We start from the raw sequence: 57,671 nt of genomic DNA on the forward strand, positions 1-57,671 counted from the left end.
CTTTACATCTGCTTCTGAAATTGTAATCATATTATATTCTGAAATTTCTTTTAATTTGTAAAAACTTGATTTTCTTGTTCACTCACTCTTATAAATGTTGTTCGCTTAGAAAGTTCTTTTAATCTTGGAGCGCCAACATAAGTACAAGCACTTCGTAATCCTCCTAAAATATCCAAAACAGTCTGAATTACATTTCCTTTAAAAGGCACTTGAACTGTTTTTCCTTCACTTGCTCTATATTCTGCAACTCCTCCAACATGTTTGTCCATTGCAGTTGCCGAACTCATTCCGTAAAATTGTTTAAATTTTTCGCCGTTTATTTCGATTAGTTCTCCTCCGCTTTCAGTATGTCCAGCTAACATTCCGCCTAACATTACAAAATCTGAACCTGCTCCAAAAGCTTTTGCAACATCGCCCGGAGTTGTACAACCTCCGTCACTTATAATATGTCCTCCTAATCCGTGTGCTGCATCAGCACATTCGATAATTGCAGAAAGCTGTGGATAACCAACGCCTGTTTTCACTCTTGTTGTACAAACAGAACCGGGCCCAATGCCAACTTTTACAATATCGGCACCAGCCAAAAGTAATTCTTCTACCATCTCGCCTGTAACAACATTTCCGGCAATAATAACTTTATCTGGATATTGTTTTCGTGTTTGCTTTAAAAACTGAACAAAATGTTCTGAATACCCATTGGCAACATCAATACAAATAAATTTTAAGAGCGGGTTTGCTGTAACTATTGTTCCAATTTTTTCAAAATCTTCTTTTCCTGTTCCTGTGCTTATGGCAATATAGTTGTAGAAATCTGGTGTAACATTCTTTAGAAAATCATTCCATTGTTCTAAGGTATAATGTTTATGAATTGCGGTAAAAAGTTTTTCTTTTGCCAAGACCTTAGCCATTTCAAAAGTACCGACTGTATCCATATTTGCTGCCATAATCGGAATTCCAGTCCAATCTGCCGTACTGTGTAAAAACTTGAAATTTCGTTCGAGAGAGACTTCAGATCTGCTTTTTAGTGTAGATCTTTTGGGGCGAATCATTACATCTTTAAATCCTAATTTCAGATCAGTTTCTATTCTCATAGTTCAAGATTTTGGTTACTCTCAAATATAAGGAATTTTAGATTGAAGGCTTTAGATTTTAGATTATAAAATCCTAAAATTTTGAACGCTGATTAACCTGATTCGCTATCGCGAAAACGCGGATGGAAACGGATTTTTTCTTTCTATACTTTTAATAGGCTTCGACTTCGCTCAGCCTGACAAACGTAAAAACTAAAAAAAAAGCACTGCAACTGAATACTAAAATCTGAACACTGAATACTTAAAAAATCTACCCGTGAATAGTTTCTCCTTTTCCGTAATTGGTAATGATTGATTCTTCAAATTCCAACCATTCTCTCCATCGTTTTTCAACGTCTATTCCAACGCCGTATTTTCTAGCATAAGTAATAAAAGTTGTATAATGACCCGCTTCGCTTTCCATTAATTCTCTGTAAAAAACAGCTAGTTCTTCATCTTTAATATTTTCAGAAAGTACTTTGAAACGTTCACAGCTTCTAGCTTCGATCATTGCCGAAAATAATAATCGCTCTACTAAACCTGAAACACGGCTTCCGTCGCCGCTTTTCTTCATATATAAATAAAGTTCATTTACATAATCGTCTTTGCGTTCGCGACCAAGTTTTAATCCTCTTTTGATTATTATGTTATGAACTTGCTCAAAATGATCAATTTCTTCTTTGGCTAAAGCCAATAAATCCTGAACTAAATCTTGATGCTCAGAGTTGTTGGTAATAATTGTTATAGCATTTGTTGCTGCTTTTTGCTCGCACCATGCATGATCTGTTAAGATTTCTTCTATATTTTTCTCAACAATATTTACCCATCTTGGGTCAGTTGGCAATTGTAATCTAAGTACGCCCATTTTTTTAAAGTCTTAAAGTTTGAAAGTCGAAAGTCATTAGGTCAGTGGAAAACCTTAAAAGAAAAATCGAAGATCGAAAACTAAAGTTAGAAATTTACATTCCAATTTTAGACTTTCAACCTTCGACTTTATAACTTTTGACTAATTTTTAATATGCAAAAATTGGTCTTTCGCTCATCATTTCGTTTACTTGTTCAGCAACTTCTTCGATAACATCTTCATTTGTGTGATCTGTAAGTACTTTATCGATTAAAGCAACGATAGTTTCCATGTCTTTTTCAACTAAACCACGAGTTGTGATTGCAGCTGTTCCTACACGAATTCCAGAAGTAACAAATGGTGATTTGTCATCAAATGGAACCATATTTTTATTTACTGTGATTTCAGCTTTTACTAATGCATTTTCAGCTTCTTTACCAGAAATATTTTTATTTCTTAAGTCAATAAGCATCATATGGTTATCAGTTCCTCCAGAGATAATATTGTAACCTCTTTTTACGAAAGCATCTGCCATTGCGTTTGCATTTTTTTGCAATTGCATTGCGTATGTAAAGAATTCATCTTTAAGTGCTTCGCCAAAAGCAACAGCTTTTGCTGCAATAATATGCATTAAAGGTCCTCCTTGATTTCCAGGGAAAACAGCTAAATCTAACAATGAAGACATCATTCTGATTTCTCCTTTTGGAGTTTTTAAACCTTGTGGGTTTTCGAAATCTTTCCCCATTAAGATCAAACCTCCACGAGGTCCGCGTAATGTTTTGTGAGTTGTTGTTGAAACAATATGACAATGAGGGATTGGATCATTCATCAAACCTTTTGCAATTAAACCTGCAGGGTGAGAAATATCAGCAAACAAAATTGCTCCTACGCTGTCTGCGATTTGTCTAAAACGAGCAAAATCCATATCACGAGAATAAGCCGAAGCTCCTGCGATGATTAATTTTGGTTGCTCTTTTGTAGCAATTTCTTGAATTTTGTCATAATCTAAACGACCAGTTTCAGCATCTACACCGTAGAAAACCGGGCGGTACAAACGACCAGAAAAGTTAACTGGTGAACCATGAGTTAAGTGACCACCATGAGATAAATCAAATCCTAAGATTGTATCACCAGGATTTAAACAAGCATGATATACAGATGTATTTGCTTGTGAACCTGAGTGAGGCTGTACGTTTGCATATTCAGCACCAAACAATTCTTTTGCTCTGTCAATAGCAATTTGCTCAATAACGTCAACTACTTCGCAACCGCCGTAGTATCTTTTGCCAGGATACCCCTCGGCATATTTATTAGTTAAAACAGACCCTGCTGCTTGCATTACTTCATCACTTACAAAATTTTCTGAAGCGATAAGTTCTAATCCGTGAATTTGTCTATCTTTTTCCTCTAGGATAAGATTAAAAATTTGTTCGTCGCGTTGCATTTTTTCGTTTTTCGTTAATTTCCTGCAAAAATACAAAAAAACGTTTGTGATACTGTTAGATTATGATATATTTGACAAGTAATTTTTCAACAAATAATTAACATTCAACATGCCAATAACCGCCAACGATACCAAAAGAAAATCATGGTTAGAAGTACCAGAAAATAGCGACTTCCCTATTCAAAACATTCCTTTCGGTGTATTTCTTACTAAAGAAAATATCGTGACTGTAGGAACACGAATTGGCGATTACGCTATAGATTTAGGGGCTTTACAACAATTGAACTATTTCGCAGGAATTGATTTGACTGACGATATGTTTATACAAGATACGCTTAATGATTTTATTTCTGACGGAAAAAAAACATGGCGTTTAGTTCGAAATCGCATCGCAGAGATTTTCGACGAAACCAATCCACAACTTAGAGATTCAACAAAAGACAGAGATATTGTTATTTTTAACATCGACGATGTAGAAATGCAGCTTCCTGTTTTAATTGGTGATTATACGGACTTTTACTCGAGTAGAGAACACGCAACAAACGTAGGTAAAATGTTCCGTGATCCAGAAAATGCGCTTCTTCCAAACTGGCTGCATATTCCGGTAGGTTATCACGGCAGAAGCTCAACAATTGTTCCTTCAGGAATTCCTGTTCACAGACCAATGGGACAAACTTTGCCTGCAGGCGAAAAATATCCTGTTTTTGGACCATCTCGTTTAGTTGATTTTGAATTGGAAACTGCTTTTATTACAACTGATGTTAATGTAATGGGCGAAAACATTTCAACATACGAAGCCGAAGATTATATTTTTGGTATGGTTTTACTAAATGACTGGAGTGCGCGTGATATTCAAAAATGGGAATATGTGCCTCTTGGGCCATTTTTAGCTAAAAACTTTGCGACTTCAATTTCTCCATGGATTGTGACTATGGATGCTTTAGAGCCTTTTAGAACAAAGGGACCTAAGCAAGATCCTACTCCGCTTCCTTATTTACAAACAAAAGGAAAAAAGGCATTTGATATTCATTTAGAAGTTTCGATAAAACCTGAAGAGCAAGAAGAAACTGTAGTTTCTAAATCTAATTTTAAATATTTATATTGGTCAATGAGTCAGCAATTAGCGCATCATACTTCAAACGGATGTCGTGTAAATTCTGGTGACATGATGGGTTCTGGAACTATTTCGGGACCAACTCCTGATAGTTTTGGTTCTATGCTTGAATTGACTTGGGGTGGAAAAAATCCGCTTAAGCTAAATGACGGCAGTGAACGTAAATTTATTGAAGATAACGATACAGTGATTATTCGCGGTTTCTGTGAAAATAATGAAGTACGAATTGGATTTGGAGAAGTTTCAAGCCAATTATTACCTCCATTCATCAGACAATGAAGAGCAGATCAATCTGAAGAGATATAGAAATAGAAAAACCTTGGTAAGAGCCAAGGTTTTTTTATATACAATGTTTACCTCATACAATAGTTTCAATTAGCTCACGTATTGCGGAGGTTTTCCAGACAATACCTAAGTCTGACTCTTTATTTATTCGTCCACTATAAATCCCTAAAAATTTAGTCGTAGGGCCTGTACGCATAAACATCCTTCCATCCTCGCCTTGCATAATCCCTGTATTTCTGTGAGCAATTACTGCTGATCCAGATTGCCCTTGCCTTGCGCGACAATCAATTAAAAAAGTAGGTAATCCTCCATAATCTATATCATGTTCTGTAGCCATAAAACCAGTTGCCCAAATACCTAAAGCTCCACCACCAGTCAAACCAAAAGGAAAACCTATAACACTAATATTATCAGAAGGTTTCACAACAATTTCATTTTCATTGGGTAGCAAATCATAAGGATAAAGCTTTACTCCATCCAAATTAGTTAACTTTAAAGCAACAAAATCAGCTCTTGTTCCTAATGTGGGATGTTCAATCCATAAAGGATTATAATCATTTAAAATTGGTTCACTTTTAGAAATCCACACTCCAAATTCTCCTTCCTTGTTATGCATTATTATTATTTCGTCAGGAATATGACCATTCTCAGACAACAATTCATTTGTTGAATTATTACGACCAGTAACATTATGTCGATTAGTTATTAAAACTGGACCTTGTGGTGCATTTACAACAAATGCTGTACCTGTACTTAATTTGTGGCCATTCATACGCATTTCTATAAATAATGACTGAACAGATTGCATTAATATACTCATAGGCATATAATAAAAACTTAAAATTTATAATTAATTATACTGGAATCTGCTGGCTCAAACAATGTAGTGTTCCAAATCCCCAAATAAAATCAATACAACTTATTCCGATTACTTCTCTATCAGGAAAACACTCAGCTAAAATATTTAAAGCTACACGATCGTTGCTATCGTTAAATGTTGGTACTAAAACACAATTATTCAAAATCAAGAAGTTCGCATAACTTGCTGGTAAACGTAAATCTTCAAAATCAACACGTTTTGGCATTGGTAATGCTACAATAACTGGAGATTTTCCGTTTTCTAATTTTGCATTTTGCAAACGTTTCAAATTATCTTGTAAAGGTTTGTAATTTGAATCATTTTTATCAGTTTCAACAATGGTTACAATTGTATCTTCATTTACAAATCGGCATAAATCATCGATATGACCGTGAGTATCATCGCCTTCGATTCCATCACCAAGCCAAATTACATTCGTAACGCCTAGATATTCTTTAAAAACAGCTTCGTAATCTTCTTTTGTAAAACCTTGATTTCTCACCTGAATTGTTGGATGCATCAAACATTCTTCAGAAGTTAACAAAGTCCCTTTTCCATTAACATCAATTGCGCCACCTTCTACAATTACTGGTTTTCCTTTGTACATAACCTGAGTTAAAGGTACATCAATAAAATCAGCTACTTTACCTGGAACGAATTTATCTAATTGATAGTTTTTGTATTTAGCCCAACCATTGAAGTTAAAATTTAATGCTTCACGTTTTGAACCATTTTTTACAATAATTGGTCCAGAATCACGCATCCAGCTTCTATTTGTTTTATGAATGATAAAAGAAACATTTTTAATGTTTACACGAGCTCTTTGAAGCATATCGGCAACTTTTTCTTTTAATTTCTCGTCGGCAACAACTAAAAAAACAGTTTCAAATGTGGCTACTTTTTTTATAAATTCTACAAAAGCCCATTGAACAGCTTCATATTTTCCTGGCCAGTCATTACCATTATGCGGAAAACATAATACAATTCCTTGTTGTTTTTCCCATTCTGCTGGAAATCTTCTATTATTTGTTGACATAAAAAGGTTCTATTTTGAAAGAGTACAAAGATAAACATTCGTTAGGATTTTAAAACATTTGAATAGAAATGATCTGAGATTTAATAATTATTGCCTTCTAAAAATTAAGTTAAAGATTAAATAATGAAGGCTTAATATACTGCCGAGATCCGCTAATTACATTTGGCAAAACTAAAAAACTAACAAATGAAAAAATTAAGTATCACATTATTAGCAGCATTAGCTCTTATGACAAGCTGTAATAACGATGAAAACTCAAAAAATGAAGAAAACGAAGTTGTTGTAAATGAAAACCCAGCAACTTTTAAAGAAATTAGCTCAATTACAATTGGCGGAGAGGCTGCTGCTGAAATTTCTGCTTATTGCGAAAAAACAAAAAAGCTTTTTACAGTAAATAACAGCGGAACAAACCAAATTGATGTAATTGATTTATCAGATCCAACTAAACCAGCAAAAATTGGAAAAATTGATTTAACCCCTTATGAAGGTGCATCAAACAGCGTTTCTGTTTATAATGGAAAACTTGCTGTTGCTTTAGAATCAACAACAAATAAACAAGGAAACGGAAAAGTTGTAATTTTTAATACAAGTGATTACAGCTTAATAAAACAAGTGACTGTTGGTGCTTTGCCTGATATGATTACATTTTCGCCAGATGGAAAGTTTATTATGACTGCAAATGAAGGAGAGCCAAATGCAGATTATTCATTGGATCCTAACGGAACAATCTCTATTATCGATACTAATACTTATGTGGTTACAACTCTTGATTTCAGCTCATTCAGCAGTCAAGCTGCGGCATTAGCTAAAGATGGATTTAGAATTTCTAAGTTTGCTAAGAGTTTTGCTCAGGACATTGAACCAGAATATATTACTATTTCTGATGATTCTAAAACGGCATGGGTAACTCTTCAAGAAAATAATGGTGTTGCAAAAGTAGATTTGACTTCAAAAACAATTACTGCGATCTATCCGCTGGGTTTAAAGGATTTTAATACGGCTGAAAATGCGATTGATGTGAGTGATAAAGATGATAAAATCGCCTTTAATCCGTGGAAAGTTAAGGGAATGTATATGCCAGATGCTATTAGTCATTTTTCAGCAAATAGTGTTCCTTATTTTGTTACAGCGAACGAAGGAGATGCTAGAGAATATACAGCTTATTCAGATATTAAGAGAATGAAAGACATGAAGCTGGATGCGGCTGTTTTCCCAGATGCTGCAACTTTAAAATTAGAAACAAATTTAGGAAGACTTAATCTTGTTGCTGATATGGGCGATACTGATGGAGACGGCGATTTAGACCAAATGGTTAGTTTTGGCGCTCGCTCTTTCTCTATCTGGAATGGAAATACTGGAAAAATTGTTTACGACAGCAAAAATGATGTTGACAAAAAAACAAATGAATTTGGAACTTATGATGATAAACGAAGCGATGACAAAGGATCTGAGCCAGAAGCTGTAGTTGTGGCTAAAATAGGGAATCAGAACATTTTGTTTGTTGGACTTGAAAGGTCAGATGCTTTTATGACTTATGATGTAACAAATCCTGCTTCACCGCAATATTTGCAAACGGTAAAAACTGGAGATGCTCCAGAAGGACTTTTATTTATACCAGCTTCAAAAAGCCCTAATAAAAAAAGTTTAGTTGTAGTAAGCAGTGAAGGTGATGGAACCATAAAGATCTATCAGCCAGATCTTAAGTAGTTAATTTTAACAAAATTAGTAAGAGGGTGAAATATTAATTTCACCCTCTTTTTTTATCAAAAATTGAGTTTTTATTAACTAATTTACATAATTAAATGCCAAAATATGGGAATTATGTAAGACCTAATAGAACACAATCTAAAACATGAAGCATAATTTTGTCAGGAGTTTAATAATAAAAACAACTAAATTTTTGATATCATGAAAAAGAAATTAGCTTCCTTATCACTTTTATTCTTAGCATTTGCTGCAAGTGCTCAAAATATGGCTACGACCTCTGCACAGTCGACAGTTGATCAACCTGCTTATAACAAATGGTCTATCGAACTTAATGGCGGTGTTAACAAACCAACACGAACAATGACTCCTGGTTATTCTACATCAACTTTAAATCCGTTTCATGCTGATTTAGGCGTTAGATATATGTTTAGTCCAAAATTTGGTGTTAAACTGGATGTTGGATACGATCAGTTTACAGAACGTGACAATACGCCAAATTTTGAAAGCAGATACGTTAGAACAAGTTTACAAGGTGTTGTAAATATTGGACGAGCTTTAAATTTTGAAACATGGACTAATACTATTGGAATCTTAGCTCATGGTGGATTTGGTGTTTCGCAAATAAGCACTGAAACTGGTTTTGGCGGTCAGGATTATATGGCGCACGGAATTGTTGGTTTAACGGGACAAATTAAAGTAAGCAACAGAGTGGCTTTGACTGGTGATCTTACGGGAATTGTAAACGGAAGACAAAACTGGAACTTTGACGGAATGGGTAATACTACCACTGGTTCTTTTGATGGTGTTTTACTAAATGCCTCTGTAGGTTTGACATTTTACCTAGGTAAAAATGAAAAACATGCTGACTGGGTTAGCGAAGAAGACAGATACGGAAAATTAGAAAAAAGAGTTGATCTAATCGAAAGTGGTCTTCTAGACACAGACAAAGATGGTGTTGCTGATTTATACGATTTAGAACCAAATTCTATTGCAGGTGTTGCTGTTAATACAAAAGGACAATCAATTGATACAAATCAAAATGGAGTACCTGATGAAATGGAAAGTTACTTAGACAAAACATACGAAAAGAAAGGAAACGGAACTGCAACTAACAATACTGTTGAAGAATTAATTAACGGTGGTTATGTAAATGTTTACTTTGACTTCAATTCGTCTAAACCTACAAACGCTTCATTGTCTGGTGTAGATTTCTTAGTGAAATATCTAAAAAATAATCCAGGAAAATCTGCTGATATTATTGGTTATGCTGATGAAATTGGAAACACTAGTTATAATCAATCATTGTCTCAAAAAAGAGCTGAAGCTGTCAAAAAAGTAGTTGTAAATGCCGGAATTGATGCTTCAAGACTAAATGTAATTGGTAACGGAGAAGACACTTCTGTAAACAAAAAATCAAAAGAAGCACGTCAAATCGTAAGAAGAGTTACTTTCCAAGTGAAGTAATTTACATATAAAGCTAAAAACAAGAGAAGGAGCTGTTTCATTTTTGAAACAGCTCCTTTTTGTTATTTAGAAGAACTCCTTACAAAGTTTTTCAGAGCCAGTTTTTGATAATTGAATGTACATTTGATAAAGCTCCGGAGGAGCAAAATATTTATAGAATTTCAATACGACCAATAAAAAAGCTCCAGCGGAGCGACATGTACTAGATTGAAAAAAAACATGTCGCTCCGCTGGAGCTTTATATTGTAAATATTTATTCTTTGCTATAAATATTTTGCTCCTCCGGAGCTTTTATGTAAATGTATATCCTTTGCTATAAATATTAGCTTCTCTGAAGCTTACAAAAAAAGGGCAAAATAATATTTTTTGCCCTTTTTATATTTATGATAAATCTAATTATCTATCTATTGCTCTTTTTGTAATATCACCAAAAGCATCAATTCTTCTATCTCTAAAGAATGGCCAGTTTTGACGAACATTTTCTTGTAAATCTAAATCAACTTCGGCAATTAGAATTTCTTCTTGATCGTGAGAAGCTTGAGCTAATATTTCACCTTGAGGGCCTGCAATGAACGATGCTCCCCAGAACTGAATTCCTTCTGTTCCTTCAATGTACTTTTCAAGACCAATTCTGTTTGCCGCTGCAACAAAAACGCCATTTGCTACTGCATGACCTTTCATTACATTCATCCAAGCGCCATATTGGTTTTCACCATATTGTTCTTTTTCTTTTGGATGCCATCCAATTGCTGTAGGATAAAACAAAACTTCTGCTCCTTTTAAAGCTGTAATACGCGCTGCTTCTGGATACCATTGATCCCAACAGATTAAAGTTCCAATAGTCCTTTTTTAGTTTCGATTGCTTGAAAACCTAAATCACCTGGTGTAAAGTAGAATTTCTCATAAAAATGCGGATCGTCTGGAATATGCATTTTACGGTATAAACCAGCCTCTGTTCCATCAGTATCGATAATATAAGCACTATTGTGGTAAATACCAGCCATTCTTTTTTCGAAGAAAGGAACAATAATTACTACTCCTAATTCTTTTGCCAATTCGCTGAAAGCAATAAACGAAGTACTGTAAAGTGGTTCTGCTAATGCAAAATTATCTACATCTTCGCTTTGGCAGAAATAATGACTGCTATATAATTCTGGAAGCAAGATAACCTCTGCTCCTTTTCCGGCAGCATCTCTTACCCAGCTGATGCATTTTTTAAGATTATTTTCGGCTACGTCATTCAAATTTAATTGAATAACCGCTATTTTATACTTTCTTTTCGGCATGACATAAAATTTAGAGTGCAAAAATAGTAAATTTTAAAGGAATGACAAACCAAGCGTATCGAGCGTTTCTAGAAAACTGCAATCAACGATTTCTGTAATAAAAAACTTTGCAGAGTTTATTAAAAAAGAAAACCATTTTACAATTTTTTATTTATCTCTTGAGTAAATAGATATTGCAAAATGGCCTCTCAACCTATTTTTCTTATAAGAAACTATTCAATAACCACTTTCTGAGTCAGGAATTCAGTTTCAGATTTTTTGAATTTAATTTCAAAAGTTCCTTTTGCTGTAGATTTAAATTTGTAAACCGTTTTCTTTGGTTCTGGAACTTGCAGCGTGCAAACTCCTGTTGGGTATCTTACATCTATTTGTAAACCTTTTACTTCACCAATAGTTGTCTCAGAAATTTTTACAAATTCGCCACACGCATTATCTACAAGATAAGTTACATCATAGCTCAATTCTTCATTAACTTTTCCTGTTTCTGGTCCTTTAATTTCTGTTGCAAATGCCGCTTTTATGTTTTCAGGTGCTGTTGCTTTGTCATCATCGTTGCTGCATGAAACAAATGCAGTTGTTAAAAATAATACTACTAATGCTGATGTTAATCTAATACTTTTCATATAAAATAATAATTAATTGTTAATTACTATGAAGATGTATCAAAATTGAGATGGTTGCTTTTATAAAATGTTAAAAAAAACACCAAACAAATAACTCACTGTTAATCAGATATTTATTTTAAATAAAAATTTCAAAAAATAATTTTATTTTCTATTAAAAATCAAAATATCTCGATTAGCCCCGGTAGAAACGGCATCCTTTTTCTTGCTTCTTTAGCAAGAAAAAGATAAAGTGGATAACGGGACAAGTGGTCTCAAAAAAACTCTTAGAACTGCTCCAAAAAAAAAACATCAGCCTTCCGACTGATGTTTTATATGATAACTTTACTCTTACTTTTATTTCTTCTTTTTAAACAACATTTTAAAAAGATTTACGGCGCCAAGAACGACAAGTCCTAAAGCTAGTCCAATTACAAATTCTTTTATAATTGATGGAATATTAATTGTTTCTGATAAATGATGAAAATATGGAATATTGTGCACAAAGATACCGCCGGCAACTAATAGTAAGGCTATTGTACCAATTACAGTTAAACTCTTTATAACTAACGGAAGTCCTTTTACTAAAAGATTTCCAATGAATTTTGATATACTTTTTTCGTCTTTGCTAAATTTGATAAGCTTATACCCTGCTTCATCCATTCTTACAATAAGAGCTACAATACCATAAACTCCAATTGTTGCTACCAAAGCAATGATTGACGTTACAGCTATCTGTTGTGAAATTGGTTTTCCTATAACAGTTCCAAGCGCAATAATTACGATTTCGACAGATAGAATAAAATCGGTTACAATTGCTGATTTTATTTTTCCTTTTTCGGCTTCTAAAATTTGCTCTTCTGTAAAAGTTTCTTCTGTAATTCCTTCAGATTCTTCATGACTGTGAGGGAAAATAAATTCGTAAATCTTTTCGGCACCTTCATAAGCTAAGAAAAGTCCGCCTAGAACAAGAATTACAATGATAGCAATAGGAAAAAATGCACTTAACAAAAATGCAATTGGCAAAATGATAATTTTGTTAAGCAATGAACCTTTACTGATTGCCCATAATACAGGAAGTTCTCTTGAGGAAGCAAATCCTGATGCTTTTTCTGCATTTACAGCTAAATCATCGCCTAAAATCCCTGCTGTTTTCTTTGCTGCAACTTTACTCATTACGGCTACATCATCCATAATTGCTGCAATATCGTCTAGTAATACGAAAAAACCTGATGCCATTATATTTGTTTTTGTTTAAATTTAGTTGTGCGAATCTAAGACTTTTTATGCTAATCTTAATGATGTAAAATCACAATTAATTCCTAACTGCACTGTCCTAAAAGCACCCAAATAATTATAAAAATAAAAACTGTGCTAAAACAACCACATCCTAATTTCTTGGCACCATAACCTGCAATTAATCCTCTAACTATATTATTCATATTTTTTGTTTTTAAACTACTGTAAATTTGAGAATTAAAGATAAGATTGGTTTATATTACTTTAAAAAAAAGTTTCATTATTCTATGGACAAAAAAAACACCAGCATTTCTGCTGGTGTTTTTCTAGTGAGTGTAAAGACGCACAGACGTGCGTCTTTAAATTATTTTCTAGTACTAAATTATTTTACTTCGTGGGTTTGGTTTCTAAATACCAATTTTCCATCGAAAGCATCAATTAAAATAATACTGTCTGTTGTAATATTGTTTGCCAAAATTTCTTTTGACAACTGATTCAGCACTTCTCTCTGAACGATACGTTTTACAGGTCTTGCTCCAAACTGAGGATCATATCCTTTTTCAGATAAGTAAGCAACAGCCTCTGGCGTAGCATCCATTGTGATACCTTGCAAGGCAAGCATTTTTGTAACACTCTTAAGCTGCAGACTTACAATTTTCGAAATATTGTCAACCGTTAATGGCGTAAATAATACAATTTCATCAATACGATTTATAAATTCCGGACGAACGGTTTGTTTCAATAAGCCTAAAACTTCAACTTTAGCAGCTTCGGTCGTATCTTCAATACTTCCTTTTAGATTTTCAAACTTTTCTTGTATAATCTGACTTCCCATATTAGAAGTCATAATAATAATTGTGTTTTTAAAATCGGCTAGACGACCTTTATTATCCGTTAATCGGCCTTCATCTAAAACTTGCAATAAAATATTGAAAGTATCTGGATGTGCTTTTTCTATCTCATCTAATAAAACTACCGAATATGGTTTTCTACGCACAGCTTCTGTTAACTGACCACCTTCATCATAACCTACATATCCTGGAGGTGCACCAACCAAACGGCTCACGCTGTGACGTTCTTGGTATTCGCTCATATCGATACGAGTCATGGCATTTTCATCGTCAAAAAGATATTCTGCCAATGCTTTTGCAAGTTCTGTTTTACCAACACCGGTAGTTCCTAAAAATAAGAATGTACCAACAGGTTTTTTCAAATCTTGCAAACCTGCACGACTTCTTCGAACAGCATCACTTACTGCTTCAATTGCCTCTTCTTGTCCTACAACACGTTTGTGCAGCTCATCTTCAAGATGTAAAAGTTTCTCTCTTTCGGTCTGAAGCATTTTCATTACAGGAATCCCTGTCCATTTTGCTACAACTTCGGCAATATCTTCTCTGGTTACTTCCTCTTTAATTAAAGAAGTTCCTGATTGAAATTCTTGCAGTTGTTTCTGCAGTCCTTCAAGACGTTCTTGAGCTTCTTTTATTTTTCCGTAACGTATTTCAGCCACTTTTCCATAATCACCGTCACGTTCTGCACGTTCAGCTTCATATTTAAAATCTTCAATTTCTAATTTTACAGCCTGAATCCCATCAACAATATCTTTTTCAGATTTCCATCTTGCATAGATCTCGTTGCGTTCTTCTTTCAGATTTGCCAAATCCATGCGAAGGATTTTAAGCTTACTTTCTTCTTTCTCACGTTTTATCGCTTCAATTTCGATTTCAAGCTGCATAATTTTACGATCCAAAACATCTAATTCCTCAGGTTTTGAATTGATTTCCATACGCAGTTTTGAAGCCGCTTCGTCCATTAAGTCAATAGCTTTATCTGGTAAGAAACGGTTTGTAATATAACGCTGTGAAAGTTCAACAGCTGCAATAATAGCTTCGTCTTTAATTTGAACTTTATGATGCGTTTCGTACTTTTCTTTAATACCACGTAAAATTGAAACTGCACTTTCGGTATCTGGCTCATCAATTAATACCTTCTGGAAACGTCTTTCTAAAGCTTTGTCTTTTTCAAAATACTTTTGATATTCATCTAATGTAGTTGCTCCAATGGCTCTTAATTCACCACGAGCCAAGGCTGGTTTCAGGATATTAGCCGCATCCATTGCGCCTTCTCCTCCACCCGCACCTACAAGTGTATGAATCTCATCAATAAACAAAACGATATCACCTTCGGCAGATGTAACCTCTTTTACTACCGATTTCAAACGCTCTTCAAATTCTCCTTTAAACTTAGCTCCTGCAATCAAAGCTCCCATATCTAATGAGAAAACGATTTTATCTTTTAAATTTTCAGGAACGTCTCCGTCAACAATTCTGTGTGCTAAACCTTCTGCAATTGCAGTTTTACCAACTCCAGGTTCACCAATTAGCATTGGATTATTTTTAGTTCTACGAGTTAGAATCTGCAATACGCGTCGAATTTCTTCATCACGTCCAATAACAGGATCTAATTTTCCTGTACGAGCTAATTCATTTAAGTTTTTTGCGTATTTATTTAATGAATTATAAGTTTCTTCGGCAGATGCAGATGTTACTCTTTCGCCTTTTCGAAGTTCTTCGATAGCCGCTTTTAAACCTTTACCTGTAACTCCTTGATCTTTTAATATTTGTGAAACTTTGCTTTTTGAGTCGAAAATAGCTAAAATTAAATGCTCGATCGAAACATATTCGTCGTTCATTTTTTGTGCTATAATTTCGGCTTCATTCAAAGCTTTGTTTGCGTCTCTAGAAAGCAGAATATCGCCTCCTGAAACTTTTGGGAAACTCTGAATTGTGCTGTCTAATATCTGTAAAAACAACGGCACATTTACATTGAGTTTTTTCAGAATAAACGGTGCAACATTTTCATCTACTTCAAAAATAGCTTTAAAAATGTGTTCGTTTTCTATTTGCTGCTGACCATTTCGTTGTGCCAACTGTTGTGACAGCTGAATGGCTTCCTGCGATTTAATTGTAAATTTGTTTATGTTCATATTTTTTCGATTTGATTGATTTATTTGTCTGATTTTCAATAGGATTAAAGTTACAATTTATTAAGCTACATTTTTAACTCAAATAATTTAACTTTGCATTTTAATAAACAAATTATATTCCACAGTAACAAAACAGACAAAACGGCATTAAAAACAGCATAAACAGTTATTTTTAATGTCAAAAAGTCACAAAATAAGCCAAATATGAGTTTTTTAAATTCAATCTTCGGAAGTTCAGAGAACTCAGAAGCCTCAAAAAGTAAAGTAAACTGGACAGAATTAACAGATATTCTTCAATTAATGGAGATCGAAGCGATCTCAAATGAAAAGCCAGTAGTTATTTTTAAGCACAGTACAAGATGCAGTATCAGCCGTATGGCTTTGAAACAATTTGAAAAAGAATTTGATCTCGAAAATGTAGTTGATGCTTATTTTCTTGATTTAATAGCACATCGCGATATATCTAATGAAATTGCAAGCAAGTTTAGTGTTTATCACGAATCTCCGCAATTGATTTTGATCAAAAATGGAAAAGCCGTTTATGATGTCTCGCACAGCGATATTGATGCTGAAGCATTGAAAAGTAAAGTGTAGTTTTTTTGCTGCGAATTGCACAAATTTTCACTAATTAATTGGTGTAAATTTGTGTAATTCGCGGCTTGAAAATTGCTTGTTTTTTTATTGATAACGGCTAAATTTAAAAACTTCCCCCCGATCCGCCGCCGCTAAATCCGCCTCCGCCAAAATCCATCGGAGAATCTGTTTTTACTTCTGGTTTCATACCAAAAGTTGAAGCAACAATTAAAGCTTCGGCATTTAAAATTGCATTGGAATTATTAATTCTGTCTGGTTTAAAAGTTAATCCTTTTTCTTTGTTTTTTAATTTTTGAATAGAAAAATAAGCTATAGCAAACATTACTAATCCGCCAAACGTTAATGCCACTTCTAATGGTAAAACAGAATAATAGAATCGTATAGTAAAAATTGAAAATCCTATTGCTGCAAAACTAATCCAAAGCATGATTCTGTCTCTTATTTTTAAAGCTTGAACCAAATAAACGATTGGCACTATAAAAGTAAAAGCGTAAAAGAAGTAAGCAAACTGTATGTCCTGACCTGGAAGAACATCTACTCCTAAAAGCTCAAAAGAAAGTTCTCTTACCACTAAATAATTACAAGAAAGATAAAATAGAATCAAGCAGAAACTATTAGCTAATAGTAATCCGTTGTAATAGTAAGCTTCTGTTAAACTTTTAATTCTGTTTTTAGTAAAGAAATAAAACCCTGCCGCAGTTAACATCGCAACAAAAGGCAAGATTGTTTTGCCAATATCACCAATTTCAAACATTCCGAAGAATAAAACTGCAGAAGAAGCGAGACAAAAAACAAGCATTGATAATAAATGCAAATATCTTTTGTAAGTAATAAAAGAAGCAATTGCAACAAAAATGGCAACAATAACTTCGTATCCTTCAGTAGTGATGGCGATTGCGAAACCTGTATTTAAAAGGATTCCTAAAATAAAAGCATCGTCTAAACCGTGTCTATAATATTTTTGATTTGCTAAAAATTCTGCTCCAACAACACCAACACCTGCAAAAAGATAACAGCAAATTTTAAAATAGAAATTTTCGCCACTTAGTCCTATTAATGAAATAGCACCGCAAATAGATAAATATAAGAAGGATCCCAATAAAAAGAACCCCAATCGAACCAAGATATTATTCTGGCTTCTAAAAACGGGCAAAGCATTTTTAATAAGTTTTGTTTGCTCTTTGCTAATAAAGCCTCCATTCTGCAAAGTTTCAGCTTCTTCAACTAAAGCTAAATTATTTAATAAATTTTTATCGTGTAGTATCATTCGGCTATCTCTTTATGGAATTTTTTAATCAGTTTTATAAATAGTACAATCGAACCAATGAAATAGGCCGGCAGAAGGAAAATAAAAAGTTCCCAAATGTCTGAGAAATCTACATGTTCAAAAATTCTAAATAAGACAATATTTAGTCCGATATAAGCATAAACAATCATAAAAACATACAAAGACATTGCTTTTAAATCATGACTAACTTTATAAAAATAATATGATGAAGCTGCTAAAATAAGAGCAAAAAGCAACCAGAAAAATTCGTGATTAACTAGATTGCTTATCGAAGCAATAGCTATAATATGCAAAGCAAATGTTTGATAGATTATGGCAAAATGAGTTTTTAAATTGATTCTAAAACTGTAGATTGTCCACAAAATGAGCAAAACACCAAGCATAATTGCCGAATAACTTAAGTTTTGATTATCATAGAAACTATTATTTTCATTAAAAATATCCTGTGGCGTTACTGATAGTCCTACATAAGCCGCCAAACCTGTAACAGCAATCGTTAAAACACTTTTATTATCAAAATAATAGGCACAAACAAAGCTGACGATCGTTGGTACCAAAGTGGCTAAACCGTAATGTGTTCCAAAAGATTTATATTGAAACTGAAGATATCCAATAAAAATGCAAGTCAAAATATTTGCCAATAAAACCAAATATTCTAAAACAGGATTATCAAAAGTAGTTTCCGTTTTTTGAAAGCCTCTTGAATTTTTAAAACAATAATAAAAACAGCCCGCAATAATAACTAGTAATATTGATAGAAGTGCAATATGACCAATCGTATCAATATTATTATAAATTAAAATCCCTATTCCAGAAGTAAAAAGCAATACCGAAAAATAAAGTAGTAGTTTTAACTCTGCATTTAGAGAGAATATATTTAAACTTCGATATTTTCTAATCTCCTGAAACTGATTTTCGGTAATTAGATTTTTCTCAAAAAGAGCTTCAGCTGCCTGCTCGTCAAAATGCGTCATATCTTTAATTTAAAAACAATACATTCTCAAATGTAAAGAATTAGGTCGAATTTTCTTAGATTCTCAAAAATATATTTCTCAGCATAAAAAAACCGATTTGTATAATTTACAAATCGGTTCTCTATAATTACAAAGAAAGAGCTATTATAAAGCTGCTTTCATTTTATCTTTAATTGCTTCAAGACATAAATTATTGATACTACCTTCATGCGTATGTTTTGTTTCTTTAGGAGATTTGTATGTTCCCGCTTCCAATTGTTCGGCAACAGCTTTGTAAGCATCTCTAAACGGCATTCCTTCAACCACCATTTCATTTAAAGTATCTACAGTAAATAAATAATCATATTTTTTATCTTCTAAAATATGATCTTTAACCGTAATATCCTTTATTGAAAATATAGCAATATCCAAACAAGATTTTAAAGTTTGAATTGCAGGAAACAAACCTTCTTTTAAAAGCTGTAAATCTCTGTGATAACCGCTTGGAAGATTATTGGTAATTAAAGTGATTTCATATGGAAGTGCCTGAATCTTGTTACATTTTCCTCTAATTAATTCGAAAACATCCGGATTCTTTTTATGAGGCATAATACTTGAACCTGTTGTAAGATGTGCTGGTAAACCGATAAAATCAAAGTTCTGGCTCATATACAAACAAACATCCATAGCAAATTTTGACAATGTTCCCGCTACACTTATCATCGCAAAAGCGACAGTTTTTTCAGCTTTCCCACGGCTCATTTGTGCGGCAACAGCGTTGTATTTTAAGGTTTCAAAACCTAATTCTTTTGTGGTAAATGTTCTGTTGATTGGAAATGAACTTCCATAACCCGCAGCAGAACCTAACGGATTCTGATCTACAATTTTAGAAGCTGCATTCAACATTGTAATATCATCAATCAAACTTTCAGCGTAAGCAGAAAACCACATTCCGAATGAAGACGGCATAGCGATTTGTAAATGCGTATAACCTGGCAATAAAACATTCTGATGCTTTTCTGCCGATTCCATCAGCAAATCAAACAAGGTTTTTACCTGTTCTTTTATCGCTTTTAATTCGTCTTTTAAATACAAATGAACGTCTACTAAAACTTGATCATTACGAGAACGTGCAGTGTGGATTTTCTTTCCTGCATCGCCCAATTTTACAGTTAGAAGATATTCTATTTTAGAATGTACGTCTTCGAAACTGTCTTCGATTTCGAAATTTCCAACTACGATATCAGCGATGATTTCGTTTAATGCATCAACTAAAGAAGTTGTTTCTTCCTGAGTTAATAAACCAATTTGCCCAAGCATTTTGGCGTGAGCGATTGAACCTAAAGCATCATATTTTGCTAAAACCAAATCCAGTTCACGATCGTTTCCTACTGTGAATTGTTCGATTTGTTTATCTGTTGGTATTCCTTTTTCCCAAAGTTTCATAGGTCATGTTTTTTTTCGCCACGAATTCACGAATTATTTTGATAATCTTTGCGATTATTTTTTTCGAATTAATTCGAATTAATATCTTGTTCAGATAGTAAAAAAACAATTCGTGAATTCGTGGCGGTTTTTCTTTTCTTATAATTTAAAGAAATCAGTTAGTATTTTGATATACAAATCGACTCCTTCTTCAATTTCATTTACAAAAATAAATTCGTCTGCTGAATGCGAACGCAACGTTTCTCCTGGCCCTAATTTCAAAGACTGACAGCTTAAAACGGATTGATCTGAAAGCGTTGGCGAACCATACGTTGTTCTTCCTAATGCAATTCCCGCCTGAACCAAACCGTGTGCAACTGGAATAGATGAAGCGTTTAAGTGCATTGATCTTGGCGTTACTTCGGCATTTACGTTTGCTTTTACTACTTCTAAAATTTCAGCATTTGTATAGCGATCTGTTACACGAATATCCACAACCAAATCACATTCAGAAGGCACTACATTATGCTGTTTTCCAGCATTGATCTGCGTTACGGTCATTTTTACGGGACCTAAAACGTCTGAGATTTTGTCGAATTTATAGTTTTTAAACCATTCCATTACTGGAATTGATTTGTATAATGCATTATCGTCGTTTTGATGTGCAGCGTGGCTTGCGGTTCCTTTTACTTTTACGTCTAAAACTAAAAGTCCTTTTTCGGCAACTGCTAATTGCATTAAAGTTGGTTCTCCAACAATCGCGCAATCTAATTCTGGCAAGCTTTTCAACACACTGTTTAAACCGTTTTTTCCGCTGCTTTCTTCTTCGGCGGAAGCCACAATAACAATATTGTGAGAAAGGTTTTGATTTTCGTAGAAATGAACAAATGTTGCTAATAACGAAACCAGACAGCCACCTGCGTCATTACTTCCTAATCCGAATAGTTTTCCATCTTTTTCAATCGCTTTAAACGGATCGTTTGTATAAGCTTGATTTGGTCTTACGGTATCGTGATGTGAATTAAGTAAAAGTGTTGGTTTATCTTCGTCGAAATATTTGTTGAAAGCCCACACATTATTGTTTTCTCTTTTGAAAGGAATTTCATTCTGATTGAACCAATTTTCGATTAAAAGAGCCGTCTGATCTTCTTCACTTGAAAATGAAGGGGTTTCGATTAGGCTTTTTAATAAACTAATTGCTTCCTGGGTAAGCGTATCTATATTTTTCATTTTAATAAGGTTCAAAGGCTCAAAGGGACAAAGCAACAAAGTTTTTGAGCTTTCCTTTGACCATTTTTACTTGCGCAAATTTATTTAAAATACCTCGTGCGCTCTATTTTTTTGCCACTAATTACACGGATTTTCAAACATTATTTTTTTATTACAGATTTAAAATCAAAATAAACTTTTTACTATATGTCTAAAATTATTATCTCTCTTAATAGAAGAAATTAGTGTCAATTTATGGCAACATTTTTTATAATGTAATCGTTGTATGCGGAATATCTAGATTTTGAAGCATTTTATGATGCCCAATTTTGATTTTCTGCACACCTCTTGATAAACTAATGAAACAGTTATCCAATTTCGGAATCATTCCAGAATGGATTACTTTTTCTTCTTTTAGCTTATTATATAGTGTTTCGTTGATTTGGGTTATTACAGATAAATCGTCTTCTGAATCTTGTAAAACACCTTGTTTTTCAAAACAATATGTTAGTGTAACATCAAAAACTTCTGATAATGCGATTGATAATTCACTTGCAATGGTATCAGCATTTGTGTTTAGTAATTGTCCGTTTTTGTCGTGCGTAATTGCACAGAAAACAGGAACAACTCCAGCTTCTAATAAAGTTGCCAGTAATTTGGTATTGACTTGTTTTACATCGCCTACAAATCCATAATCGATTGTTGGGTGATTTCTTTTTGTTGACTGAATTAAATTTCCGTCAGCTCCTGAAAAACCAATTGCGTTATTCTCTTTTGCTTGCAATTGAGCAACAATATGTTTGTTGATTTGCCCGGCGTAAATCATAACCACAACATCAAGCATTGGAGCATCAGTGATTCGGCGTCCGTCAATCATTTGCGGAACCAAACCAATACTCTGCGCCATTTTCGTAGCCGATTTTCCACCACCATGAACTAAAACTTTATATCCTTCAATTTTAGAAAAATCGGTTAAAAATTGTTCTAATTCTGCTGGATTATCGATGATGTTTCCACCTATTTTGATTACTGATACGTTCATTATCTTTAAGGTTCAAAGAGGCAGAGGTGCAAAGGTTCAAAGGTTTTTCTCAAGGCTGTAAAACCTCTGAACCTTTGCCACTTTGAGCCTTTGCATCTAAATTTACAATTTCTTCAAAATCTTTTGTAAAACTAATTGTGCTGAATACGTTCTATTATTCGCTTGTTCAATTACGATTGAATTTTCTCCATCTAAAACTTCGTCACTTACAATTACATTTCTACGAACAGGAAGACAGTGCATGAATTTTCCGTTATTAGTTAAAGCCATCTTTTCAGCTGTTACTGTCCAATTTGGATCGCTGTTGGTTACTTTTCCGTAATCATTGAAATTACTCCAGTTTTTTACATAGACGAAATCAGCATTTTCGAAAGCTTTGTTTTGATCGTATTCAATTTTGCAATCTTGTGTAATTTCTGGGCTTAATTCATAACCTTCTGGATGCGTGATTACGAAATCCATATCTTTTTGCATCTGCATCATTTCTACGAATGAATTAGCAACAGCCTGCGGTAATGCTTTTGGATGCGGCGCCCATGAAAGAACCACTTTTGGTTTGTTTTTGTGTCTAGGTTTGAATTCTTCCATTGTAATTGCATCTGCCAGCGACTGTAATGGATGACGAATAGCACTTTCCATATTTACGATTGGCACTGTCGCATATTTCAAAAATCCTGAAATTACAGTTTCCTGATAATCTTTTTCTTTATCGACTAAACCTGCAAAAGCACGAATTGCGATAATATCGCAATATTGAGAAACTACTTCTGCCGCTTCTTTGATGTGCTCTGATGCACCAGAATTCATAACGGCTCCGTCTTCAAATTCTAACGTCCATCCTTCGTTGGTAAAGTTCATTACCATAACATTCATTCCTAAGTTCATTGCCGCCTTTTGAGTACTCAAACGCGTTCTTAAACTTGGATTGAAGAATAACATTCCAAGAGTTTTATTCTTTCCTAAACTCTGATTTTTAAGCGGATTCTTTTTGATTTTGATCGCTTGTTTTACCCATTTTGATAATGAGTTTATGTCTTTTATTGAAATATAGTTCATCTTCTTATTCTTTGTTTTTCTTATTGGTTTATAAAAATTAGACGCGGATTTTACTGATTCGCTATCGCGAAGACGCAGATTAACGCGGATTTTTTATATTCTTATTTTTCTACTGTTTTCAAATACCTTCCGTCTAAATTCTGGTTTTGTTCCAAAATTTAAAAGTAAACCTACTTCACAGTCCGTGCCTTTTAAATAATTCAAAATTTGATTTTCAAATTCGATTACAATACAATTAGCTGCTTTTAATTCTAAAATAATTAAATTTTCAACTACTAAATCTGCATAATATTCTCCAACTTCGATTCCTTTATAGTAAACTTTAATTTTCTTCTGAGCTTCAACATACAAACCTTTATTTTTTAATTCCAAATACAAGGAATTTTGATAAACTCTTTCTAAAAACCCATACCCTAATTCATTATAAACTTCATAAAAAGTTTTAATAATGACTTCAGTCAACTCTCGATGCAAAAATTCCATAAAAATAAATTTGAATGAAATATACTACATTAAAATTAAAATCAAATATAAAATCCGTTTCAATCCGCGTCTTCGCAATAGCGAATCCGTTTCATCCGTGTTCAATATCACACAATCTTGGTAAAAGGAATCTCATTATTTAGCGCCCGAAGAATAAAATTATCATTCAGCCCATTTACAATCCAGGTTTCTATATTGGCTGCTTTTGAAATTGCGGCTGCTTCTATTTTAGATTGCATTCCTCCTGTTCCATGTGATGATTTTGATTCACCGATTTCTTTTTCTAGCGTTTTCAAATCATTTACCAATTTGATCGTTTCTGGATTTTCATCGTGAATCGAATCTTTCGTGTAAATTCCGTTTGTATTAGTTGCAATTATCAGAATATCAACATTTAAAAGAACCGCTGTTAAAGCTGCTAATTTATCATTATCTCCAAACCGAATTTCATCTGTCGCAACGGTATCATTTTCATTGATAATCGGAATGTAATTATTTTTGACTAATACATTAATTGTATTTACAATATTCTTTTTGGTCTGCTCTTTTTCGAAATCAGAATAAGAAAGTAAACACTGTGAAGTATTTAATCCTAAATCCTTAAAGTTTTCATTGTAAATCCGCATTAAATGTGGCTGCCCAATTGAAGCCAACGCTTGTTTTACAAAAACATCTTTATCCTGATTGTCCAGTTTTACAAATTGCTTTGCCGCCGCAATTGCTCCTGAACTTACTATGATAAATTCATATTCATCGTTTAAAGCGGCAATCTGTATTCCAAGGTCTTCAATCTTCCCCCGCGAAATATGATTGGTTTCTTTGGTTAAAGTATTACTTCCTATTTTTAATAAAATCCGTTTTTTTGCCATGTCTTTTGTTTTTGCCACGAAGGCGCTAAGGCACTAAGTTATTTTTAACGCAAAGGGCGCAAGGTTTTTTTATATTGTTTGTGTTTACAAACGCTAAGTTCACAAAGCTTTATCTACAGTTAAATTCCAATAAATAAATTCCAAATTCCAATAATCTGAAATCAAAAATCGTTAATCATCAATCTAAAATCTGAACTCTAAAATCTGAACTCTAAAATCTACAATTATCTAATCTGTCCTTCTCCGTAAACGTACCACTTATTGGTTACTAGATGTTGAAGACCGATTGGGCCACGTTGATGCAGCTTATCTGTGCTTATTGCAAGTTCTCCACCTAAACCAAATTGTCCTCCGTCTGTAAAACGGGTTGAAGCATTTTGATAAACTGCCGCAGCATCTATCGATTCCATAAACTGCTGAGCAGCATCATTGTCTCTTGAAATAATTGCTGCCGAGTGTCCTCCACAGTATTTATTAATCATATCAATAGCATTTTCCTGAGAATCAATTGTTCCAATTACAATTTTATAATCTAAAAATTCTTCGTACCAAATATCTTCGTTTTGAAGTGTTTTCGTGTTTTCGAAATTTGCTAAAGATTTGTCTACTATAACTTCCACTTTTGCTTCGATTAAAGCTTCGATTAAGATTGCTGTGAAACCTTCAAAATTTGGAAGTTTAGAATCTATTAAAACTTTATCTAAAGCATTGCAAGCTGAAATTTTCGCTGTTTTAGCATTTAAAATTACTTTTAAAGCTAAATCCGTATCTGCTTTTTCATGAACATAAACGAAATTGTTTCCGCGTCCGCTTACTATTACGGGACAAGTTGCGTGTGCTTTTACAAACTCAATTAATTTCTCGCCTCCTCTTGGAACTATTAAATCGACTTTTTGAGTTGGTTTTTCTAAAAAAGCCTGAGTTTCTGTTCTATTGTAATTCAGATATTCCACCCAGTCTTTTGAAACTCCATTTTCTTCTAAAGCTTTATGCCAAAGACTCACAATCTTTAAATTTGATTTTAAAGACTCTTTTCCTCCTTTTAATAAAATCTTATTTCCAGATTTAAAAGCAATTCCGCCCGCTTCAATTGTAACGTCTGGACGTGATTCGTAAATAATTAAAATCGTTCCGAAAGCAGCGGTTTTATTTATAACTTTAATTCCATTATCATGTGTAAAATGAAAACGCTCAACGCCAACAGGATCTTCCTGAGAAGCTAATTGGTTTAATGATAAAATCATTTCGTCGACTTTTTTATCATCTACTTTTAAGCGTTCTTCCATCGCTAAATCGGTGCCGTCGTAATCAGCAAGATCTTCTTGATTGGTCAAGATTATCTCATTCCGCTCCTGCTCGACCAGCTTTGCCATAGTCCGCAGAACGAGATTGCGTTTTTCAATTGATAATGGATTCATTTTTTTGGTTTAATTGGTTAATCGTTAATTCGTTTAATCGATTAACCAGTTAAACGATTAAACGAATTAATAGTATATGGTAAACTTAATTTTTAAGCTCTTCTAAACTTTCTTTCAAAGCTTTTACAAACGTATCTATATCTGCTTTTTTTACAGTTAAAGGAGGTAAAATTCTTAATAGATTTTTGTTATTTGCACTTCCTGTAAAAATGTGTTTTTCGATGATTAATTTCTTTCTTAAAGCTGCTACATCAAAATCAAATTCTACTCCAAGCATTAAACCTTTTCCTTTTACTTGTTTGATGCCGCTAACTTCTTTGATTTTTTCTAAGAAATATTCATAAACTTCGTTTACATTTTTCTGTAAATCCAGTTTTTCAATTACATCTAAAACTGCAATTCCTGCTGCACAAGATAAATGGCTTCCGCCGAAAGTTGTTCCTAATAATCCGAAACTTGCTTCGAATTTTGGAGAAATTAAGATCGCTCCAACAGGGAATCCGTTCCCCATTCCTTTCGCAACTGAAATAATATCAGCGTTGATTCCGTGATGTTGGAACGCGAAGAATTTTCCGCTTCTTCCGTATCCTGATTGCACTTCGTCTAAAATCAAAACGACATCGTATTTTTTACATGCTTTTTCTAAAGCTTGAAAAAATTCTGTTGTTCCTTGATCTAAACCTCCAACTCCTTGAATTCCTTCAATAATTACAGCTGTAACATCTCCTTTAGCTAATTCAGCTTCAACTAATTCGATTTGATTTAGCGGTAAAAAAGTTACTACTTGCTGTGCATTTATTGGCGCAACAATTTTTTTATTATCTGTAACAGCAACTGCAGCAGAAGTTCTTCCGTGAAAAGAATTATCAAAAGCTACAACTCTAGATTTTCCGTTGTGAAAAGAAGCTAATTTTAAAGCATTTTCGTTTGCTTCAGCTCCAGAACTGCATAAAAACAATTCGTAATCTTCAAGACCAGAAAGTTTTCCTAATTTCTGAGCCAATTCAACCTGTAAAGGATTCTGAATGGCATTCGAATAAAATCCTAAGTTATCTATCTGATTCTTCAATTTTGCTACATAATCCGGCTGTGTGTGTCCGATAGAAATCACACCATGTCCGCTGTATAAATCTAAATATTCTACTCCTTTGTCGTCAATAATTGTACAATCTACTGCTTTTACTGGAGTTATGTCGTATAATGGGTAAACGTTGAATAAGTTCATTTTTTTGTTTTGTTTAATTGTTTAATCGTTGATTTGTTTAATCGATTAACCGAATTAACGATTAAACGGTTAACCAACAATCTAAAATCCGCTTGGTTTCAAATGTAAACCTGTGGTTTCTTCTAAACCGAACATTAAATTCATGTTTTGAATCGCTTGTCCTGAAGCACCTTTGGTTAAATTATCGATAATTGATGTTATGAGAACCCGGTTTCCTTTTTTCAATAAACTAATGATACATTTATTCGTTTGCACCACTTGTTTCATGTTGATATTTGTTGTGGTAATAGTTACGAAAGGCTCATTTTTGTAAAATTCCTCGTATTTCGCAACCAATTGTTCCAAACTATCATCACACAATGTATAAAGCGTTGCAAAAATTCCTCTTGGGAAATCTCCTCTGTTCGGAATAAAAAGCAATTCGCTGTCAAAATCATCTTGCAACTGCACCAAACTTTCTCCGATTTCTCCTAAATGCTGGTGTTCAAAAGCTTTATAATGCGACATATTATTATTTCTCCAACTGAAATGAGAAGTTTCTGAAAGACTTACGCCTGCTCCTGTACTTCCGGTTGTTGCATTAATATGAACATCATTATTCAACAAATTATGTTCTGCTAAAGGCAATAATGCCAACTGAATAGCTGTTGCAAAACAACCAGGATTTGCGATATAATTTGCTTTTTTGATTTCGGCTTTATTGATTTCAGGTAATCCGTAAACAAAATCTTTTCCTTCGAAATGAGCATCTTTATTCAATCTGAAATCATTTCCTAAATCAATGATTTTGGTATGACTTGCAAACTGATTTTCTTTCAAAAATGAAATTGATTTTCCGTGACCTAAGCATAAAAAAACAACATTCACATTTGGATTGATTTCAGCTGTGAAATTCATTTCGATATCACCCATCAAATCATGGTGCGCTACAGAAAGCGGTTTCCCAGCGTTTGTTGTACTGTAAACAAAATCGATGTTTACTTTGGGATGATACATTAAAATTCTGATGAGTTCTCCGGCCGTGTAACCCGAACCACCAATAATTCCGACATTAATCATGATCTAATTGATTTACAGATGAAAATATATTTTGTGCATTTCCAAGGATTTTGATAAATCCTTTTGCATCGTCAGATGTCCATGCATTGTTCATTTCTCCGTATTGACCAAAACCTGTGTTCATCAAATCGTTTTTAGATTCGATTCCGTCAAGAGAGAAATGATATGGTTTTAATGAAACTGTTACCGTTCCGTTTACTGTTTTTTGTGTATCTTGTAAGAAAGTTTCGATGTTTCTCATAACTGGATCTAAGAACTGACCTTCGTGAAATAACATTCCGTACCAATTTCCTAGTTGTTCTTTCCAGTATTGTTGCCATTTTCCAAGAGTGTGTTTCTCTAATAAATGGTGCGCTTTAATGATAATTAACGGAGCAGCAGCTTCAAAACCAACTCTTCCTTTAATTCCGATAATAGTATCTCCAACGTGAATATCTCTACCAATTGCGTAAGCACTTGCCAGTTTTTCAAGAGCTACAATATTGTTTGATGGTTTATCTGTTTTTCCGTTTAAACCAACTAATTCTCCTTGTTCAAAATGAAGCGTTACTTTTTCTTCTCCTTCTTTTTGTAATTGCGAAGGATAAGCTTCACTTGGTAACGGTTGGCTTGAAGTTAAAGTTTCTTTTCCTCCAACGCTTGTTCCCCAAAGTCCTTTATTGATCGAATATTGTGCTTTTTCCCAAGAATAGTGAACTCCGTTTTGAGCCAAATAATCAACTTCTTCTTGTCTTGACAATTTTAAATCTCTAATTGGAGTAATAATTTCGATTTCCGGAGCAATAGTTTGGAAAATCAAATCAAAACGAATTTGATCATTTCCTGCACCAGTACTTCCGTGAGCGATTGCAGTTGCTCCTACTTTTTTAGCGTATTTTATAGCTTCAATAGCCTGAAAAACACGCTCTGCACTTACTGATAATGGATACGTATTGTTTTTTAACACATTTCCAAAAATCAAGTATTTGATAGCTTTATCATAATATTTATCCAAAATAGTTAAGTTGGCGTGTTGAGCACTTCCTAACTCGTAAGCTCTTTTTTCAATAGCTGTTAATTCTTCAGCAGAAAATCCTCCTGTATCTACAAGAACAGTGTGAACTTCGTATCCTTTTTCATTTTTTAAATATTTCAAACAATACGAGGTATCTAATCCTCCGCTATAAGCTAATACTACTTTTTTCATTTTTTATAATTTAGGCTAATACTTTCGTATGTAGCAGTTTGAGATTTCTTTTTGATTAAATTTTGAATAAAAAAATAAATGACAATATTTTGTTTAAAAACAAAGCCTGTTTGATTTTTTTAAGTCTGCTTAAAACAGCCTCGTTGAAAGGATGTTTCGGTGGTGTTTTTTGTTTTTCTTTCGGGTCGTATAACATTCCTGTACAAAGACACATTTTGTTCTGTTTACTTTGCAGAATTTCAAAATTGGTACAAGTTTTACAGCCTGCCCAAAAACTTGGATCAGTTGTCAATTCAGAGAAAGGAACTGGTTTATATCCTAAGTCTGAATTAATTTTCATAACCGCCAAACCAGTTGTAATTCCGAATATTTTAGCGTCCGGATATCTTTTTAAAGAATAGTCAAAAACTTTCGATTTGATTTTTTTGCCAAACCTAAACTTCTATAGTCAGGATGTACAATTAATCCTGAATGTGCCACGAATTTTCCGTGTTCCCAGCTTTCGATGTAACAAAAACCTGCAAATTTCCCGTCTGCCAGAGCAATCATTGCATCACCATTCGACATTTTTTTCTGAATGTACTCAGGAGTTCTTTTAGCAATCCCCGTACCTCTTAACAAGGCAGATGATTCTATCGTATCGCAAATTTCTTGTGCGAATTTGAAGTGTTCTTCCTGAGTAACAACAATAGAGATCTTCATTTCAATAATTGAAGTTAGAGTTAAAAATTAATGCATACTGTTTGGTTTGAAATTCAGAATTGAATCCAATAAAATTAAGCAAAATAGAAGTAACATTCTCAAAATCAAAATATTGGTTAAGAAAATTTACAAAATAATAAATACTTTTAGGATATGTTTGTCCAATGGACAAATTATGTAATTTCAAAATGAAAAGGGAGTATGAATAAATATACGGCTAAAAACTCAGTGAATACTATATAGATAGTATCCGTACTTCGGGAGAAGTACTAGGTGAGTTTGTCCGTGACAAAGAAGTTATATGTAAACTTATTTTATTCATCGACGCAAAAGTACATAAAATTTTAATTCACAAAACAAAATTTTAAAAATATAACATTTTTTTATCTCAATGTTAAACCATACGAAAGCAAAAACCCGATAGTTTTAATTAACTATCGGGTTTTAAGCGTTTTAGTTCCTTTGTTTTTTAGTTCTTAGTAAACGGTATTATTTGTCCGTTAACTAAAAGTGTCATGTCAACCGCTGTTCTAGCTTCGTTAAATTTAAATTTTACTCCCGCACCAGTAGACTGAAATGCATCTTTTTCATTTTCAACAGCCGTTAAAGGAAATTTAGGATAGTTGGTAATTTCAACATTTAGTGTGCTGTTTTTTTCGCTAAAAATAAGTTTTAATGGCGCTCTGCTTGTTGAAAAATTCCCTAAATAACTATCCAAAATCACATCTTTCTCAATTACACCTTTTCCTGCTGTCCAAACATTATTTGCATCGTTATTATCTGGAAAAAGATGTTCTGGATCAAGTGTAATACTTTCAATTTCTTCTGTAGAATTATGTTTAAACGTCCAAACATTATTACGCTGCCAAACTTCTACTGGTAATTGTACTCTTGAAACTTTACCACTTTTTGTTTTTACATCCAATATAATAGGCATTGGCATTTTATCAAAGTTTTCAACCGTAATGACAACTCCTTTAGAAGGATCGTTTTTGATATATTTAATAGAATTAATTCCTTGATCAAATCTCCAATTGTTTACAAACCAGCTTCTCCAAAACCAGCTTAAATCTTCACCAGCAACATTTTCCATTGATCTAAAAAAGTCATCTGGCTGCGGATGTTTGTACGCCCAACGTTGTATATAGGTACGGAAAGCATTATCAAAACGTTCTTTTCCTAATACTTGCTCTCTTAAGATAATTAAAGCCGAACTTGGCTTAAAATAACACAACATACCAATATTTGCTTCTTTCATATTATCAGGAGAACTCATTACAGTTTCTAAATCTGTACGTGTAAATGATTCTGCCCTTTTATGAAAATCTGTTGGTTCTTCTTTGTACTCACCATTATTAAATGCTGCTGTACTTAATGAATTTATAAAAGTATTAAATCCTTCATCCATCCAACCGAATAATCTTTCGTTTGATCCAACAATCATAGGAAACCAAATATGTCCGAATTCATGATCCGTAACTCCCCATAAGTCTTGTCCTTTCGATTCCCATCCACAAAAAACAATACCCGGATATTCCATTCCGCCTTCATTTCCTGCAACGTTTGTTGCTGCTGGATAAGGATATTCAAACCATTGTTTTGAATAATGTTCAATCGATGCTTTTACATATTCTGTCGAACGTCCGTAAGCGTCTTTACCAGCACTTTCTACAGGATAAGCTGATAATGCTAAAGCTTTTTTACCACTTGGTAAATTAATTTTCGCGCCATCTAAAATAAAAGCAGGAGAAGATGCCCAAGAAAAATCACGAGCATTTTTAATTTGAAAATGCCATGTTTTTTCACCTACAGCATTTTTACTAGCAGTTGCAGCAACTTCTTCGGCAGATCGAATGGTAACCGTTTTATCACTCAAAGATGCTTCTTTATAACGTTTAAACTGATCTGCTGATAAAACTTCGGCTCCATTCAATAATTCTCCTGAACCTACAACATAATGATTCGCTGGTACAGTAAGTTTTACATCAAAATTTCCGTATTCTAAATAAAACTCAGAAGCTCCTAGATAAGGCGCAGTATTCCAACCTTTTACATCATCATAAACACACATACGAGGATACCATTGTGCGATGGTAAAAATTTTACCGTTTTTAGTTTCTAAAACTCCCATTCTATCTGATCCTTCAAAAGGAGAAATGAATGAAAATTCAATCTTAATTTTTACTGTTCCGCCTTTTGATGCTAATGCTTCTGGAAGAAATACTTGCATTCTGGTATCAGTAACTACATATTTTGCATCAACAGTCGTTGGTTTCTTTCCTCCGGTAATTACTTTTACTGACTTAATTTTATTTCCTCCCTCAAAAACCTGACCTTGAGCACCATTACGACTTCCGGTTAAAGGCACAACAGCATTTCCTCTAGAATCTTCTTTAAATAAGTTTTGATCTAAATTTAACCAAAGAAATGATAATTTATCAGGGCTGTTGTTGGTATACGTAATTTCATCTGTACCAATAATTTCGTTTGTAGTACCGTTTAACTTAGCAGTAATTTGATAGTCAGCTCTATTTTGCCAGTATTCAACTCCGGGCTGACCGCTTGCTGAACGGGTTGGTGTGCCATTTTTAGTATAAAAATTAGGCCCAAATGCATCATGATAATTGTAATTATTAACAGGATTTGCTGCTGTTGTTGCTGGTGTTTGTTGTGCCCAAACAGAAGAAATCCCAACAAATAAAGCCATGGTTAGTAAGGCTTTTGAAGATTGTATTTTCATATTTTTTTGCTGTTTATGCAACAAATTAATGAAAAAAAAAGCTATTTACAGAGAAATATGCACGTCTAAATTTAATTTTAGCAAAATTTTATCAGAAAAAATATTTTACGGTTTTTTCTTAAAAAAACGAATTTTATAAAATACATTTACATCAAGACTAAGTTTAATTTTATTCAACATTATCCCCTTGAACACAATCATCTCAAACTCAATACTTAAAGCTTCTATTAATCATGCTGGAGCAGAATTATTTTCTTTAAAAAATAATCAAGAAAAAGAATTTATATGGGAAGGAAATCCTAATTTTTGGGGCAAACACTCTCCTATTCTTTTCCCAATCGTAGGAACATTAAAAAACAATACTTATACTATTGATCAAAAAGAGTATCAATTGTCTAGACATGGTTTTGCAAGGGACATGGAATTCGAATTGATTGAAAAAACAGAGAACAGTGCTGTGTTTTCTTTAGAATCAAACGCTGAAACTTTAAAAAAGTATCCTTTTGAATTTGAACTACAGCTAATTTATTCGCTTGAAAAAACATCCTTAAATATTGAATATATTGTAATTAATAAAAGCGATAGAAAAATGCCTTTCTCGATTGGTGCGCATCCAGCAATTGCTTTACCTGAAAATTTTGAAAACTATTCTTTTAAATTCGAAAAAGAAGAAGTCTTGAAGTTTAATCTTTTAGAAAATGATTTAATTTCTAACAAAACAGAGGTTTTAAAAACTTCTGAAAATTTAGTTCGATTAAATTATAAGCTTTTTGAAAATGACGCTTTGGTTTTCAAAACGTTAGAGTCAAATTCATTGACTATTTTAGAAAATGAGAAACCATATATCGAGGTTGATTTTGAAGATTTTCCTAGTTTAGGGATCTGGACAAAGGATCAAGCGCCGTTTGTTTGTATAGAACCTTGGTTTGGTTATTCAGACACAGCCAATAATTCTGGAGATTTATATCAAAAAGAAGGCATCGTACTTTTAGATGCAGATCAAATATTTCACTCAAAATTCAGTATAAAAATTTTATAAAAAATGTTAGAATTTAATTTTCACCCTTTTCCCATAATTAAAACTGACCGTTTAGTTTTAAGGAGACTTACAAATGATGATGTTAATGAGGTTTTCGAAATACGTTCGAATCCTGAAACCATGAAGTATATCCCGAGACCTCTTGCAAAAAGTAACGAAGATGCACTAGAGCTCATTGCACAGATTGAAGATAAAATTACAACCAACACAGGAATTAACTGGGCAATTACTTTAAATGATAACCCAAAACTACTTGGTATTATAGGCTTTTACCGTACTCAATTTGAAAATTATCGTTCAGAAATTGGCTATATACTACATCCTGATTTTCACGGAAAAGGAATTGTTTCCGAAGCTGTAAACAGACTAGTTCAATTTGGGTTTGAAGATCTTAAACTCCATTCTATCGAAGCAGTAATCGATCCTGAAAACTCAGCTTCTGAACGAGTATTACAAAAATGCGGTTTTGTTAAAGAAGCACATTTAAAAGAAGCCGATTTTTATGAGGGTGTTTTTTTAGACAGAGTAATATATTCAATATTAAACAAATAGCTTTTAAGTATTTTATCGTAAAAATTAATTCTTGTTAAAAGCACCATATTCCGCAATAGTCAATGATCTATTACGTTATATTTGTGCCGAAAATAAATTAAGCCCTTTTGATCTTAAAAAATACCATGAAAAAAATACTTTATTTAGCCGTTCTTCTTTTATCAATTCAATCACAAAGTCAAACTTTTATAAAGTTCAATGCTGCAACAGCGCTATTAGCTGTTCCAAACATTGGTGTAGAAACTAGCCTTGGCGAAAAGACCACTTTCAGCTTTGATGTTATGGCTTCTTTTTGGGAATCATTTAATGGTCACAGCCCAATGAAATTTTACACTTTTACACCAGAGGTTCGCTACCATTTTAAAGAAAAATACAATGGTTTTTATGTGGGCGGACATGCAGGCGCTGATATGTACGACCTTCAAAAATGGAATTATTGGGATACTAATAAATATGAGCACGGATTTGGTTACCGTTTTGGGGTTACAGTAGGATATAATCTAAAATTAAGCGATAAGTTTTTACTTGATATTTTTGCAGGAGGCGGATGGCACCAAGGTTTTTATCATGGATATTATAATGATGGAACTCCAGGGAGATATGAAAAATCACAAAACTGGAATAAAAGCGGTGAATGGCTTCCTTATCGAGGAGGTGTAATGATTTCTTATAAATTATAATTAATTTGAAAGTTTAGGAAGTGTTTTAATATACAGATCCTCTACTTTTTTTCGAGCCCAATCTGTTTTTCTTAAAAAAGTAAGGCTTGATTTTATACTCGGATTAGAACTGAAACATTTTATTGGAATCAATTCTGCTAAAGTATCAAATCCGTAAAAATCTACTAGAATTTCTAGAATATTTTGAAGTGTAATACCGTGCAGCGGATCTTTAGATTTATTTTGCATTTCTATATATTTTAAAACAACAATAAAAAGACCGTACTTAAAAAAGCACGGTCTTTCTTTTTTTACAAAATTAATGAATTGATTTAAAACAATTCAATATAATTAAAATACAAATTTAAATCCAACAGAAAGCGGAGTTGTTAAGTTTGGTGCGCTTCCAGCTAATGCAGAATTGTAATAAGAATCAACATTTGCAACGTGAGCTAATCCAAAATTTGTTACAGTTGTTTTCTCTCCATTCTCTGGTTTTAGAGTTGTAGATGTAAAGTTTGCTAAATCATAAGAAAATTCGACTGAGAAGTTTTTAGTTACAAAATAATCGAAACCTCCTGATACAGATAATCCAACTTGATTTACTTTTAGGTTACTTTCTTTTTCTTTTCCTGTAATAACCGGTAAAGCTAATTGCCCAAAGAAATATAAAGATCCTGCTACATTCCAGTATTTTCTTGCCAATGGCTGAATTACAAATAAATTAGTGTTTGCAGCTGTTTTAGCATCTGTTTCTGATTTAATATTGATATAACCCAATCCTGCTCCAACAGCGATAGATGGTGTAATAAATGTTCCTACAATAGGCAGTACAGTAAGATTTGTGCCTTTTGTATCTCCACTTTTTGTCTGCTGATAACCAAATTGTGAGGTTGCAAACCAAGCTCCTTTTAACCCTTGACTAGCATCTTGTGCTTTTACTGATAATCCAAATAATACAATGGTTGCGATAGTTAAAATTTTCTTCATTTTTAATGGTGTTTTTAAATTATGAAGCAAACTTATGAGTAAGTTTTTTCCTTAAAACTGATTTAAATCATTGTTTAAAAGAAATCTTTATTTATTTTAGATTGCAGTAAAGTTTTTCAATTTTGTTTACATTTGCACCTATGTTAAAATCAGTCAATATACTTAATAAAAGAGCTAGGTTTGATTATGAAATAATCGATACTTATGTGGCGGGAATTGTCTTGACAGGAACCGAAATTAAATCTATCCGATTAGGAAAAGCGAATATTACAGAAAGCTTTTGCGAGTTTAATAACCTTGAACTTTTTGCCATCAATACTTACATTGAAGAATATTCTTTTGGAAATCAGTTTAACCACAAATCACGAAGCGAACGAAAACTTCTTTTGAACAAAAAAGAACTAAAAACGCTGCATAAAAGTGTTCAAGCAAAGGGTCTTACTATTGTACCTTTAAAATTATTTACCAATGAAAAAGGTCTTGCTAAGCTGCAAATAGGTCTTTGTAAAGGAAAAAAGAATTACGACAAACGTGAATCGTTAAAGGAACAAGACACAAAACGCGACTTAGACCGTATCAAAAAAGCGTACAACTAAACGTTATTTTTATTTTTAATCTGCTTTATTATTAATTTTTTATAGTTATTTTTACTACAAACAATATAACTATACCATATGAAAAAGCACTTAATTATGTTAATCGTTATTCTGTCACTTTCAAGCTGCGGCAGTAATACCTCTATTGTTAACAGCTGGAGAGATCCAAAAATAACGGTAGCTCAAGAACAATTTAAAAAAGTTTTAGTGGTTGCGCTGGTAAAAGATGAGGCTTCTAGAAGAGTTGCAGAAAACAGAATTGCAGCCAGTAATCCCATTTTTAAAACTTCTTATCAGTATTTAAATGAGACCACTAAACAGCTTTCGCAGGAACAAAAATTAAAAATTTTACAAGACGAAAATTTTGATGGTGTTGTAACAATGCGATTGGTTAGTACTGAAAAAGAAACCAATTACGTTCCTGGAACTTATACAGGAATGTACTACGGTGGTTTTGACGGCTTATACAGTGGAATGTATGGTTATGGTTTTGGAAATTGGTACGGAATGTATTCGCCAAATTTCTACGATCCGGGATATTATCAAGAAACAACATCTTACATGGTTGAAACCAATATTTTTTCGTTAAAAGAAAACAAATTAATCTGGACGGGAACCACAAAGTCTGATTACGTAACAGATTTAGGACAAACAGTCGATGCAATTATGCAGACAGTTGTCAAAGAAATGAGAAAAGACGGTTCTCTTCCTCCAAAATAAAAGAAACTTTAAAAAGCAACAATCAAATGTTGCTTTTTTTACGACTAAAAAAATGACTATTTTTGTCAAGACTTAAAATTTCATTTACATGAAATCACTTTTAAAAAATGCACGAGAACAAAAAGAATTAAAAACTCGTGAAGTAGCTCAGCTTCTTGGTATTGATCAAGCCTTAATTAGTAAATTCGAATCTGGAACGCGGAAACCCACAAAAGAACAAATTTCAAAACTGGCTAATCTTTTAGAGATAGATTACGAGACCTTGATGATTGCATGGTTAAAAGAAAAAATTCTTTATGAAATTGGAAACGAAGAGTTTGCTTTGAAAGCTTTACTTTTAGCAGAACAGGAAATTCAAAACAATAACAAAAAACTAAATCCTGAAACTTTCCCATCTATAAAATCTTTATTAAACGAAATTGAAGCATTAAAAAACAAGATATTATCTTTTCAGCATTTCGATCTGCATCGAATTTCTAAAATTTTGGAGCTTGAATTCATTTCAGAGATTAATAAAATGAACGGAAATTCTTTAACCTTTCAGGAAACTAAAGCTGTAATAAATGAAGGTTTGATGATTCCCGGCAAAAACATGCAGGAACATCTAGAAGCGGTAAATCTTAATGACGCTATTGGTTATATAAAAGATATAAACCAGAAGAAACTTCCAATATCAGAGAAAGATCTTCTTGCCGTTCATAATCTTATTTTTAGAGGAATTAAAATCGAAAATTCAGGAAAGTATAAAGAAGATCCAATAATTATTAAGGAAATGAATTTGTTTTTAATTGGTATGAAACCAATAAAAACAATATGCATCCTTTATTATTAGCCACTGAAGCGCATCTTAAAATAATGTCAATATGTCCTTTTGAAAATGGAAATATTCAAATTGCAAATCTTTTAATGAACTGGATTTTATTAAAAAGCAGTTTTGTTTTTGCCGTAATAAAAGGAAATGAAGAAGAAATAAACAATTATTTAGCAACATTAGAATCGGCTCAAAATAAAAATGATAAGTCAGTCTTTATCAATTATATTCTTCAAAAGGAAAAAGAAAATCTAATACATGCGATAACATTAGTCAATTAAAAAAGCCCGATCAAATCGGGCTTTTTTACTAATTTTTATCTTCTAACAAAGGAACAAATCTAAACTCTCCAAACTCATGTTTTTCAAATTGAGTTTCGTTCTTTCTAATTAACAAGGTCATAATCTGAACATCTTCACCTAACGGAATAACAAGCCTTCCTCCTATTTTTAACTGCGCCATTAATGGCTGCGGAATAAACGGTGCACCTGCTGTAACAATAATACTATCAAAAGGAGCGTAACCTGGAAGTCCTTTATAACCATCACCAAAAGACAGGTGTTTTGGGCGAATATTTAATTTTGGAAATAAGTTGGATGTTTTCTTAAATAATTCGTTTTGTCTTTCTACACTAAAAACTTTTGCTCCCAGCATACACAAAACAGCCGTTTGATAACCAGAACCAGTTCCGATTTCTAGAATTTTATGTTCTTTTTTCACTTCCAATAACTGCGATTGAAAAGCAACGGTGTAAGGCTGCGAAATAGTTTGTCCCGCGCCTATAGGAAATGCCTTATCTTGATAAGCATAATCTTCAAAACTTGAATTCAAAAAAAGGTGTCTTGGAATTTTTTTTATCGCCTCTAAGACCGCTCTATCAGTAATTCCTTTTTGTTCTAAAGTGCTTACTAATTGATTACGAAGTCCTTGATGTTTGGCAGTATCTTTCAAAATGGGTAGGTTTTATTTTGGCAAAAATAAGAAACTAAATAGGAAATCAAAATAATGATTTTTAAATATTAAATCGTTAAATCTTTATTGCATTAACTTTCACTTTAAACAAATAAATTATATTTTTGTTTAAAATACATTCTCATGTTAAAAGTAGGAGTTTTAGGTGCTGGTCATCTTGGTAAAATACATTTACGCTTATTACAACAATCTGACCAATACGAATTAGTTGGATTTTACGACGAAAATCAAGAAAATGCCGAAAGAATTTCAAAAGAATTTGGCTATACAAACTTCAGCACAATTGCAAAACTTATTCACGCTGTCGATGTTATCGATATTGTAACCCCAACACTTTCGCACTATAAATGTGCAAAAGTGGCGATAAAATCTGGTAAACATATCTTTATTGAAAAACCAATTGCCAATACTGTAGAAGAAGCTGAAGAAATTATTGCTTTAGCCAAAGAATACAATGTAAAAGGGCAAGTTGGTCATGTAGAGCGTTTTAATCCCGCTTTTATTGCCACAAAAGAAATGATCGAAAATCCAATGTTTATCGAAACACATCGTTTGGCCGAGTTTAATCCTCGCGGTACAGATGTTCCTGTAGTTTTGGATTTAATGATTCATGACATTGATGCTATTCTTAGTGTTGTTAATTCAAAAGTAAAAGATATTCATGCAAGCGGTGTTTCTGTAATTAGTGACACTCCAGATATTGCAAATGCCAGAATTGAATTTGAAAATGGCTGTGTTGCAAACTTAACAGCAAGTAGAATTTCGATGAAAAACATGCGTAAAACTCGTTTTTTTCAGAAAGATGCTTATATCTCAGTTGACTTTTTAGAAAAAAAATGCGAAGTAGTCCGCATGAAAGATGCGCCAGAAACCCCAGGAGATTTTGATATGATCTTGCAAAATGCCGAAGGTGTAAAAAAACAAATCTATTTTACAAATCCAGATGTTGAACACAACAACGCAATTCTAGATGAATTAGAATCATTTGCAAACGCTATCAAAACAGATACAACTCCAGTGGTAACGCTTGAACAAGCAACTGATGCTTTGCGTGTCGCGTACCAAATAATTGATTGTTTCGATAAATAAAATAGTAAATAAATTTTAAAACTTAAATTAGCCACGTAATTTGCTTCAAATAGTGAATTCGTGGCTAAAATCATAAATATAATATCAAAATTTAAATGAAAACGATAGCTGTAATTGGTGCTGGAACTATGGGTAACGGAATCGCTCATACTTTTGCACAAAGTGGTTTTGTGGTTAAACTAATTGATGTTTCAGAAAAATCATTAGATAAAGGAATGGCAACTATTGCAGCCAATCTAGATCGTATGCTTGCAAAAGGTTCTATAACTCAAGAAGACGTTGCAAAAACCATTACTAATATTATTACTTATACTGATATTAAGGATGGAGTTGTTGGTGCTGATTTAGTTGTTGAAGCTGCTACAGAAAATGTAGAATTAAAACTTAACATTTTCAAACAGTTAAACGAAGCTTGTTCTCACAATACCATTTTAGCAACGAACACTTCTTCTATTTCAATTACGCAAATTGGTTCTGTTGTAGCACATCCTGAACGTGTTATTGGAATGCATTTTATGAATCCTGTGCCGATTATGAAATTAGTAGAAATCATTCGTGGATACAACACAAGCGATGAAGTCACTAAAATTATCATGGATTTATCTGTAAAACTTGGAAAAACTCCTGTTGAAGTAAATGATTATCCAGGTTTTGTGGCTAATAGAATTTTAATGCCAATGCTAAACGAAGCAATCGAAACGTTATACAATAAAGTTGCGGGAGTTTATGAAATTGATACAGTAATGAAATTAGGAATGGGACACCCAATGGGGCCGCTTCAATTAGCTGATTTTATTGGTCCTGTGTGCCTTGCTATCTTGAACGTAATGTATGAAGGCTTCAAAAATCCAAAATATGCACCTTGTCCATTATTAGTGAATATGGTTAGAGCAGGGAAATTAGGAGTAAAATCTGGTGAAGGTTTTTACGATTATAGCGAAAGCAAAAAAGCAGAGAAAATCTCTAAGCAGTTTTTATAAAAAAGAATTATCATGTCGATTCAGTCGAATTTAAATACAATCAAAGAAAGCTTACCTGAACAAGTAACTCTAGTTGCCGTTTCAAAAACAAAACCTGTTTCAGATTTGATACAGGCTTACGAAGCTGGACAGCGTATTTTTGGAGAAAACAAAATTCAGGAAATGACTGATAAATGGGAAGAGATGCCAAAAGATATTCAATGGCATATGATTGGTCACGTTCAGTCAAACAAGGTTAAATTTATGGCACCTTATGTAACTTTGATACATGGTGTTGATAGTTTAAAATTGTTACAAGAAATCAACAAACAAGCTTTAAAAAACAATAGAATTATTGACTGCCTTCTTCAAATATACATAGCTGAAGAAGAATCTAAATTTGGTTTAGACGAAGAGGAGTTGAATGAACTTTTAGCATCTTCAGCATTTAAGGAATTAGAAAATATTCGAATTTTAGGATTGATGGGAATGGCTACTTTTACAGAAGATCAAAACCAAATTAGAAAAGAATTTACTCATTTGAAATCAATTTTTGATTCTATAAAACAACGTAAAGACGCACTGCAGTGCGCCTCTACCTTAGATCATTTTTCGACAATTTCAATGGGAATGTCGGGCGATTACCAACTTGCGATCGAATGCGGCAGCACGATGGTACGTATAGGAAGCAGTATTTTTGGAGGAAGATAAAAAAGATTAAAAAAACAATAATTCTTAACTAAGAAAAAACAAACGAATTAAATACAAATAAATGAAATCGATCATTTTACGAGAAATAAAATCTTTTTTCGGCTCACCTATCGGCTATTTGGTTATTGCCATTTTCCTGATAAGCAACGGACTTTTTTTATGGGTTTTCGAGGGAGATTACAATATCTTAAATACTGGTTATACTGATTTGACTCCATTTTTCACGTTAACTCCATGGATCTTGATTTTTCTGATTCCAGCCATTACAATGAGAAGTTTCTCTGATGAAAAAAAACAAGGAACACTGGAACTACTCTTAACCAAACCGCTATCGATTTGGCAGATTGTAAACGGAAAATTCTTTGGTTCTTTAATTCTTATTATTCTGGCAATCATCCCTACTTTTATTTACGTAAAAGTGATTTCAGGTTTAGGCTCTCCAGAAGGAAATATTGATATGGGAAGTACAGTTGGTTCTTATTTTGGATTACTGTTTTTAATTGCTTCTTATTCTGCAATTGGAATCTTTACTTCTACCCTTTCAGAAAATCAAATCGTTGCGTTTATTATTGCCGTTTTTTTTATGTTTTTTCTTCTATTTTGGATTTCAAGGTTTAGTAGGATTACTGCCAGGTTCTTCGAGCATCATTGCAGCATTTGGTATGCAGGATCATTTTAAAAGTATAAGCCGAGGTGTTATTGATACTCGTGATGTTATTTATTTTTTAAGCATCACAATACTATTTTTATCCTTTACCGTTTACCAATTAAAATCTTTTAAAGCGTAATGAAGCCATATACTCAAAAAAACCTCAAAGCGTTAGGCATTACAATTTTTGTTTTAATTGTTTTAAATGTTCTCGGAAGCTTATTTTTTCACCGTTTCGATTTAACTAAAGACAAAAGATACACTTTATCTGAAACCTCTTTACAAATTGTAAAACAGGTCAAAAATCCATTATCTATTAAGATTTATATGCAGGGAGATCTTCCTGCGGATTTTCGTCGTTTACAACAAGAAACTAAACAGTTACTAGAAGAATTTCAAGCTTACAACAACAATATTGTTTTTGAATTTGTTAATCCTATGGAAAACGGAGAAGAAAGCATGGATGTTGTAAAATCGCTTTACCAAAAAGGGCTTACACCAATAAACATTACTGTTGACGATAAAGGAAAACAATCTCAAGCTATGGTTTTTCCTTGGGCAATTGCAGTTTACAATAATAAAGAAGTCAACATTCCTTTATTAAAAAATATAATGGGAGCTTCAACTACTCAAAAAGTAATTGGTTCTATCCAGCATTTAGAATATTCAATTGCGGATGCAATTAATAAAATCACTAAAGACAGACAGAAAAAAGTTGCCATTATTAAAGGAAATGGTGAGTTATCTGAAATTCATATTGGCAAATTACTAAGACAAATTAAAGAAAGCTATTACATTGGCCCCTTTACTTTAGACTGTGTTGCCAAAGATCCAAACGGAACATTAGCAGCTCTTAAAAAATACGATTTAGCGATAATCTCAAAACCAACCGAAAGATTTTCAGATGAAGAAAAACAGGTTTTAGATCAGTTTATCATCAACGGCGGTAAAACGATATGGCTTATCGATCAGGTCGCTGCAGATATGGATAGTTTATACAATCAATCCGGTGCTATTTTAGCTTATCCGAGAGATCTGAATTTAAATGATATGTTCTTTAAATACGGATTTAGAATTAATCCTGATTTAGTAAAAGATGAGCAAGGAAGTCCAATAAAACTGGCAACAGGAGAACAAGGAAGTGCAACGCAGTACCAAGATTTTATCTGGAAATTTGCTCCGCTTGTTCATCCAAACTCCGAGCATCCAATTGTAAAACATTTGGGAGGTATTAAATTTGACTTTGCAAGTCCAATTGATACGTTGAAGAACGGAATTAAAAAGACCATTTTATTGCAATCTTCTCAATATTCAAGACAAATTGGTTCTCCAGCTGAAGTTAATTTGAACGTTGTTGCTGAAAAAACATCTCCGCAAGATTATATCAATAAAGGATACTTAAACTTGTCTGTTTTATTAGAAGGAAATTTCCATTCTGCTTTTGAAAATCGTGTTTTACCATTCAAAAATGATTCATTTCAGCCAAAAGGAAAACCAACAAAAATGATTGTTATTTCTGATGGCGATTTGGCAAGAAATCAATTAGACAAAAACATGATGCCGGTTGAACTGGGTTATGATCAAAGAACTGGAAATCTTTACGACAATAAAGATTTTATGATGAATTGTATTAATTACCTGCTGGACGATACTGGACTTATTAACATTAGAAGCAAAGATGTTGAACTGCCATTATTAGACAAGGAAAAAGTTTATGAAAATTATACCACAACACAATTCATAACTATCGGACTTCCAATTCTAATTTTACTGGTTTTTGGGCTTATATTTACATTTATAAGAAAAAGAAAATACAGTAAATAGATGTTGATAAAAAAATTGGAAAACTAAGAATGTTTACGATATATTTGTAATCTGTATCTTTAGAATATAAATACTAAAGAATACTCCAAAAAATAAAACAAAAGACGATGAAATTTATAGTATCGAGTTCGTACTTATTAAAACAATTACAAGTTCTAGGCAGTGTTATTAACAGCAATAATACACTTCCTATTTTAGATAACTTTTTATTTGAACTAGACAATAATGAGTTGACAGTTTCGGCATCTGATCTTGAAACGACAATGTCAGCGACATTAACAATCGATTCTACAAGTAAAGGAAGTGTTGCAGTACCTGCAAAACTTTTACTTGAAATTTTAAAAACATTTCCTGAACAACCTTTAACTTTTACAGTTGAAGATAACAATACTGTTGAGATCAGCTCAAACTCAGGAAAATATGCTTTAGCATATGCTGCTGGAGAAGAATTTCCTAAATCTGTAAATCTTGAAGAGCCTTCAGTAACTTTAGTTCCTGCTGATGTTCTAGCAACTGCTGTAAGTAAAACTATTTTTGCTGCTGGAAACGATGATTTACGTCCGGTAATGTCTGGAGTATTCTTCCAGTTTTCACCAGAAGGATTGACTTTTGTAGCTACAGATGCACACAAATTAGTAAAGTATGCGCGTACAGATGTCAAAGCGTCTCAAGTGGCAGATTTTATTATGCCAAAGAAACCTTTAAATATCTTAAAGAGTATTTTAGGAGCTTCTGATGCTGAAGTAAAAATTGAATACAACGACTCAAATGCAACTTTCTCATTTGATAATTATATTTTAACATGTCGTTTAATTGATGGAAAATACCCTAATTATGAAGCGGTAATTCCAAAAGAAAATCCAAACAAATTAATGATCGATCGTTCATTATTTTTAAGCTCTGTTAAGCGTGTTGCGATTTTCTCAAATAAAACGACACACCAAATTCGTTTAAAAATTGCTGGAGCTGAATTAAATGTTTCTGCAGAAGATATAGATTACTCAAATAAAGCAGAAGAAAGATTGACTTGTGATTATCAAGGAGATGATCTTCAAATTGGTTTTAACTCACGTTTTTTAACTGAAATGCTTACTAACTTACAATCAGACATGATTATGTTAGAAATGTCATTGCCTAACAGAGCTGGAATCCTTACTCCAGTTGATGGTTTAGAAGAAGGAGAAACCGTTACTATGCTTGTAATGCCTGTAATGTTAAATAGTTAACATCAAAACTTCTTTTTGTTACAGAGATTTTTTTTAATTTCAAATTAAAGACATATCATTGTAAAAAAAAATAGTATCGCTATTAACCAACCATTTTTTATACCTAGAAACCGCAATTCTTTTTGAGAGTTGCGGTTTTTTAGTTCTACTATAAAATCTAGTTTTTCTTCTTTTTAAAACCAAAATAATAATTCAGTCCTAATCCTAGAGTTCTGCTGTCGTATCTTGTTTCACTCTTTTCTACTCTTCCTAAAGCTTTTCCCATATTTACGCCGGTATAATATAAGTTAACAGCCAAAGAGTCGTAATTTTTATCAGAAAGAATAATATCTAAACCAACCCCAATCCCAATTGATTGCTGCCACTCTGTTACAGTTTCCTTCTTTGTTGTTATTTGAGCTTGACTACTTTGATTAATTGCGGTATAATTTCCTTGAGCCTCAATTCTTGCAATGTTATAAATAGGCAGAATTTGCAAAAGTGCATCACCTGCACTATACTCTCCACAAGAGATACATATTTTAGGCGTAAAACCAAAATTTAAAGCTGAAGCATTCGCTGTAGATACGCTCGTAATATTTCCCTGATCATCTAATTTACTATAGTCTTCAAGTCTTCCGTAGTAATAACTAACACTTAATTCTGGTTTTAAAAACTTATAAACCTTAACTTCTAAGCCTAATCCGCCCTGAATATACACAGATTCTTGAAAATCTGTATGGCGATAAAGGCCTAAATCTATAGAACCTCTTACTTGTGCGTTTAATGATATAGAAAGCATAATCAATAAAAAGGCATATGTTTTTTTCTTCATAGTAAAAATTACAGTGTTTTTTAAATGGATAAACCTTTACAGACTTATTTGTGCTAAAATACTTATTTCCTTTACATAAAAACTTTTTCTTTAGGTCTCAAATGGAGATTATTTACTCAGAAACAAATATTTCTTATTTTTGTAATATGAAAATAGAAATTTGGTCGGACATCATGTGTCCGTTTTGTTATATCGGAAAAAGGCAATTGGAAACGGCTTTAGAACAGTTTCCTAATGACGAAATTGAAATTGAATGGAAAAGCTTTCAGCTTGATCCAACAATTGAACCGCAATCAGGTAAAGATGTTTACACGTTTCTAGCGGAACGCAAAGGTATTTCTGTAGAACAATCTATAGAAATGCATAAAGGTGTCGTAGAACGTGCTAAAAGTGTTGGTTTAGATTATCATTTTGATAAAGCAATTATATCAAACTCTTTAACAGCACATAGAATTATTCATTTGGCAAAAAAGAATAATCTTGGCGATGAAATGGAAGAAATTTTCTTCAAGGCTTATTTTACAGAAGGACGAGATTTAAATGATGCTCAAACTCTAATCGAATTAGGAACAAAAGCAGGTTTAAACTCAGATGAAGTTAAAGAGGTTGTTGAAAATGAAAATCTTTATTTAAATGATGTTCATTCTGACATTCACGAAGCTAATCAAATTGGCGTACAAGGAGTTCCGTTTTTTGTTTTTGATCGAAAGTATGCTGTTTCTGGCGCACAGCCGGTTGAAGCTTTTGTTCAAACCATTAAAGAAGGGCTTAAATAAATTTTAGTTTTTGATTTTAGAATGTAGATTTTAGATTATTTCTTATATGGTAACGTTGCGCTCTTCAACTTCGCTCAGAGTGGCAAAATCTAAAATCTACATTCTAAAATCTAAAATTATATAACTCCCATTTTCTGCATTAAGAAAGTAGCACTTTTATTTTTGCAGATTCCTGTGCGAAGTTTATAATCAAAATGAAGTTCGTTGTCCTTTATTTCAACCTCAAAACATTGATTAGTTAGAATCTCTGGATATTCATTTGTTGTTAAACAAACCTCAATATCGTGTGTTGCTATTGCACCAATTGCTTTTTTTGCAATGACTTTCTTTACTACCTCAATAGTTCCATTTCGTTTATCATCAGAATTTGTACCTCTTAAAATTTCATCCAGCAGAACGAACGCAGGACGATCTTCTAAAGCGTCCATAATTTGTTTTAAACGTTTAATTTCAGCAAAAAAGTACGATTCGCTGTCTGCTAAAGAATCAGACAATCGCATTGAAACCAAAACTGGAAGTGGATGCATATTCGCTTTTGAAGCACAAACAACTGAACCAATTCCGCCAAGAACCATATTAATTCCTAAACTTCTTAAAAAAGTACTTTTTCCAGACATATTTGATCCTGTTAAAATCATAAATGACTCAGGATAAAAGTGCGTGTCATTCCCTACTCTGCTTATCGGATTTAGTAATGGATGGCTTAGATTTTCGAAACCTATTTTGTATTCTGTATTAATTTCAGGATATACAAAGTCTGGATTATTATGTGCTAAATTTGCTAAGCTGTTCAAGGCTTCAAATTCGCCAATAATTGAGATCCATTTTTCAAGTTCTTCTGAATAGTTTTCTTTCCATTTTAAAAGTGATCTCAAAACATGAAGATTAAACAAAAAAGTACCGTTAAAAACAATTGCAGTTACCAAATTATTTATCGTATCCATTCTGGAAAACAATTCAGATAATTGTTTTAAATGTGTACTTGCAGTCGCATTTTTAAAAATTAACTGTTTCTGCAAGTCGATTAATTTCTTTGAATGAAAAGTCTCTTTTTCTATTTTTTCAACTAATAAACTATATTGTTTTATGATTTTATCAACGTTATCGGCCTTAGCAATTTCCGAATGAATTCGCTTGAAAGATTTTCCCATAACCATCATATTAAATATAAAAATATAGGTCAAATAGGGCAATAAAATGGTTTTTGATGTAATAATATAAGCGATCAAAAAACCAAAAAAAAGAGTTGGAAGAATAACTGAAAGTGCAATTAAAACTTTAGGTAAAGTATTATTTTTAAATGAATTCCAATGAAGTAATGATTCATACGAACTTTTAGAATCGTTGCTGACGATTGCTAAAGCATGAAATTCCTGACGCCAATCGATCTTTTTATTTAATTCATCAATTGCCTCTTGATTTTCAAGAATTGCTTCATTAGGAAACAGAATTAATAATTTTTCTGCTAATGTTTTCTTACCAATAAAAGTAGCAGTTCGATTTAAATTTTGAAATAACGAATGATCTCCAAAAATATCTAAATCGTACGCATAAGGATGATGGAAATCATTGAATTCAATTCCGTTTTCAAAAGGAAGTTTTTCCCTTTTTAAAAATGAGATTTCATTTTCATTGATTTTAAGTATTGCTTTTGTAAGTTCCCTTTGAATTGATAATTTAGAATGGATTCTCATTAAAATAAGAAAACCAACAAAAGATAGAAAAGCAAAACCAACATAAAATAATTGATTTGTTTTGATGTAATAAAACAACATAAACAAGCATAAAAAAACGCTTATCAGTCTTAAAACACTGATGCTGTTGTATCTTTTATTGATTTTATTAAAAACTTTTGTAAAGTGTTCAACTTTATTTTGATATAGTTCCATCTTTATCTTTTAATGAAATACAAATATAGGTTTTACACTTACAAAAAGCTTGTGTTTACTAGTGAATTCATTTTTCATGCATGATCAAAACAGGTATCGAAACTTCTTTGGTGATTTTTTTACTAAAACTTGATTCAAAAATCGATTCAAAGAAAGATCTTTTATGCGTGATAGTAGTCAGAATATCAATGTCTTTATAAAGAATAAAATCAAGAATGGTTTCTTTTATTTCATCGCTTGGCAATACTAAAAATTCGACATTTTCAGCTGCAAATTCTTTGTCCCATTCTTTAATTGTCGCATCATCAACATCAGTATCAGATGATCTTACGTACAAACTTTTTACTTTCGCATCTGTTTTCTTTGCGATTTTCAATATTTTTCTAAGTACTTCTTTGTCTTTCTCACGATAGCGGGTTGTAAAACCAATTGTTTTGATTTTCTTAAATTTAGCATCCGCTGGAACGCATAAAACCGGCACATCAACTCCCGAAATTACAGAATTAGTATTTGATCCAGTAAAGAATTTTGTCCAGTCAGAAGCGCCTGTAGTTCCCATAATTACAAAATCAATCTGATCCTCTTCTACTGCATTTTTGAGATTATAAATTAAATCGCCATCCATTAAACGGTGCTTAATTACAATATCATCTAATTTTCGTTCGGCAGCAATAGCGCGAAGTTTAGGAATTTCATCTTTAAACATTTCAAACTTTGCCAATTCTATCGAACTGTAAATCGAAGCGTAATTCTCTGGAAAAAACTGGCTGTCATAAACCGGAATCTCAAATGTATGAAGCAAAACAAGCTCGGCTTTGACAATTTTAGCAAATTCTAAAGCGTGTACAAACGCATTTGTTGCTGCTTCAGAAAAATCCGTAGGAAATAATATCTTTTTCATTTTATTTGAGTTTTATAGGTTTATTACTCAAATTTAAACATTATAAAAACAAAAAGGTCTGATAATTATCAGGAATTTAACAATTAATATTTTCTTAATAAGACAAATAAAAAGAGTTATTCTCATCCATAATTCAATCACTAAGCTCTTTTAATGATTTCTGCTTTTTTTATACCTTTGCACTATGATAAATCAAGATTCTATAGTTGCATTGGCTACTCCATCTGGAGCAGGCGCTATTGCAATAATTCGTATTTCGGGTGCTGAAGCCATTACAATTGGTAATTCTGTTTTTAAATCCATTAAAAATAAAGACTTAACGAAGCAAAAAACACATACTTTGCATTTAGGGCATATTTTTGATAATGAAAAAACACTTGACGAAGTTTTGATATCTGTTTTTAAAGGTCCCAATTCTTATACAGGCGAAGACACTATCGAAATTTCTTGTCACGGCTCTACTTATATTCAGCAGCAGATTATTCAGTTATTATTACGAAAAGGATGCAGAATGGCTGATGCTGGAGAATTTACCTTAAGGGCTTTCTTGAACGGAAAACTTGATTTATCGCAAGCAGAGGCAGTCGCTGATTTAATTTCATCAGACAACGAGGCTTCACACCAAATCGCTATGCAGCAAATGCGCGGCGGATTTAGTAATGAAATTGCGAAACTGAGAGAGGAACTTTTAAATTTTGCTTCTTTAATTGAACTTGAATTAGATTTTGCTGAAGAAGATGTTGAGTTTGCTGATAGAACACAATTCCATGAGTTACTGAATCGAATTGAATTTGTTTTAAAACGCTTAATTGATTCGTTTGCAGTTGGAAATGTAATTAAAAATGGAATTCCGGTTGCCATTGTTGGTGAGCCGAATGTAGGAAAATCAACTTTGTTGAATGCTTTATTAAACGAAGAACGTGCGATAGTTTCGGACATTGCTGGAACAACTCGTGATACTATTGAAGATGAATTGGTGATTGGCGGTATTGGTTTTCGTTTTATAGATACTGCTGGAATTCGTGAAACTAAGGATGTGGTTGAAAGTATTGGAATCAAAAAAACTTTCGAAAAAATTGATCAGGCTCAGGTTGTGATCTATTTATTTGATGGTTTAAAGTTCCAGGTTTCAAGTTCTGAGTTTGTCTCTGAAATTGAACAAATCAAAAATAAATATCCGCTTAAACCTTTAGTAATTGTTGTAAACAAAAGAGATATATTGTCTGCTGATGAAGTTTCGAACATCACGACTAAGCTTGAAAATTTAAATGCAAAACTTTTACTGATTTCTGCTAAAGAGAAAATTGGTGTTGACGATTTAAAGAACGAATTACTTTCTTTTGTAAACACAGGAGCTCTTCGTAACAATGAAACTATAGTAACAAATACAAGACATTATGATTCTTTACTTAAAGCTTTAGATGAGATTCAAAAAGTAAAATACGGTCTTGAAACTAATCTTTCAAGTGACCTTATTGCGCTTGATATCCGTGAAGCTTTATACCAATTTGGACTGATTACTGGTCAGGTTTCCAATGATGAATTGCTTGGTAATATTTTTGCTAATTTTTGCATCGGGAAATAAATGACTATACAAGATTTAGTTGGTGATTACTCTATTTCTGGAAAGAATCAAGACGAAAACCATGAAATTACCTATAAAGGTACTTTGAGTTTATCATTAGATAAAAATAATCGAATTAAAGCGAAATGGCTAATTAATAATTCACAAGAACAAAAAGGTTCTGGTTTCTTTAAAGACAATATTCTGGTCGTCAATTTCAACTACAAAGGTGAAGACAACAAAACTTATAAAGGAGTTGCTGTCTATAGATGCTTAACCAAAGATGTTCTGGACGGATTTTGGTCTGAAAAACACGGAAACCCACTCTATTTAGGAGCTGAGTATTGTTTAAGGATAAAAAGCAGTGAAAAGCTAAACTAGTTCAAGAAATAAGAAATTATCGTTTTATGAACGCGGTTTAGCCAAGTTTCTATCGTACATAACAATAGTTCCCGCCACAGCAACATTTAAACTCTTTACTGATTTGAATTTTACCAAATGGTGGCATTTTTCCATTACTTTTTTGGATAAACCGTGATCTTCTGCGCCCAATAAATAAACACAACGTCTTGGATGTTCGTAGGTTTCTAAATCCGAAGCTTTTTCGTTTAGTTCAACACCTACTAATCGCGCTCCTTTAGGTAAGTTTTCAAGGAAAGCTTCAAAAGTATCGTAATGAAAATAAGGAATCGCTTTTACAGCATCGTGAGTATCACAGGCTTGTTTGGCATATCGATTTCCTATGGTAAATATAAAAGTAGCGCCTAAGTTTTGAGCAGATCGCCACAAAACACCTAAATTTTCGGGTGTTTTACCATTTTGTATGCCTATTCCAAAGTATTCGTTTGTAAAATTATCATTCATAGGGACAAAAATACGAACTGTCTAAGTATAAATCAATTTTTTATTGAGATACAACAAATATTATAAAGGCACTAATTTCTGATGAAACTAGCGCCTTTTTACAATCTGCTTTAAAAAATCATTTATTATTTTACTTCTCCTTTTTCTGGTTGTAAATCTTCCAAGATTGGAGTTTCTGCTGCCTTAATTAATGATCTAAAAAGTGTTTTTTGCGAATCTATCTTCCCATCCAACCGCCATCAACAGTTAATAATGCTCCGTGAACATAATCGGCTGCATTTGAGCACAGAAAAACAATTGGTCCTTTAAAATCTTCTGGTTCTCCCCAACGATTAGCAGGAATACGTCCTAAAATAGACTGGTTTCTATTTTCATCAGCACGCAGGGCTGCTGTATTGTCAGTAGAAATATAGCCTGGCACAATTGCGTTTACATTTACGCCTTTTTCAGCCCATTCATTGGCAAAAGCTTTTGTTAACTGAGCAATCGCTCCTTTACTTGCAGCATAACCCGGAACGGTAATTCCTCCTTGAAATGAAAGCAGAGAAGCTATAAAGATAATTTTCCCCTGTCCTTTTTTTACCATCTCCTTACCAATTTCCTTTGTCAAAATAAAAGGTGCAGTTTGATTAACAGCTATAACTTCATCCCAATATTCATCAGGATGCTCAGCTATAGGTTTGCGTAAAATAGTTCCTGCGTTGTTGACCAGAATATCTATATGAGGATGATCCTCTTTTACTTTTTTAATAAATTCCTTTAACGATTCTCGATTTGAAAAATCACATTGATAAGCATAAAATTTTCTTCCCGTCGCAATTATTTCTTGTTCTACCTCACTTCCACTCGATTCTAAATTGGCCGATACTCCTATAATATCTGCACCAGCTTCTGCTAGAGCGATAGCCATTGCTTTACCAATTCCCCTTTTGCAACCAGTTACCAATGCTAATTTGCCTTCTAATTGAAACATCTGTATTGATTTCATTTTTTTTTATTTTAGGGTTACTATCAGAGGCTCCTTAATTTGTTGAAAAAATCGATCTAAGTACTCAAACCATTGTTTGGAGTCAATTATTTCTCCAGCCTTATTCCAAGCTGCTCCAGCATAGTAAACAATCGATTCGTTGCTTTTGACTGTAGTTTTGGCCAATAGCTGCTTATTGTCCACAAACATATTACTTACTGGCGATGTCAATATAGTACCAACACCTGTAATACCATCTTCACCATGATTAGGTTCCCAATATCCCATTATACCTTGCTGTTCGTTTAATGACATAATACCATTTTCAGGTCTTTTTATTATACCTACAACAACAGGCAAAGGTTTATTATCTTCAAAAGTATAAATGTTTTCTATGCGATTAAGTTGTGATCCTGCATCTAAGGAAATGACTTTTATTGCCCTAACTTTGATTCCTCCAGCATTCCAAGTATCGTAGGTTAACTGAAAAGAGGAACGTAACGGCCCGTTATCCAATATTTTCCATTGATGGTAATTTGCCGAATAACGAATGGTATCATTTACATATGGTGCCATATTTCCAGCACCTAATGAAAATCCCACATGATAGTAATCCATTCCGTTACCATTATCTATATGATAGTTCCCTAATTTATATCGTTCATCAATAACTAATTTATCCGTTCGTTTAACCCAAACATCTAAACCGTACGCATCTTCTTTTGTTTTTTCTATGGCTTTCCCATAGGTACGAAAAGCTATTTTGTCATTTTCCCAAGCAAAATCATCTTTACGTTCTGGTATGAAACGAGCGTAGGTTTTGGCATTAAATGGTTGTGGTTTTCCTTGTTGTATCAAAAGAGTAAGTGTCGATTTTGCTTTAACATTAACCTGAATTAATAAGTTTTGAATACTTTGTAAACCTTTGTGTTCAAGCTGAAAAGGAATTTGTTTTTTTGTTATTGCATCAAGCACTAAAAAATTAGTAGTATCGATTTTCGGAAAACGGGATAAAACATTTTCCCATTTAACTGCTACAACGCTTTCTTTACGTGCTAAAGCCGAACTGTTTTCAATATTAATTGTAACTTTTGTTTGTTGTCCCAAAAGGGATATAGGTAAAATAAGAGCAACCCAAAAAAAGGTTTTGATAATTTTCATAATTCGTTATCTTAATTCATTAATGCAAGCAATTTGATTTTCTTGAGCTTTAAAGTAAAAATAAGCTTCTACCCTTCACCCCAAGTATAGGTTCCCTGATGTTTCAAATACTACTGGTCATTACTTCGGTCATGCCTATTTGAACCTTGCAGGTTTGTACAACATCAAACTCAGAGCAGTGACATTTTTATAAAATTAATATTCTACTTTGTAATCTTTTTTAAAGGACTGATTGCTCCATGCTTTTTTTGCTGTCCAATCTGCAGCGGGTCCAGTCCAAAATATATTATCTGCAGGTAATCCCAGTGTTAAGAATCCCAAAGTAGCCATATATAAACTTCCAGTCGAAGTATATTGATCAGCTATCATAGGTTGATGCCCACAGAAACCTAGCACTAACCATCCGTTTTTGTCAAAATTATCACATCCATCGTACATACGATGCATTACAGCAGTTAAACCGCTGCGTACTTGCGAAGGCGTAATATGTTCTGGTAATTTTTCCATAAGTGCTGTTTGTGCCAGAGCCTGAAAAGCTCCAGTACGATACGTGATGGAACGACCAAATGCAGGATAACTCCCGTCAGGGGCAATTACACGTTCTAAAAATTCTGAATATCGAATCATTCTTTTTACAGCTGTTTCATATTCGTCTTTACTAATCTTATTTTTATCTACCAACACTTTTAAAAAGTCTACTAACATAGGATGAATAACATAACTATTATAATAATCCATACTGAAACTAGGACCATCACTATACCAGCTGTCGCCTTGATACCATTCGATCATTTTCTTTTTAGCAAACTCAATACGAGCAGGATCAGGTTCTTCGCCAACACTCAATAAGAATACTTCATTTATACCTGCAAATAATAACCAATTATTGTAGGCGCCGGATCTGGTACGTAATGTTTTAAACTCTTCTACTATTCTCTTTTTAGTTATAGAATCCAATGGATCCCATAATGCTTTTGGGGCACGCAGAAATGCTTGAGCCATATAGGCCGCATCGACAATAGGTTGTTTTTCAGAGCGAAAATTCAAGTAATCAGCACTATTTGGATCAACAGCATGTGTTAATCCTTTGAGTAGTTCTTGACGTAATTTTTTTCTCAAAATTCCTTCTTTTGTATCATCATCTGCAAGAGCCAGCCAAGGAGCAATACCCGCCATCGTACGGCCTACTGCTTCAAGATAGGTCACTTTTTTTACCTGTAAATAATAATCTGGCCCCATCTCCAATGGCATGTTTTTCTTCAAAGTTTCTTCCGCCAGATTGTGCACTACTGGATATGAAATTTTATACAACAATTGAGACCAATACTCTCTGTCTTGTTTACCATTGGCACTAATTAATTGCTTCTCTTGGGATTTATCTTTGTTTTTTTGAGCAGAGACATTAGATGCTGGAAGACTTACTGCTAATAATAACAGCACAGCACTAACATTCGAAATTTTTCTATTTATTCCATTCTTCATATCGCTATTCTGGATTGTATTGTTAATTCTCTTTCCTTTTGAATTGTTTTTTTTACTAATAAAATCAATAATCTACCGCATAGTCTTTTTTAAAGGATTGACCAGTCCAAGCTTTTCGCTGGGTCCAATCTGTAAAAGCCCCTGTCCAAAATTCATGTGTATCAGGTAAACCTAATGGCAAGAATACTAATGATGTAATGTACATACTGCCAGTATTGGAATAATAATCGGCAATATCTTTTTGCTTGCTGCCTACCAATCCTAAGGTTAGCCAATCGCCATTTGTAAAAGTGGATGGAATGAACATATTCTTCATTACTGCAGTTAAAGCACATCGAACCTGTGCAGGTTTTATTTCTTCAGGTAAAGCATCATCCAAGGCTAATTTTACTAATGGTTGAAACGCCCCAACACGATAAGTCGAAGAACGTCCTACTGCCAGGAATGTACCCTCAGGCGAAATATACCGCTCTTGAAAAGAAGCATAACGCTGCATTCTTTTATAAGCAATATCGTATTCTTTAGTATCTCTTCTTCCTTTTGCTGTATTTACTTTTAATACTTCAACCAGCATATTGTGAATAACAAACCCGTTATAGTGATCAAAATGGAATTTATCGCCATCGCTGTACCAACCATCACCGACATACCACTTATTTATTTTATCAATCGCAGTATCTATTCTTGTAGCATCAATATCTTCTCCTATACTTAGTAAAAAACTCTCGATTGTAGCGGCAAATAACACCCAGTTATTATTAAATGGTTTTATCTGACGAATAGTTTTAAATTCATATATATAGCGCTGTTTGGTTATAGGATCTAGTGGTTCCCACAATACGGCAGGAGCCGTCAATAAGGCTTGTGCTATATAAGCGGCATCTACCAAAGGCTGAGCTGTTTTTGTTGATCCCCAGTATAAATAATCTGGACTATTAGGATCTACTGCATGTGCAAGACTTTGTTGTACTTGTAAAAGGAGTCTTTTTCTAAGAGTACCTTCAGCAGAACTATCTACTGGTAGCGCAAGAAAAGGCGCAAGTCCAGGAATCAGCCGTCCAAAGGCCTCCATATACGCCACTTCTTTATTTCGACCATCCCAAATAGGACTATATTCTACTGGCATATTTTTTCGTAATTCTCCTTTGCTCATATTGCTTAAAACAGGAGTTGCAATCTTATCCATTAAATCTACCCAATACGCTCGGTCATTTTGTTTGACTGGCATATTATCATTCAAGATAGCATTTGTGTTCGCCACTATATCTTGT

The 57,671-nt window shown here is 33.1% G+C and carries 51 protein-coding genes and 3 pseudogenes (1 of these 54 running past the window's edge); 20 read left to right on the forward strand and 34 right to left on the reverse strand.

The window, feature by feature from the left end; all coding sequences use genetic code 11:
• Nucleotides 1–50: 50 nt before the first annotated feature.
• From BOW55_RS08880 to glyA, 3 genes are all read right to left on the reverse strand, one after another.
• Nucleotides 51–1,091, reverse strand: a complete 1,041-nt coding sequence (locus tag BOW55_RS08880; RefSeq protein ID WP_129023826.1) for a GMP reductase — start codon at nt 1,089–1,091, stop codon at nt 51–53.
• 250 nt (nt 1,092–1,341) lie between these two features.
• Nucleotides 1,342–1,935: a tRNA-(ms[2]io[6]A)-hydroxylase gene (locus BOW55_RS08885; RefSeq protein WP_089055797.1), complete on the reverse strand. Its 594-nt coding sequence runs from the start codon at nt 1,933–1,935 to the stop codon at nt 1,342–1,344.
• A gap of 148 nt (nt 1,936–2,083) precedes the next feature.
• Nucleotides 2,084–3,358 carry a serine hydroxymethyltransferase gene (gene glyA / locus BOW55_RS08890; RefSeq protein ID WP_089057729.1) on the reverse strand — a complete coding sequence of 425 codons (1,275 nt, stop codon included), beginning with the start codon at nt 3,356–3,358 and terminating at the stop codon, nt 2,084–2,086.
• A 109-nt stretch (nt 3,359–3,467) separates the two neighbouring features.
• Here glyA and fahA point away from each other — a divergent pair, with 109 nt between their 5' ends.
• Nucleotides 3,468–4,751: a fumarylacetoacetase gene (gene fahA / locus BOW55_RS08895; protein WP_129023827.1), complete on the forward strand. Its 1,284-nt coding sequence runs from the start codon at nt 3,468–3,470 to the stop codon at nt 4,749–4,751.
• 79 nt (nt 4,752–4,830) lie between these two features.
• Here the strand turns inward: fahA and BOW55_RS08900 are convergent, their stop codons facing one another.
• On the reverse strand, nt 4,831–5,577 hold the full coding sequence (locus tag BOW55_RS08900; RefSeq protein WP_164975019.1) for a trypsin-like peptidase domain-containing protein: 747 nt from the start codon (nt 5,575–5,577) through the stop codon (nt 4,831–4,833).
• Nucleotides 5,578–5,611: 34 nt separating this feature from the next.
• The gene (locus tag BOW55_RS08905) at nt 5,612–6,652 is read right to left on the reverse strand and encodes an agmatine/peptidylarginine deiminase (RefSeq protein WP_129023829.1); all 1,041 of its coding nucleotides are present in this window, start codon (nt 6,650–6,652) and stop codon (nt 5,612–5,614) included.
• Between the two features lie 186 nt (nt 6,653–6,838).
• Between BOW55_RS08905 and BOW55_RS08910 the strand changes: the two genes are divergently transcribed.
• Together BOW55_RS08910 and BOW55_RS08915 are read left to right on the forward strand one after the other, a co-directional pair.
• Nucleotides 6,839–8,359: a choice-of-anchor I family protein gene (locus tag BOW55_RS08910; RefSeq protein WP_129023830.1), complete on the forward strand. Its 1,521-nt coding sequence runs from the start codon at nt 6,839–6,841 to the stop codon at nt 8,357–8,359.
• A 201-nt stretch (nt 8,360–8,560) separates the two neighbouring features.
• Nucleotides 8,561–9,823 (forward strand): OmpA family protein, encoded by a 1,263-nt coding sequence (locus BOW55_RS08915; protein WP_129023831.1) that lies wholly within the window; start codon nt 8,561–8,563, stop codon nt 9,821–9,823.
• Nucleotides 9,824–10,219: 396 nt separating this feature from the next.
• On the opposite strand, the pseudogene BOW55_RS08920 reads toward BOW55_RS08915, so the two are convergent.
• The 4 genes and pseudogenes from BOW55_RS08920 to clpB all read right to left on the reverse strand — a co-directional run bounded on the left by BOW55_RS08920 (nt 10,220) and on the right by clpB (nt 15,936).
• Nucleotides 10,220–11,109 (reverse strand): annotated as a pseudogene (locus tag BOW55_RS08920) (carbon-nitrogen hydrolase).
• A gap of 212 nt (nt 11,110–11,321) precedes the next feature.
• Complete coding sequence (locus BOW55_RS08925; protein ID WP_129023832.1) at nt 11,322–11,732, reverse strand: hypothetical protein; 411 nt, start codon at nt 11,730–11,732, stop codon at nt 11,322–11,324.
• Nucleotides 11,733–12,068: 336 nt separating this feature from the next.
• On the reverse strand, nt 12,069–12,950 hold the full coding sequence (locus tag BOW55_RS08930) for a DUF808 domain-containing protein (RefSeq protein WP_129023833.1): 882 nt from the start codon (nt 12,948–12,950) through the stop codon (nt 12,069–12,071).
• Nucleotides 12,951–13,332: 382 nt separating this feature from the next.
• Nucleotides 13,333–15,936 carry an ATP-dependent chaperone ClpB gene (gene clpB / locus BOW55_RS08935; RefSeq protein WP_129023834.1) on the reverse strand — a complete coding sequence of 868 codons (2,604 nt, stop codon included), beginning with the start codon at nt 15,934–15,936 and terminating at the stop codon, nt 13,333–13,335.
• Between the two features lie 204 nt (nt 15,937–16,140).
• Here clpB and ytxJ point away from each other — a divergent pair, with 204 nt between their 5' ends.
• A complete protein-coding gene (gene ytxJ, locus BOW55_RS08940) occupies nt 16,141–16,530 on the forward strand; it encodes a bacillithiol system redox-active protein YtxJ (protein ID WP_129023835.1) in 390 nt (129 codons plus the stop codon).
• 103 nt (nt 16,531–16,633) lie between these two features.
• On the opposite strand, the gene BOW55_RS08945 is transcribed toward ytxJ, so the two are convergent.
• The 14 genes and pseudogenes from BOW55_RS08945 to BOW55_RS09010 all read right to left on the reverse strand — a co-directional run bounded on the left by BOW55_RS08945 (nt 16,634) and on the right by BOW55_RS09010 (nt 33,185).
• Nucleotides 16,634–17,797 (reverse strand): hypothetical protein, encoded by a 1,164-nt coding sequence (locus BOW55_RS08945; protein ID WP_129023836.1) that lies wholly within the window; start codon nt 17,795–17,797, stop codon nt 16,634–16,636.
• Nucleotides 17,794–18,792 (reverse strand): DUF2157 domain-containing protein, encoded by a 999-nt coding sequence (locus BOW55_RS08950; RefSeq protein ID WP_129023837.1) that lies wholly within the window; start codon nt 18,790–18,792, stop codon nt 17,794–17,796. The genes BOW55_RS08945 and BOW55_RS08950 overlap by 4 nt, the downstream gene beginning before the upstream one ends.
• A 144-nt stretch (nt 18,793–18,936) precedes the next feature.
• Nucleotides 18,937–20,217: an argininosuccinate lyase gene (argH, locus tag BOW55_RS08955; RefSeq protein WP_129023838.1), complete on the reverse strand. Its 1,281-nt coding sequence runs from the start codon at nt 20,215–20,217 to the stop codon at nt 18,937–18,939.
• 138 nt (nt 20,218–20,355) lie between these two features.
• The gene (locus BOW55_RS08960; protein WP_129023839.1) at nt 20,356–21,426 is read right to left on the reverse strand and encodes a M20 family metallo-hydrolase; all 1,071 of its coding nucleotides are present in this window, start codon (nt 21,424–21,426) and stop codon (nt 20,356–20,358) included.
• A gap of 247 nt (nt 21,427–21,673) precedes the next feature.
• On the reverse strand, nt 21,674–22,447 hold the full coding sequence (gene argB, locus BOW55_RS08965; RefSeq protein ID WP_129023840.1) for an acetylglutamate kinase: 774 nt from the start codon (nt 22,445–22,447) through the stop codon (nt 21,674–21,676).
• Between the two features lie 102 nt (nt 22,448–22,549).
• Nucleotides 22,550–23,503: an N-acetylornithine carbamoyltransferase gene (locus BOW55_RS08970; RefSeq protein WP_129023841.1), complete on the reverse strand. Its 954-nt coding sequence runs from the start codon at nt 23,501–23,503 to the stop codon at nt 22,550–22,552.
• A 93-nt stretch (nt 23,504–23,596) separates the two neighbouring features.
• Nucleotides 23,597–23,986 carry a GxxExxY protein gene (locus BOW55_RS08975; RefSeq protein ID WP_129023842.1) on the reverse strand — a complete coding sequence of 130 codons (390 nt, stop codon included), beginning with the start codon at nt 23,984–23,986 and terminating at the stop codon, nt 23,597–23,599.
• 107 nt (nt 23,987–24,093) lie between these two features.
• The gene (gene proB, locus BOW55_RS08980) at nt 24,094–24,855 is read right to left on the reverse strand and encodes a glutamate 5-kinase (protein ID WP_129023843.1); all 762 of its coding nucleotides are present in this window, start codon (nt 24,853–24,855) and stop codon (nt 24,094–24,096) included.
• Between the two features lie 224 nt (nt 24,856–25,079).
• On the reverse strand, nt 25,080–26,273 hold the full coding sequence (locus tag BOW55_RS08985; RefSeq protein ID WP_129023844.1) for a glutamate-5-semialdehyde dehydrogenase: 1,194 nt from the start codon (nt 26,271–26,273) through the stop codon (nt 25,080–25,082).
• An 85-nt stretch (nt 26,274–26,358) separates the two neighbouring features.
• A complete protein-coding gene (locus tag BOW55_RS08990; RefSeq protein ID WP_129023845.1) occupies nt 26,359–27,498 on the reverse strand; it encodes an aspartate aminotransferase family protein in 1,140 nt (379 codons plus the stop codon).
• An 81-nt stretch (nt 27,499–27,579) separates the two neighbouring features.
• Complete coding sequence (argC, locus tag BOW55_RS08995) at nt 27,580–28,557, reverse strand: N-acetyl-gamma-glutamyl-phosphate reductase (RefSeq protein ID WP_129023846.1); 978 nt, start codon at nt 28,555–28,557, stop codon at nt 27,580–27,582.
• Nucleotides 28,550–29,743 (reverse strand): argininosuccinate synthase, encoded by a 1,194-nt coding sequence (locus BOW55_RS09000; protein ID WP_129023847.1) that lies wholly within the window; start codon nt 29,741–29,743, stop codon nt 28,550–28,552. The genes argC and BOW55_RS09000 overlap by 8 nt, the downstream gene beginning before the upstream one ends.
• Nucleotides 29,744–29,798: 55 nt before the next feature.
• Nucleotides 29,799–30,445: pseudogene (locus BOW55_RS09005) on the reverse strand (GNAT family N-acetyltransferase).
• Between the two features lie 469 nt (nt 30,446–30,914).
• Nucleotides 30,915–33,185: a M1 family metallopeptidase gene (locus BOW55_RS09010; RefSeq protein ID WP_129023848.1), complete on the reverse strand. Its 2,271-nt coding sequence runs from the start codon at nt 33,183–33,185 to the stop codon at nt 30,915–30,917.
• Between the two features lie 187 nt (nt 33,186–33,372).
• Here BOW55_RS09010 and BOW55_RS09015 point away from each other — a divergent pair, with 187 nt between their 5' ends.
• The 3 genes from BOW55_RS09015 (at nt 33,373) to BOW55_RS09025 (ending at nt 35,456) form a co-directional block, all read left to right on the forward strand.
• On the forward strand, nt 33,373–34,224 hold the full coding sequence (locus BOW55_RS09015) for an aldose 1-epimerase family protein (protein WP_129023849.1): 852 nt from the start codon (nt 33,373–33,375) through the stop codon (nt 34,222–34,224).
• Nucleotides 34,225–34,227: 3 nt separating this feature from the next.
• Nucleotides 34,228–34,776 (forward strand): GNAT family N-acetyltransferase, encoded by a 549-nt coding sequence (locus BOW55_RS09020; protein ID WP_129023850.1) that lies wholly within the window; start codon nt 34,228–34,230, stop codon nt 34,774–34,776.
• Between the two features lie 125 nt (nt 34,777–34,901).
• Nucleotides 34,902–35,456, forward strand: a complete 555-nt coding sequence (locus BOW55_RS09025) for a DUF3575 domain-containing protein (RefSeq protein WP_129023851.1) — start codon at nt 34,902–34,904, stop codon at nt 35,454–35,456.
• Here the strand turns inward: BOW55_RS09025 and BOW55_RS09030 are convergent, their stop codons facing one another.
• Together BOW55_RS09030 and BOW55_RS09035 are read right to left on the reverse strand one after the other, a co-directional pair.
• Nucleotides 35,457–35,684, reverse strand: coding sequence for a VF530 family DNA-binding protein (locus BOW55_RS09030; protein WP_089055823.1), 228 nt, complete (start codon nt 35,682–35,684; stop codon nt 35,457–35,459).
• A gap of 102 nt (nt 35,685–35,786) precedes the next feature.
• A complete protein-coding gene (locus tag BOW55_RS09035) occupies nt 35,787–36,425 on the reverse strand; it encodes an outer membrane beta-barrel protein (RefSeq protein WP_129023852.1) in 639 nt (212 codons plus the stop codon).
• A 140-nt stretch (nt 36,426–36,565) separates the two neighbouring features.
• On the opposite strand from BOW55_RS09035, the gene smpB reads away from it, so the two are divergent.
• From smpB to BOW55_RS21665, 4 genes are all read left to right on the forward strand, one after another.
• Nucleotides 36,566–37,021: an SsrA-binding protein SmpB gene (gene smpB / locus BOW55_RS09040; RefSeq protein WP_089055825.1), complete on the forward strand. Its 456-nt coding sequence runs from the start codon at nt 36,566–36,568 to the stop codon at nt 37,019–37,021.
• A gap of 78 nt (nt 37,022–37,099) precedes the next feature.
• Nucleotides 37,100–37,741 carry a hypothetical protein gene (locus BOW55_RS09045; RefSeq protein ID WP_129023853.1) on the forward strand — a complete coding sequence of 214 codons (642 nt, stop codon included), beginning with the start codon at nt 37,100–37,102 and terminating at the stop codon, nt 37,739–37,741.
• An 88-nt stretch (nt 37,742–37,829) separates the two neighbouring features.
• On the forward strand, nt 37,830–38,573 hold the full coding sequence (locus tag BOW55_RS09050; protein WP_371414513.1) for a helix-turn-helix domain-containing protein: 744 nt from the start codon (nt 37,830–37,832) through the stop codon (nt 38,571–38,573).
• Nucleotides 38,555–38,833 carry a hypothetical protein gene (locus tag BOW55_RS21665; protein WP_371414514.1) on the forward strand — a complete coding sequence of 93 codons (279 nt, stop codon included), beginning with the start codon at nt 38,555–38,557 and terminating at the stop codon, nt 38,831–38,833. Before BOW55_RS09050 ends, BOW55_RS21665 begins: the two co-directional genes overlap by 19 nt.
• 28 nt (nt 38,834–38,861) lie before the next feature.
• On the opposite strand, the gene BOW55_RS09055 is transcribed toward BOW55_RS21665, so the two are convergent.
• Nucleotides 38,862–39,503 carry a protein-L-isoaspartate(D-aspartate) O-methyltransferase gene (locus BOW55_RS09055; RefSeq protein WP_089055828.1) on the reverse strand — a complete coding sequence of 214 codons (642 nt, stop codon included), beginning with the start codon at nt 39,501–39,503 and terminating at the stop codon, nt 38,862–38,864.
• Nucleotides 39,504–39,647: 144 nt separating this feature from the next.
• On the opposite strand from BOW55_RS09055, the gene BOW55_RS09060 reads away from it, so the two are divergent.
• From BOW55_RS09060 to dnaN, 6 genes and pseudogenes are all read left to right on the forward strand, one after another.
• A complete protein-coding gene (locus BOW55_RS09060) occupies nt 39,648–40,613 on the forward strand; it encodes a Gfo/Idh/MocA family protein (protein ID WP_089055829.1) in 966 nt (321 codons plus the stop codon).
• A gap of 95 nt (nt 40,614–40,708) precedes the next feature.
• Complete coding sequence (locus BOW55_RS09065) at nt 40,709–41,593, forward strand: 3-hydroxyacyl-CoA dehydrogenase family protein (RefSeq protein ID WP_129023854.1); 885 nt, start codon at nt 40,709–40,711, stop codon at nt 41,591–41,593.
• Between the two features lie 12 nt (nt 41,594–41,605).
• Entirely contained in the window at nt 41,606–42,283 is a 678-nt protein-coding gene (locus BOW55_RS09070; RefSeq protein ID WP_129023855.1) for a YggS family pyridoxal phosphate-dependent enzyme, read from the forward strand.
• Nucleotides 42,284–42,344: 61 nt separating this feature from the next.
• Nucleotides 42,345–43,071 (forward strand): annotated as a pseudogene (gene gldF / locus BOW55_RS09075) (gliding motility-associated ABC transporter permease subunit GldF).
• On the forward strand, nt 43,071–44,756 hold the full coding sequence (gene gldG / locus BOW55_RS09080) for a gliding motility-associated ABC transporter substrate-binding protein GldG (RefSeq protein WP_129023856.1): 1,686 nt from the start codon (nt 43,071–43,073) through the stop codon (nt 44,754–44,756). Before gldF ends, gldG begins: the two are co-directional and overlap by 1 nt.
• 107 nt (nt 44,757–44,863) lie before the next feature.
• On the forward strand, nt 44,864–45,982 hold the full coding sequence (gene dnaN, locus BOW55_RS09085) for a DNA polymerase III subunit beta (RefSeq protein ID WP_089055834.1): 1,119 nt from the start codon (nt 44,864–44,866) through the stop codon (nt 45,980–45,982).
• Between the two features lie 157 nt (nt 45,983–46,139).
• Here dnaN and BOW55_RS09090 read toward each other — a convergent pair whose 3' ends face one another.
• Nucleotides 46,140–46,796: a hypothetical protein gene (locus BOW55_RS09090; protein WP_129023857.1), complete on the reverse strand. Its 657-nt coding sequence runs from the start codon at nt 46,794–46,796 to the stop codon at nt 46,140–46,142.
• Nucleotides 46,797–46,942: 146 nt separating this feature from the next.
• On the opposite strand from BOW55_RS09090, the gene BOW55_RS09095 reads away from it, so the two are divergent.
• Nucleotides 46,943–47,572, forward strand: a complete 630-nt coding sequence (locus BOW55_RS09095) for a DsbA family oxidoreductase (protein WP_129023858.1) — start codon at nt 46,943–46,945, stop codon at nt 47,570–47,572.
• 116 nt (nt 47,573–47,688) lie between these two features.
• On the opposite strand, the gene BOW55_RS09100 is transcribed toward BOW55_RS09095, so the two are convergent.
• Together BOW55_RS09100 and BOW55_RS09105 are read right to left on the reverse strand one after the other, a co-directional pair.
• Nucleotides 47,689–49,461: a DNA mismatch repair protein gene (locus tag BOW55_RS09100; protein WP_129023859.1), complete on the reverse strand. Its 1,773-nt coding sequence runs from the start codon at nt 49,459–49,461 to the stop codon at nt 47,689–47,691.
• A 67-nt stretch (nt 49,462–49,528) separates the two neighbouring features.
• Nucleotides 49,529–50,362: a universal stress protein gene (locus BOW55_RS09105; RefSeq protein ID WP_129023860.1), complete on the reverse strand. Its 834-nt coding sequence runs from the start codon at nt 50,360–50,362 to the stop codon at nt 49,529–49,531.
• A 184-nt stretch (nt 50,363–50,546) separates the two neighbouring features.
• Here BOW55_RS09105 and mnmE point away from each other — a divergent pair, with 184 nt between their 5' ends.
• Nucleotides 50,547–51,947 (forward strand): tRNA uridine-5-carboxymethylaminomethyl(34) synthesis GTPase MnmE, encoded by a 1,401-nt coding sequence (gene mnmE / locus BOW55_RS09110; protein WP_129023861.1) that lies wholly within the window; start codon nt 50,547–50,549, stop codon nt 51,945–51,947.
• Entirely contained in the window at nt 51,948–52,307 is a 360-nt protein-coding gene (locus tag BOW55_RS09115) for a hypothetical protein (RefSeq protein ID WP_129023862.1), read from the forward strand. It begins immediately after the preceding gene.
• A gap of 24 nt (nt 52,308–52,331) precedes the next feature.
• On the opposite strand, the gene BOW55_RS09120 is transcribed toward BOW55_RS09115, so the two are convergent.
• The 5 genes from BOW55_RS09120 to BOW55_RS09140 all read right to left on the reverse strand — a co-directional run.
• Nucleotides 52,332–52,790, reverse strand: coding sequence for an RNA methyltransferase (locus tag BOW55_RS09120; RefSeq protein WP_129023863.1), 459 nt, complete (start codon nt 52,788–52,790; stop codon nt 52,332–52,334).
• Nucleotides 52,791–53,007: 217 nt separating this feature from the next.
• Entirely contained in the window at nt 53,008–53,778 is a 771-nt protein-coding gene (gene kduD, locus BOW55_RS09125) for a 2-dehydro-3-deoxy-D-gluconate 5-dehydrogenase KduD (RefSeq protein WP_129023864.1), read from the reverse strand.
• A 6-nt stretch (nt 53,779–53,784) separates the two neighbouring features.
• On the reverse strand, nt 53,785–54,864 hold the full coding sequence (locus BOW55_RS09130; RefSeq protein WP_241686518.1) for a DUF4861 family protein: 1,080 nt from the start codon (nt 54,862–54,864) through the stop codon (nt 53,785–53,787).
• Between the two features lie 249 nt (nt 54,865–55,113).
• Nucleotides 55,114–56,400, reverse strand: coding sequence for a DUF2264 domain-containing protein (locus BOW55_RS09135; protein ID WP_129023866.1), 1,287 nt, complete (start codon nt 56,398–56,400; stop codon nt 55,114–55,116).
• Nucleotides 56,401–56,464: 64 nt separating this feature from the next.
• Nucleotides 56,465–57,671, reverse strand: partial view of a DUF2264 domain-containing protein gene (locus tag BOW55_RS09140; protein ID WP_129023867.1) — the 3' portion only. Its footprint extends 65 nt past the window's final position; 1,207 of the gene's 1,272 nt are visible here — the last part of the coding sequence; its start codon lies off the right edge, out of view — the gene reads right to left on this strand; it ends in the stop codon at nt 56,465–56,467.

Source organism: Flavobacterium sp. YO12 (assembly GCF_004119495.1).
Taxonomy (GTDB): domain Bacteria; phylum Bacteroidota; class Bacteroidia; order Flavobacteriales; family Flavobacteriaceae; genus Flavobacterium.

What these genes read in the sequence shown, in the direction of transcription:
- BOW55_RS09105 (WP_129023860.1), bottom strand. Translation starts at nt 50,362, where the DNA reads ATGAAAAAGATATTATTTCCTACGGATTTTTCTGAAGCAGCAACAAAT.
- BOW55_RS08970 (WP_129023841.1), bottom strand. Translation starts at nt 23,503, where the DNA reads ATGAACTATATTTCAATAAAAGACATAAACTCATTATCAAAATGGGTA.
- BOW55_RS08885 (WP_089055797.1), bottom strand. Translation starts at nt 1,935, where the DNA reads ATGGGCGTACTTAGATTACAATTGCCAACTGACCCAAGATGGGTAAAT.
- BOW55_RS09120 (WP_129023863.1), bottom strand. Translation starts at nt 52,790, where the DNA reads ATGAATGATAATTTTACAAACGAATACTTTGGAATAGGCATACAAAAT.
- smpB (WP_089055825.1), top strand. Translation starts at nt 36,566, where the DNA reads ATGTTAAAATCAGTCAATATACTTAATAAAAGAGCTAGGTTTGATTAT.
- kduD (WP_129023864.1), bottom strand. Translation starts at nt 53,778, where the DNA reads ATGAAATCAATACAGATGTTTCAATTAGAAGGCAAATTAGCATTGGTA.
- BOW55_RS09035 (WP_129023852.1), bottom strand. Translation starts at nt 36,425, where the DNA reads ATGAAGAAAATTTTAACTATCGCAACCATTGTATTATTTGGATTATCA.
- BOW55_RS09070 (WP_129023855.1), top strand. Translation starts at nt 41,606, where the DNA reads ATGTCGATTCAGTCGAATTTAAATACAATCAAAGAAAGCTTACCTGAA.
- gldG (WP_129023856.1), top strand. Translation starts at nt 43,071, where the DNA reads ATGAAGCCATATACTCAAAAAAACCTCAAAGCGTTAGGCATTACAATT.
- BOW55_RS09050 (WP_371414513.1), top strand. Translation starts at nt 37,830, where the DNA reads ATGAAATCACTTTTAAAAAATGCACGAGAACAAAAAGAATTAAAAACT.
- proB (WP_129023843.1), bottom strand. Translation starts at nt 24,855, where the DNA reads ATGGCAAAAAAACGGATTTTATTAAAAATAGGAAGTAATACTTTAACC.
- BOW55_RS09000 (WP_129023847.1), bottom strand. Translation starts at nt 29,743, where the DNA reads ATGAAAAAAGTAGTATTAGCTTATAGCGGAGGATTAGATACCTCGTAT.
- BOW55_RS09090 (WP_129023857.1), bottom strand. Translation starts at nt 46,796, where the DNA reads ATGAAGAAAAAAACATATGCCTTTTTATTGATTATGCTTTCTATATCA.
- fahA (WP_129023827.1), top strand. Translation starts at nt 3,468, where the DNA reads ATGCCAATAACCGCCAACGATACCAAAAGAAAATCATGGTTAGAAGTA.
- BOW55_RS08915 (WP_129023831.1), top strand. Translation starts at nt 8,561, where the DNA reads ATGAAAAAGAAATTAGCTTCCTTATCACTTTTATTCTTAGCATTTGCT.
- BOW55_RS09115 (WP_129023862.1), top strand. Translation starts at nt 51,948, where the DNA reads ATGACTATACAAGATTTAGTTGGTGATTACTCTATTTCTGGAAAGAAT.
- argC (WP_129023846.1), bottom strand. Translation starts at nt 28,557, where the DNA reads ATGATTAATGTCGGAATTATTGGTGGTTCGGGTTACACGGCCGGAGAA.
- BOW55_RS08930 (WP_129023833.1), bottom strand. Translation starts at nt 12,950, where the DNA reads ATGGCATCAGGTTTTTTCGTATTACTAGACGATATTGCAGCAATTATG.
- BOW55_RS09010 (WP_129023848.1), bottom strand. Translation starts at nt 33,185, where the DNA reads ATGAAAATACAATCTTCAAAAGCCTTACTAACCATGGCTTTATTTGTT.
- BOW55_RS09135 (WP_129023866.1), bottom strand. Translation starts at nt 56,400, where the DNA reads ATGAAGAATGGAATAAATAGAAAAATTTCGAATGTTAGTGCTGTGCTG.
- BOW55_RS21665 (WP_371414514.1), top strand. Translation starts at nt 38,555, where the DNA reads ATGCATCCTTTATTATTAGCCACTGAAGCGCATCTTAAAATAATGTCA.
- BOW55_RS09095 (WP_129023858.1), top strand. Translation starts at nt 46,943, where the DNA reads ATGAAAATAGAAATTTGGTCGGACATCATGTGTCCGTTTTGTTATATC.
- BOW55_RS09045 (WP_129023853.1), top strand. Translation starts at nt 37,100, where the DNA reads ATGAAAAAGCACTTAATTATGTTAATCGTTATTCTGTCACTTTCAAGC.
- BOW55_RS09065 (WP_129023854.1), top strand. Translation starts at nt 40,709, where the DNA reads ATGAAAACGATAGCTGTAATTGGTGCTGGAACTATGGGTAACGGAATC.
- BOW55_RS09100 (WP_129023859.1), bottom strand. Translation starts at nt 49,461, where the DNA reads ATGGAACTATATCAAAATAAAGTTGAACACTTTACAAAAGTTTTTAAT.
- glyA (WP_089057729.1), bottom strand. Translation starts at nt 3,358, where the DNA reads ATGCAACGCGACGAACAAATTTTTAATCTTATCCTAGAGGAAAAAGAT.
- BOW55_RS08880 (WP_129023826.1), bottom strand. Translation starts at nt 1,091, where the DNA reads ATGAGAATAGAAACTGATCTGAAATTAGGATTTAAAGATGTAATGATT.
- BOW55_RS09020 (WP_129023850.1), top strand. Translation starts at nt 34,228, where the DNA reads ATGTTAGAATTTAATTTTCACCCTTTTCCCATAATTAAAACTGACCGT.
- BOW55_RS08900 (WP_164975019.1), bottom strand. Translation starts at nt 5,577, where the DNA reads ATGAGTATATTAATGCAATCTGTTCAGTCATTATTTATAGAAATGCGT.
- mnmE (WP_129023861.1), top strand. Translation starts at nt 50,547, where the DNA reads ATGATAAATCAAGATTCTATAGTTGCATTGGCTACTCCATCTGGAGCA.
- dnaN (WP_089055834.1), top strand. Translation starts at nt 44,864, where the DNA reads ATGAAATTTATAGTATCGAGTTCGTACTTATTAAAACAATTACAAGTT.
- BOW55_RS08985 (WP_129023844.1), bottom strand. Translation starts at nt 26,273, where the DNA reads ATGAATCCATTATCAATTGAAAAACGCAATCTCGTTCTGCGGACTATG.
- BOW55_RS09060 (WP_089055829.1), top strand. Translation starts at nt 39,648, where the DNA reads ATGTTAAAAGTAGGAGTTTTAGGTGCTGGTCATCTTGGTAAAATACAT.
- BOW55_RS09025 (WP_129023851.1), top strand. Translation starts at nt 34,902, where the DNA reads ATGAAAAAAATACTTTATTTAGCCGTTCTTCTTTTATCAATTCAATCA.
- BOW55_RS08975 (WP_129023842.1), bottom strand. Translation starts at nt 23,986, where the DNA reads ATGGAATTTTTGCATCGAGAGTTGACTGAAGTCATTATTAAAACTTTT.
- BOW55_RS08950 (WP_129023837.1), bottom strand. Translation starts at nt 18,792, where the DNA reads ATGACGCATTTTGACGAGCAGGCAGCTGAAGCTCTTTTTGAGAAAAAT.
- argB (WP_129023840.1), bottom strand. Translation starts at nt 22,447, where the DNA reads ATGAACGTATCAGTAATCAAAATAGGTGGAAACATCATCGATAATCCA.
- ytxJ (WP_129023835.1), top strand. Translation starts at nt 16,141, where the DNA reads ATGAGTTTTTTAAATTCAATCTTCGGAAGTTCAGAGAACTCAGAAGCC.
- BOW55_RS08945 (WP_129023836.1), bottom strand. Translation starts at nt 17,797, where the DNA reads ATGATACTACACGATAAAAATTTATTAAATAATTTAGCTTTAGTTGAA.
- BOW55_RS08990 (WP_129023845.1), bottom strand. Translation starts at nt 27,498, where the DNA reads ATGAACTTATTCAACGTTTACCCATTATACGACATAACTCCAGTAAAA.
- argH (WP_129023838.1), bottom strand. Translation starts at nt 20,217, where the DNA reads ATGAAACTTTGGGAAAAAGGAATACCAACAGATAAACAAATCGAACAA.
- clpB (WP_129023834.1), bottom strand. Translation starts at nt 15,936, where the DNA reads ATGAACATAAACAAATTTACAATTAAATCGCAGGAAGCCATTCAGCTG.
- BOW55_RS08910 (WP_129023830.1), top strand. Translation starts at nt 6,839, where the DNA reads ATGAAAAAATTAAGTATCACATTATTAGCAGCATTAGCTCTTATGACA.
- BOW55_RS09030 (WP_089055823.1), bottom strand. Translation starts at nt 35,684, where the DNA reads ATGCAAAATAAATCTAAAGATCCGCTGCACGGTATTACACTTCAAAAT.
- BOW55_RS08905 (WP_129023829.1), bottom strand. Translation starts at nt 6,652, where the DNA reads ATGTCAACAAATAATAGAAGATTTCCAGCAGAATGGGAAAAACAACAA.
- BOW55_RS08960 (WP_129023839.1), bottom strand. Translation starts at nt 21,426, where the DNA reads ATGAAAAATATAGATACGCTTACCCAGGAAGCAATTAGTTTATTAAAA.
- BOW55_RS08925 (WP_129023832.1), bottom strand. Translation starts at nt 11,732, where the DNA reads ATGAAAAGTATTAGATTAACATCAGCATTAGTAGTATTATTTTTAACA.